The organism is Aquariibacter albus (genome assembly GCF_014145335.1).
GTDB lineage: Bacteria > Pseudomonadota > Gammaproteobacteria > Burkholderiales > Burkholderiaceae_C > Aquariibacter > Aquariibacter albus.
Genome location: NZ_JACIVI010000001.1, coordinates 332,641 through 387,759, shown reverse-complemented (window position 1 = coordinate 387,759; position 55,119 = coordinate 332,641). Strand labels below are relative to the sequence as shown.

Below are 55,119 nucleotides of genomic sequence, written 5' to 3'. Positions count from 1 at the left end.
TCGCCCTGGACCCCGGACACGGCGGCGAGGACCCCGGCGCCATCGGCCCCAGCGGCCTGCGCGAGAAGGACGTGGTGCTCGCCATCGCCCGCCAGCTGCGCGAGCGCCTGGATGCGATGCCCCCGCTGCGCGCCTACCTGACCCGCGACAGCGACCACTTCGTGCCCCTGCACGAGCGGGTGCGCAAGGCGCGTCGGGTACAGGCCGACCTGTTTGTCTCGATCCACGCCGACGCCTTCTTCACGCCGCAGGCGCGCGGCGCCTCGGTCTTCGCACTGTCGGAATCCGGCGCCAGCAGCAGCGCCGCGCGCTGGATGGCGCGGCGGGAGAACGAGGCCGACCGCATCGGCGGCGTGAACCTGGAGACCAAGGATCCGCAGCTCACCCGCGCCCTGCTGGACATGAGCACGACCGCGCAGATCCGCGACAGCCTCAAGCTCGGCAGCGAGGTGCTGCGCGGCATCGGCAAGGTGGGCCGCCTGCACAAGCCGCAGGTCGAGCAGGCCGGCTTCGCGGTGCTGAAGGCCCCGGACATTCCCAGCATCCTGGTCGAGACGGCCTTCATTTCCAACCCGCAGGAAGAGGCCCTGCTCGCCGACCCCGAGCACCAGCGCAAGCTGGTCGAGGCCCTGGCCACCGGCATCCAGCGCTACTTCGCCAAGCATCCGGTGCGGCCGCGCAGCCGCACGCTCTGATCAGTTCCAGTTCCAGGCCCAGATCAGGTCCAGCGCGCTGTCGGTGCCGCCCTGCGCGCGCAGGGTGAAGCGCTGGGCCACGCGGTAGATCAGCTGCAGCCTGCCGGCGGCCGCCGCGAGGCCGCGCTCGTAGCCGAGGTAGAGCCGCTCGCTGAGCTGCTTGCCGACGGTCACCACGGTGTCGCGCACGGTGCCGGTCTCGTCCTGGCGCACCGCGAACTCGTCGAGCCGCAGGCTGCGCGCCAGATTGAATTCGCTGCCGCCCTCGCCCGAGAGCAAGGCCACGGCCGCGCGCTGCAGCAGCAGGGTCTCGCTGCCGGCCAGGCTGTCGTAGCGGCGGCCGGTCACCAGCAGGGCCAGCTTGTCGGTGTCGGGCAGCTCCGGATCGGAGAAGAGCTTGACCCGCGGCGCCTGCGCGCTACCGCCCACCCGCACGCCGACGGTGGAGTCGCTGATCGCCCGCACGGCCTCGATGTCCAGCCGCGGGTTGGCCAGGTCGCCCGCGAAGCTCACGACGCCGCGCGAGATGCTGAGCTTCTGGCCATAGGCCTCGTAGCTGCCGCGCTCGGTGCGGATCTCGCCCTGGGCGGCCAGCAGGCCGCGCGGCGCACTCAGGCGCAGTTCGCCGACCAGGCGGGTGTCGATGCCGCGACCGCGCAGCAGCACGCGCGGCCCCAGGCTGAGGCGCAGGTCCAGCTCCATCGCGCGGCCCGGGCCGCGGGCCGCAGCCACCGGCGGCGCGCCGCGGCGGATCACCCGCACGTCGTCGCCGAGCTTGGGCGCGCCGGCCTGGCGGATGTCGAAGAGCCCATCCTCGGCGGCCAGCTGGCCGCGCAGGCGCAGGCGCTGCGGGTCGAGGCGCAGCTCGGCTTCGCCGCCGACGACGAGACGGCGGTCCACCCGGCCCAGCAGCTGCGCGCGGCGTGCCTGCAGGCGCACGGTGGCCTCGGGCGCGGCGCCGAAGATCGCGTCGCCGGTCGCGACGATCTCGCCTTCGCCGGCCGCGAAACGCAGGCGGGACAGCGTGCCGCTGCGGCCGTCGAAGCTCAGATCGACCGAGCCTTCGCGCAGGGCCACGCCCTCCAGGGCCTGGCGCAGCGAGAGTTCGCGGCCGCTCAGCTGGCCGTTCAGCTCGGGGCCGCCCAGCGCGCCGCTGATCGCCAGGCCCGCTTCCAGGCGCCCGCCCAGGCGCCAGCCCGGCGGCACCCAGGCGGCCCAGCCGGCGAGGCTGTCCACGGCCAGGCGCAGGGCGCCGTAAACCTTGTCCTGCGGGCCGGGCCAGGCGGCCGGGTCGCGCAGATGCAGCCGCTGCTCGCCGTCGATGCGGCCCAGGCCGGCGCCGGCGATCTCCTGGGTGAAGCGCCATTCGCCCCCCTCGGCCTCGGCCGCCAGGCGCAGGGCCTGGAGCTGCAGGCGCTCGGTCAGGCCGAACTCGCTGATCTGCAGGTCGCCACCCTGGCGCTCGACGGCCGCCTTCAGGCGGATGCCGCCGCGCGTCTGCAGCGAGACGCGGGCGCCGATGCGCAGGTCGCCGCCCCAGCCCACCTCGGGCTGCAGGCGGGCCAGCAGGGCCGGCACGTCCAGGGCATCGAGCGCGGCCTCCAGCGCGATCTGCGGCGGACCGCCGCCGGCCGCCTGCGCCGCCTCGGCCTGCTGCCAGCGCAGCGCCTGGCCGGCCAGGCTCAGCCGGCCCGGGGCCAGCCGGGCCTGCCAGCCGTCGGGGCCGTGGTCGAGCTGCAGCTGCAGGCCCTCGGCCGCGAGCCAGGGGCCGGCAATGCGCGGCGGCGGCGCCTCGGGCACGGCCACCGGCTGCAGCTTGAGTTGCGCGAGCTGGCCCAGCCAGCGGCCGCCGGCCTCGGCCGCGGCCGTCCAGCGGCCCGCCAGCACGGCATCGAGCTGCACGGGGCCGACCGGCTCCGCCGGGGCCGCGCCCTCAGCCGCCGGGGAGGCCGCCGGCCGCAGCCGGGCGGCGAGCTCGGCGCGGTGCTCGGCCAGGCGGCCCTGCAGCGCGAACCGCGCGCTGTCGACCCGCAAGGCCGGCAGGCTCAGGCCGCTCAGGCTCAGCAGGCTGTCGAGCCGGGCCTCGGCCACGGCCTGCGGCGAGCCCGGCAGGCCCTGCAGATCCCAGCGGGCCTGCAACTGCGCCAGCGCCAGGCCGACCAGCCTCAAGCCCTCGGCCTGCAAGCTGCCCTGGCTGCGGCCGGGCCAGGGCCGAGGGCCGGGCTGGGGGCGGTCGAAGCTCATCTGGCCGCTGAGCCGGCCGGCCGGGGCCTGGGCGGCCGGGCCGGGCCCCAGGGGTGCGAGGGCCGTCAGGGCCGGCGCGTCCAGCCTCAGCGTGAGGCCGGCGGCTTCCGTGTCGACGGTCGCCCCAGGCAGCGGCCAGCGGCCGTCCAGGGCCAGCTGGTTGCCGGCCAGGGCCAGGCGGGCGGCCAGCTCGGCCAGGGGCTCGACCTTCAGGTCCAGGGCCAGGCTCAGGGGCAGGCTGGCGAGCTGGCTGTCGCCGAGCCGGGCCTGCAGGCGGCCACGCCAGGCGGCGGGATCGGCCGGCGCGGCACCGGCCGCGGCGTCCAGGGCCCAGTCGGCCGCGCCGTTCAGGGCATGGCGTCCGCGTCGCCAGGCGGCTTCGGGCGGGCCGGGCAGCCAGAGCCGCGGGTCGAAGGCTGCCAGCGTCAGGCGGCCGCTGCTGCGCGAGGCCTGCGCAGCCGCACCGCCAGCCAGCGCGCCGTGCAGCCGGGCCTCGGCCTCCAGCCGGCTGCCGCCGGCTTCGGCGCGCAGGGTGTGCAGCGTGATCTCGCCTGGCCGTGCGCCCAGGCGGAGCTGCATGCGGACGGGCGCCTCGCGCAGCGCGGCGGGCAGGCGCTCGCGGCCGGCGCCGCTCACCTGGCCCTGCAGGCGGGCCTCGATCAGGAGCGGGCCCCAGGCCACTGCGGCCGGCGACACCCGGGGGGGCGTGGCCGACGCGCCCGGCGTGACCGGGGCAGGCTGCGGGGCGGACGCAGCGGGGCGGCCCGCCATGCCGGCCGCCTCGGACGGGTCGGTCAGCGCATGCTGCAGGCTCAGCGGGCCGGCCAGGCGCAGCGGCGGGGCGCGGCGGTCCAGGGCGGCGAGCTGCAGGCTGTCCAGCGTGAGCCGCAGGTCAAGCTGCGGCAGGCCGGTCTCGGGCCACGCGAAGCGGCCCTCCAGGCGCAGGCGGCCGGCCTCGGCGGCCGGCGCGCGGGCGGCCGCCTCGGCCGGACGACCGGCGAAGCGCAGCTCGGCGGACTCCACCGTCCAGGCCCGGCCGGCGCCGTGCAGCCGGGCATCGAGCTGCGCCAACGGCAGGCGGCCGAGGTCCCAGCGATCGGCCGCCGGGTTGCGCAAGGCAAGCTGCAGGCGCTGGGTGGCCTGTTCGCGCAGGTCCAGCTGCACCGTGCCGCTGAGGGCGGTCTGCGGTGCCTGCGCACCGAACAGGGCGGCCAGGGGGGCCAGGTCCAGGCGCTCGAGCGTGGCGTCCAGACCGTCGAGCGGGCGGGCCGCGAAGGGCGCGAGCCGGGCCTGGGCCTGCACGGCCTGATCGGCCAGGCGCAGCCCGAGCCGGGCCTGCGGCGCGGCCAGCGGGCCGTCGACTTGCAGGGCAGCCTGCAGGCCCTGCAGGGCGGGCGGCAGCAGGGTCGGAGACGCCGGGGCCGATGCGGCAGCCGCAGGCGCCGGCGCGGCGGCAAGCCGCAGCTCGGCCTGGAGCGGCAGGGGGGCGGCCGCGCCCAGCCTCAGATGGCCGTCGACTTGCAGACCGCGCCAGCGGGCCCGCAAGTGCTCGATGCGGTGCTCGGGCCCCAGCTTCAGGCCCTCAAGGCGCAGGGCCTCCAGGGGCGCGGGCAGGCCGGGCAGTTCGATGCGGTCCAGTTGCAGCCGCGCCAGCGCCAGGCTCAGCGGCAGTTCCAGGCTTTGCAGCGGCGGGCGGGGGGGTTCGTCGGGCGCGGCCGGCGCCAGGGCCTGAAGCGCGAAGCGGCCAGCCTGCAGATGCTCGAGCTGCACGGCCAGCCAGGCCGGGCCGGGTCCGCCGGGGGCCAGGCGCAGGCCGGCGAGTTCCAGCCGCTCGATCTGCACGCGCCAGCGACCGGCCTCGAGCTGCAGGCGCGCGAGCCGGAAGGGACCGGGGCCCAGCAGCGGGCCCCGGGGCTGTGCGATCTCCAGGCCCGGCAGCCCGGCCTGGGCCCAGCCCAGGATCTGGCGGGTGCCGGCCTCGCTGTGCAGCGCCCGCCATAGGCCCAGGGCGGCGGCCAGCGCGGCCGCCAGCACCAGGGCGAGGACCAGCGGCAGGCCCAGGCCCCAGGGGCCGAGGCCGCGGCGTGCAGGGGTCGGGCGCGGCGCAGCCGGTGGCGGGGCCGAGGGCGGACCGGACGGCGGCAGGCCGTCCGGTCCGGGGGGCGGAAGAGGCGCCATCAGTAGCGCACCCCCACGTTGACATGCAGGCGCAGCGAGCCGGTGGCCTCGCCGTAGGCCAGGTCGATGCGCAGCGGACCGATGGGGCTGCGCCAGCGCAGGCCCAGGCCGTAGCCGTAGGCGGGCTGCAGGTCGCGCCAGCCCGAGCCGGCATTGCCGGCGTCGAGAAAGGCCGCGGCGTACCAGTCGCGCCAGCGGCCGTCCAGGCGGCGCAGCAGCTCGGCGCTGGCGGTGGCCATCAGCGGGCCGCCGACGGTGGCGCCGTCGCGATCCACACCGAGGGTCTGGTAGCCGTAGCCGCGCACGGAATCGTCGCCGCCGACGCGGAACAGCAGGGCATCGGGCACGGCCAGGCCCTCGCGCTTGATGACCTGGCCGGCCTCGGCGCGGAACTGGGTGAACCAGTTGCCGCCGCGCCCGGCCAGCGGCTGGTACCAGAGGCCGCGGCCGTAGACGCGGGTGAAGGGGCCGCGGTCGCCGTCGGCATCCACGGCATAGCCGCCCCCGCCTTCCAGCGCGACCGCCCAGCCCTGGGTGGGGAAGATCAGGTTGTTGACCTCGCGGCGCGACCACGCGTAGTTGCCGCTGAGCGCCCGGGCATCGCTGCGCTGGCTGTCGGTGCGGACCACACTGCGGTTGAGCTCCAGGTAGTAGAGGCGCTCGATGGGGTCGCTGTCCTGGCTGCGGCCGACGCGCAGGCGCTGCGATTCGGTGATCGCGCCCGCCGCGTCGAGGTAGGTAGCCTGCAGGCTGAGCAGGTTGCGGTAGTTCTTCGGCTGCGGATCGCCGAGCAGTTCCAGCGAGGCCAGGCGTTCGAGCAGGCCGAACTTCAGCCGCGTGGTGGCGACCAGGTTCTGGCCGAAGGGCCGGCGGTGGGTGAAGTCGCCGCCGAAGCGCGGGCCCGTGTTGGTGCTGTAGCCCAGGCTCAGCGTGGCCGACTTCAGGGGCTGTTCGCGCAGGCGCAGCACCAGGGTGGCGGGGTCGGCCTGCTCGGGGTCGGCGTCCAGCTCGACGGCCACGCCCTGGTAGAGGCCGACGCGCTGCAGGGCCTCCTGGTAGTCGAGCAGCAGACGCTCAGCATGCACGCTGCCGAGCGGGAAGGGCCGCACATTCAGCGCGGCGGCCTCGGGCGTGCGGACCAGGCCCTCGACCCGGATGCGGCCGATGCGGAAGAGCGGTCCGCTGTCCACCTGGAAGCTCAGCTCGACGGTGCTGCGCTCGGCATCGACCCGGGCCTCGCTGGCCGCGATGCGGGCGCTGGGGTAGCCGTTGGCGCGCAGGCTGCTCAGCAGCTCGGCCTTGGCCGCGGCCCAGGCCGCCTGGGTGAAGCCGGCGCCCTGCGGCAGCGACCAGCGGGCCTGCAGCCGCCGCCAGCGCGACTGGGCCTGCGCGCCGGCCGGGCTGTCCTGCTCGCCCGCCTCGGCCAGCGCCCCCTCCAGGCGCAGGCTCAGCCGCTCGATGCGGGCCTGGGGGCCGGGCGCCACCAGCAGGCGCAGGGTGGGCAGGCCGCCGGCGGGGTCGTCCTCCCGCTCGCCAAGGATGCGCGCCTGGAAGTAGCCCTCGGTCTCCAGCAGGGCGGCGGCCTGGGCCGGCGCGGCCGCGAGCAGGCGGCCGATCTCGGCGGCGCTGATGGCCGGCCCCTCGTCGGCCGCATCGCCGGTCGCGGCAGCCTCCGAGGGGCTGAGCGCCGCACCCAGGCGGCTGACGAAGCCGGCGGCGCCCAGGCCCTCGGGATGCTGGTAGCGGGCGAGGTCGAGGTGGCGGATCAGCAGGGCCTGCAGCGCGTCCGGGGCATGCAGCTCGAGGCGGTAGCGGGCCCCGGGCAGGGCCTCCAGCACGGCCGGATCGGCGATGCGCTGCGGCTCGCCGGCCGCGGTCGAAGTCGAAGCCAGGGCGCGGGACACGGCGACAGGCGGGCCTTCGGCCTCCTCGGAGGGGTCCTCGCGCGGGGCGGCCGCGGCCTGCACGAGCAGGCCCGACAGGGCAAGTGCCAGCAGCAGGCGCGGCGGCCTGCGGCGCGCGGCCCTCATCGGGACAGGCTGGCCATCGCGCCTTCGAGGCCGGCGAGGCTGAGGGAGAACATGCGCTGCGGCCGCATGAGGCGCTCGATCAGGCCGATGCTCGGCCGCCAGGCCCATTCGGCCGGCGCGACCGGGTTCAGCCAGACATGCTGCGGGAAGTGCTGGAAGAGCCGCTGCAGCCAGGCCGCACCGGTCTCGGGGTTCATGTGCTCGACGCTGCCGCCGGGATGCGTGATCTCGAAGGGACTCATGGTCGCATCGCCGACGAGGATCAGGCGGTGGTCGCGCGGGGTGGCGCGGATGAGCTCGGCGGTGTCGAGGCGGTCGGCCCGGCGCCGGGCCGGGTCGCGCCAGACGCCTTCGTAGACGCAGTTGTGGAAGTAGACGCGCTGCAGGTGCTTGAACTCGCTGCGGGCGGCGCGGAAGAGCTCGTCGACGCGGCGGATGTGCAGGTCCATGGAGCCGCCCACATCCATCATCAGCAGCACCTTGACATGGTTGTGGCGCTCGGGCCGCAGCTTCAGGTCGAGCCAGCCGGCATTGGCGGCGGTGGCGGCAATGGTGCCGGGCAGGTCCAGCTCCTCGGCCGCGCCCTCGCGGGCGAAGCGGCGCAGGCGGCGCAGCGCCAGCTGCAGGGCGCGGCCCTGCAGCGGGGCGTCGACATCCTGGGCGCGGAAGTCGCGCGCCTGCCAGACCTTGATCGCCCGGCCCTCGCCGGGCTCGGCGCCCGTTCCGCCCAGGCGCAGGCCGCGCGGGTTGCTGCCGCCGTGGCCGTAGGGCGAGGTGCCTCCGGTGCCGATCCAGCGGCTGCCGCCCTCATGGCGACCGCGCTGGGTGGCCAGGCGTTCCTCCAGGCCGCGCAACAGGGCCTCCCGGTCCAGCGGCTGCAGGGCGGCCTGCTCGGCCGCGCTGAGCTGGCGCCGCATGCGCTGGATCAGCCAGTCCTCGGGCACCCTGGGGCCGTCGGCCTCGGCCGGCGGCAGGCCGTCGACGAAGCGCCCGAAGGCGCGGTCGTAGCGGTCGAACAGGGTTTCATCCTTGACCAGGGCCAGGCGGCCCAGGGCATGCAGCCGGGCCAGGCTGCCGGGCGCTTCGGCCTCGCCCCCCGCGGCGGGTGCATCGAGCAGGCCGGCATCGAGCAGGCCCAGCAGGGCCAGCCATTCGCCGGGGCCGACGCGCAGGCCTTCGGCGCGCAGGGCCAGGAGGAAATCGATCAGCACGGCGGGTGCGGGCCGCAGCTCAGCGATGCCGGCGCTGCATCTCGACGAGTTTCTCGAACAGGGCCAGGTCCTGCTCGGTCTTGAGCAGCGCGCCGACCTGCGGCGGCAGGGCCGTGAGTTCCTCGTCCTCGCCCAGGGCCTCGGGGGGCAGGCCGTCGGCCAGCAGCAGGGCGATCCAGTCGATCAGCTCGCTGGTGCTGGGCTTCTTCTTCAGCCCCGGCAGGGCGCGGATCTGGCTGAAGCGGCGCAGCGCGGACTCCAGCAGGCGCGGCTGCAGGCCGGGGAAATGCATCTCGGCGATCGCCCGCAGCGTGGCCGCGTCGGGGAAGCGGATGTAGTGGAAGAAGCAGCGGCGCAGGAAGGCGTCCGGCAGCTCCTTCTCGTTGTTCGAGGTGATGACGACCAGCGGCCGGTGGCGGGCCGTCACGGTCTCGTGCAGCTCGGGCACCTGGAAGGCCATGCGGTCCAGCTCGTGCAGCAGGTCGTTCGGGAATTCCAGGTCGGCCTTGTCGATCTCGTCGATCAGCAGCACCACCTGCTGCTCGGCCGTGAAGGCCTGCCACAGCACGCCCGGCAGGATGTAGTGGCGGATGTCGCGCACGCGGGCCTGGGCCTCGGGATCGGGCAGCTGGGCGTCGCGCAGGCGGGCCACCGCGTCGTACTCGTAGAGGCCCTGCTGGGCCTTGGTCGTGCTCTTGATGTGCCAGGTCAGCAGGGGCATGCCGAGCGCGGCCGCGACTTCCTCGGCCAGCAGGGTCTTGCCGGTGCCGGGCTCGCCCTTGATCAGCAGGGGCCGGCGCAGCGTGGCGGCGGCATGGACGGCGAGCTGCAGCTCATCGGTGGCGACATAGCGGGCGGAGCCCTGGAACTTCATGGTCATCGGGGTTGACGCGATGCGCCAAAAAGACGGTTCGAACCGGGGTGGCGCGGGCCTTCGACACCCTGCGAATCCAGTATAGGCCGGCCCCTATAATCCGCGCCGCTTCGCGTTCCCCAGGGCGCACGCCCATTCCAGAGCCATCAACAACGAGCCCGTGCCGACCATGAAAGCTGTCGTCTCCGCCACCCTTGCCGTGCTTGCCCTGAGCGCCACCTCCGTGTTCGCGGCCGACATCGTCGGCGACGCTGCCGCCGGCAAGTCCAAGAACGCGATGTGCATCGGCTGCCACAGCATCCCGGGCTACCAGGCCAGCTTTCCCGAAGTGCACAAGGTGCCGATGATCGCCGGCCAGAACGCGGCCTACATCGGCGCGGCCCTGCATGCCTACAAGAAGGGCGACCGCAAGCACCCGACGATGCGCGGCATCGCCGACACGCTGAACGACCAGGACATCGCCGACCTGGCCGCCTACTACGCCGCGGAAGCGGGCCAGCCCGCGGGCGTGCCCGAGACCCCGGCCGCGCCCGACGCCAAGACCGCCGAGCTGCTGACCAAGGGCGGCTGCGTGGCCTGCCATGGCGTGAACTTCAACAAGCCGGTCGACGGCAGCTACCCGAAGATCGCCGGCCAGCATGCCGACTTCCTCTACGTGGCCCTGAAGGCCTACAAGACCGAGAAGAACCCGCAGGTCGGCCGCAACAACGCGATCATGGCCGCGACCGCCAAGAACTTCAGCAACGACGAGCTCAAGACGCTGGCCAAGTACATCGGCTCGCTGCCCGGCGATCTGAAGACCGTGCCGCAGTCGCGCTTCCGCTGATCCTCTGGCTCCGGCCCGCGCGATGATCCGCCGCACCGCAACCGCCCTCCGGGGCGGTTTTTTCGTTGGGGGCCGCCGTCTCCAGGCGGTGGCGGTCGGCCTGGTGGCTGCCGGGCTGCTCGGGCTGGCGGGGGCGGTCGCCGCGCAGGCGCCGTCCGGCGGCGTGACGCTGCGCTGGGCCGCCCAGGGCGATGTGCAGAGCCTGGACCCGCATGCGCAGAACGAGTCGCTGTCGAACCAGATCAACGCGCAGGTCTACGAAAGCCTGATCCAGCGCGGCAAGCAGCTGGAGCTGGTGCCGGCCCTGGCCACGGCCTGGACGGCCGAGGGCCCGCGACGCTGGCGCGTGACGCTGCGGCCGGGGGTGCGCTTCCACGACGGCCGGCCCTTCACCGCCGAGGACGTGAAGTTCTCGGTCGAGCGTGCGGCCGCGGGCAGCTCGGACCTGCGCGTCTACGCCCTGGCCCTGGGCGCGGTGAAGGTGATCGATCCGCTGACCGTGGTCTTCGAACTGCCTCGGGTCAACCCGGTCTTCCTGGAGCACCTGAGCGTGCTGCCCATCATGAGCCGCGGCTGGGCCGAGGCCCACCGCGCGACCCGTCCGCCGGACCTGAAGGCCCGCGAGGAAGGCCATGCCACCCGTCATGCCAACGGCACCGGGCCCTACATGCTGGTGCGGCGCGAGGCCGATGCCCAGACGGTCTTCCGCCGCAATCCGGCCTGGTGGGGCAGCTTCGAAGGCAATGTCGATCGGGTGATCTTCCGGCCGATCGCCAATGACGCGACGCGCACCGCGGCGCTGGCCTCCGGCGAGGTCGATTTCCTGCTCGACCTGGCGCCGCAGGACGCCGAGCGCCTGCGCCGCGATCCGGCGATCCGGCTGATGGAGGGCCCGGAGAACCGCATCCTCTTCATCGGCCTGGACCAGGCCCGCGGCCAGCTGCTGCACGGCAGCCTGAAGGACCGCAACCCCTTCCAGGACCGGCGCGTGCGCCAGGCGCTCTACCAGGCCATCGACATCGAGCTGATCCGCACGAAGCTGATGCGCAAGCTCGCCTGGCCGACCGGCGCGCTGATGCCCTCGCCCGTCGGCCACGGCCAGGACGCGACCCTGGAGCAGCGCCTGCCCTACGACCTGGCCGCAGCGCAGCGCCTGATGGCCGAGGCCGGTTATGCCGAAGGCTTCGGCTTCACGCTGGACTGCCCGAACAACCGCTACCTGAACGACGAACAGATCTGCCTGGCCCTGGCCTCGATGTGGGCGCGGCTGAAGGTCAAGGTGCAGGTCCAGGCCATGCCGCGCACGCTCTTCTTCCCGAAGCTGCAGCGGGGTGACACCAGCGCCTACCTGCTGGGCTGGGGGGGCGCGATCACCGATGCGCAGATCACCCTGACCCCGCTGTACCACAGCCCCGGCGCCGACAGCGCGGGGGCATGGAACTTCGGCGGCGTGCGCAATGCCGCGCTGGACCGGCACGTCGAGGCGGCCGCGCAGGAAGCCGATCCGGTCCGCCGCATGGCCAGCATCCGCGCCGCCGTGCGCGAGTTCCAGGCCCAGGTGCATGCCCTGCCCCTGCACCGCCAGGCCATCGTCTGGGCCATGCGCCGCAACGTTCAGGTGGTGCAGCGGCCGGACAACTGGCTGGAGTGGCAGTGGGTGCGGGTCGAGGGGCGCTGAGCGCGCCGGACCGTTCTCAGTCCCGGGTCGCCCGCGCGCGCACGGCAGCCAGGTAGCGCTCGCCGTCGGGCGGCAGGCCGCTGCGCTGCGAGGCCCAGATCATCTCGCCCAGGCATTCCATGGCCTCGTGGTGGGCGGCGTGCATCGAGCCGCGGCGGCGGGCCAGCAACTCGAGGGCCTGGCGGATGCCGCGCGGCTGGTCGATCTGGGCCTGTTCGACCAGGCTCAGGTGCATGGACAGGTGCAGGAAGGGATTGCTGCGACCTTCGTCCACGGTGAAGCGCGCGGCCAGCGCGGCGTCGAGGTCGGCCAGGTCGGCGTGGTATTCGGGGTGCTCGGCGATCCAGTCGGCGGCGATGGCATCCATCGGCGTCAGCGGTTCACCGGCGCGGGCCTTGCGATGGGCCTCGCAGAAGAAGCGGCGGACGTCGTCCTGGCTGGGCTGGTACATGGGCGGATTGTCGACGCAGGCTGGCCGCGAGGCGGCGCCACCCGTCCCGCGCTCAGTCGGCCGGCCAGGCCGGCACGCGCCAGCGGCCCCACAGGGCGGCGCTGCGCAGCAGCACGGTCAGGGTGGCGCCGGCCGCCAGGGCCTGGGCCTCGTCGGCCCCCAGGCTGCGGGCGGCCACCAGGGCCCAGCCGCCGGCGAAGGCGCAGAGGGCGTAGGGGCGGTGGTCGCGGAAGGCGCTGGGGATCTCGTTGCAGACGATGTCGCGCAGCACGCCGCCCATCACGGCCGTGATCACGCCCATCAGCACGGCGATCAGCGGCGGCATGCCGTGCTGCAGGCCGAGCTGGGTGCCGGTGGCGGTGAACAGGCCCAGGCCCAGGGTGTCGGGCCAGACGATGGCGCGGCGGGTGGGGCGCACATGGCGGCGGCGCATCCACAGCATGGTGATCAGGCCCAGACCCAGCAGGAACCAGACGTAGCCGCTGTGCTCGACCCAGAAGAAGGGCCGGCGGTCGAGCAGCACATCGCGCAGCGTGCCGCCGCCGAAGGCCGCGAGGCCGGCCACGGCCAGGGCGCCGACCACGTCGAGCCGCTTGTGCGCGGCCTCCATCAGGCCGCTGAGCGCGAAGGCAGCGATGGCCGCGATCTCCACCAGCAACAGGGCGGTTTGCAGGCTCAGCGGATCGGGCGGCAGCATGGCAGGCGGGGCAGGACGGCAAGGGGCGGGCCGGCGCGGCGCCGCCGGCCACGGCAGTGTGCCGGGGCGGGCCGGCGGCCGACGCTGTGGGAACTGCGCAGGCCGCCCCTACCATCGCGGCCCATGGCCCCCAACGACCTGCTGCCGGCCTCCGGCAACCTCTACGACGCGATCCGTGCGGGCTTCCCGACCGAGCTGGACCGCCCGGCCCTCGAGCTGGCCGACGGCCGCGCCTGGCGCTGGCGCGACCTGGACGCCGCGAGCGCCAAGATCGCCAACTTGCTGCTGAGCCTGGACCTGCCGGCCGAGCCCGACGGCAGCCCGCCGCGGCTGATGGTGCAGACCGAGAAGTCGCCCGAGGCCCTGCTGATCTTCCTGGCCGCGCTGCGCGCCGGCTTCGTCCACGTGCCGCTCAACCCGGCCTACCGGGGCGAGGAGATGCAGCACTTCATCGAGGACGCCCGGCCGGCCGTGCTGGTCTGCCGCCCGGCGGACTTCCCGGCCCTGTCCACCCTGGGCTTTCCGCGCGGCGTGCGCCATGTCTATACCCTGGGCAGCGAGGGCGAAGGCACGCTGATCGACCGGGCCAGCTTCCACCCCGAAGCCTGCGCCACCCGGCCCTGCGCGCCGGGCCAGACCGCGGCGCTGATCTACACCAGCGGCACCACCGGCCGCAGCAAGGGCGCGCAGCTCGGCCATGCGGCCCTGCTCGCCAATGCGTGCATCGTCGGCCGGGCCTGGGGCTGGACCGGCGCGGACGTGCTGGTGCATGCCCTGCCGATCTTCCACATCCACGGCCTCTTCGTGGCCGCGATGGGCGCGCTGCTGCACGGCAGCACCCTGCGCTGGCTGGACCGCTTCGAGTCCCAGGCCGTGCGGGCGCAGCTGCCCGGCGCCACCCTCTTCATGGGCGTGCCGACGATGTACACCCGCCTGCTGCGCGAGCCCAGCCTGGACCACGCCGCCTGCGCCAGCCTGCGGCTGTGCGTGAGCGGCTCGGCACCGCTGTCGGCCGAGACCTTCGCCGCCTGGGAAGCCCGCACCGGCCACCGCATCCTGGAGCGCTACGGCATGAGCGAGGCCGGCATGATTGCCTCCAACCCCCTGCACGGCCTGCGGCGCCCGGCCACCGTCGGCCCGGCCCTGCCGGGCGTGGGCCTGCGGGTGGTCGATGCCGAGGACCGGCCGCTGCCCGCGGGCGAGACCGGCGCCGTGCAGGTCGCCGGCCCCAGCCTCTTCGACGGCTACTGGCGCCAGCCGGCCAAGACGGCCGAGGCCTTCGTGGCCGACGCGGCCGGCCGGCGCTGGTTCCGCACCGGCGACCTCGGCCGCCTGGACGCCGAAGGCGTGCTGACCCTGGACGGGCGCAGCAGCGACCTGATCCTCAGCGGCGGCCTCAACGTCTACCCGGCCGAGATCGAGCAGGCGCTCGACAGCCTGCCCGGCGTGGCCGAATCGGCGGTGATCGGCGTGCCGCATCCGGACTTCGGCGAGGGCGTGCTGGCGGTGCTGGTGGCTTCCACGAGCCCGCCGCCCGATGCTGCCGCCCTGCTGGCCGCGCTGCGACAGAAGCTGGCCGCGTTCAAGTGCCCGAAGGCCATCGTCTGGACCGAGGCCCTGCCGCGCAATGCCATGGGCAAGGTGCAGAAGAAGCCCTTGCGCGAGCAGCATGCCGGCGCCTTCGCGCCGGGCCCTGCCGCGGGCTGAGGCCTCGCCCCGGCCGGCTCAGGGCGAGGCCTGGCCCTGGGGCGCCGGCTCGATCTGGTATTCGAAGAAGCGCTGGGCCGAGAAGGCGATGGTCGCCATCAGCACGGTCGCGCCCAGCATCAGCGCGCCGATCACGGCGAAGACCGCCGGCCAGCCGCTGTGGCCGGGCGGACCGGCCGGGCGGTGGCGTTCATCCCAGCGCGCATCGGGCATCAGGCCGGCATGCAGCGCAGCCGCCGCGCCGGCCACCAGGGCCAGGCCGAAGAGGGGAATCAGCAGCCAGGCCAGGCGATCGTCCTGGCCATAGTGGTCCATGCGCCACAGGCCCCAGGCGCCGAGCAGGGCCGGCGGCCAGTGCAGCCAGCCGAGCAGGTCATGCAGCCCATGCAGGTAGAAGCGATGCAGGCCGAGGCCCCCGCCGAGGAAGGCGATCCAGGCGGTCAGGGTCTTGGACTTGGCGCGGGCGGAACCGGACATGGCAGGGCGTTGGGGGTCGGGGAAAACAGTCCGGCCCCGGGGCCGGCAGGCGGCATTGTGACCAGCCCGCCCGGCCCCGGCCGCTTCGAGGCCAGACACCCCGCGGAAGCGCTGGCCTGCGGCCCTATAATCGCGGGTTTCGGTGACGGTCGCCCCGTCCCCGGCCATGCGGCGCGGCAAGCGCCCGGACGGCCGGAGAAGGTGCGGCGTATCTACGGCACCGGAGCCCGGGCCGGTGCCCACGCACCGGCCACCAGCCTGCCTGCCCCCGTGTGTCTCCGGGCGAGCGGCGGGCGCACTGAGTGCACTACGTCAAGGAAATCCCATGGTCGTGATCCGACTGTCCCGTGGCGGTTCGAAGAGCCGTCCGTTCTACAACATCGTCGTTGCCGACAAGCGCGAGCGCCGTGATGGCCGCTTCCTCGAGCGCGTGGGCTTCTACAACCCGGTCGCCTCGGGTGCCGAAGAGCCGCTGCGCGTGGCCTTCGAGCGCGTCGACCACTGGGTGAAGAACGGCGCCCAGCTCTCGCCGACCGTCCTGCGTCTGGTCAAGGACGCCAAGGCCAAGGCCGCTCCGGCTGCCTGAGCCCGCTCCGGCCTGCGCCGTGGATCGTCCCCAGGACGTGAGCACACCCGACGGTGAGGCCTGGCCCGCCGATGCGATCGAGATCGGCCGCATCGGCGAGGCCTGGGGCATCAAGGGCGGTTTCCGCGTGCTGCCGCATGCGAGCGAGCCCGAAGCCCTCTTCTCCTCCAAGCGCTGGTTCCTGAAGGAGCCGGAACTTCGCCCGCGTCCGCCGGGCAGCCCGCCCTTGCCGACCCTGCTGCGCATCGTGCAGGCGCGCGAGCATGGCGAGGGCATCGTCGCGAGCGCGCACGATGTCGAGGACCGCAACGCCGCCGAGGCCCTGCGCGGCGCACGCATCTTCGTCTCGCGCAGCAGCTTCCCCAGCGCGGCCGAGGACGAGTTCTACTGGGTCGACCTGATCGGCCTGCAGGTCGTGAACCGCGAGGACGTCGTGCTCGGCCAGGTCGTCGACCTGCTCGACACCGGCGCGCACAGCGTGCTGCGCGTGCAGCCTGCCGCCGTCGAGGGCGAGCCCCCGCCGGCCGAACGCCTGATCCCCTTCGTCGCGGCCTACATCGATGCGGTCGAGCGCGATCTGGGCCGCATCCGGGTCGACTGGGGCCTGGATTACTGAGCGGCCGCGGCCCTGCCCGGGCCGGCCGCCGCGGACGCGATGCGCTTCGACGTCCTCACCCTCTTCCCCGAGCTTTTCGCGCCCTACACGCAGCAGGGCGTGATCCGTCGTGCCTTCGAGGCGCGTGGCGGCCAGCCGCCGGCCCTCGACCTCAAGCTCTGGGCCCTGCGCGATTTCGCCGAAGACGCCTACCGCCGGGTCGACGACCGACCCTATGGCGGCGGGCCCGGCATGGTCATGCTCGTCGAGCCGCTGGTCCGTGCCCTGCGCAGCGTGCGGGCCGAGCAGGCCGAAGCCGGCCTGCCGCGCACACCGCTGATCCTGTTCAGCCCGGCCGGCCGGCCGCTGAACCAGGACCGCGTGCGCGCCCTGGCCGCCAGCCCCGGCGCCGTGCTGCTCTGCGGCCGCTACGAGGGCGTCGACCAGCGCTTCATCGACGCGCATGTGGACGAGGAACTGAGCCTCGGCGATTTCGTGCTGTCCGGCGGCGAGTTGCCGGCCCTCACGCTGATCGATGCCGTCGCCCGCCTGCAGCCCGGCGTGCTGCACGACGCGGCCTCGCACGAGCAGGACAGCTTCGCGGCCGACCACGGCCTGCTCGACTGCCCCCACTACAGCCGGCCCGAGCGCCTGCCCGAGGACGGCGCGGCCGTGCCGCCGGTGCTGCTGTCGGGCCACCATGCGGCGATCGCGCGCTGGCGGCGCGAGCGCCAGCTGGCGCTGACCGCCGCGCGCCGCCCCGAGCTGATCGAGGCCGCCCGCGCCGCCGGCCGCCTCGATGCGCGCGACGAGGCCTTTCTGCGCCGCCTGGCCGAGTCGCCCGCCGATCGCGCCTGAACGCCTGGCGAGGGCCGAGCTTCACGCTATACTCGCAGGCTTTTCCCGATCCTCTGCCAGGTCGGAGCGCGGATTTCCTTGCAGCCCCTCGGGGCCGCCCCGCCTCCCGCAGCACCTTCGCGTGCAGCGCAAATCCAGGACGCCGGCACGATCGCATGAGGACCCCATGGACCTGATCCGTCAACTCGAGCAAGAAGAAATTGCCCGCCTGGGCAAGACCATCCCGGCCTTCGCCCCCGGCGACACCGTGATCGTCAGCGTGAACGTCGTCGAAGGCACCCGCAAGCGCGTGCAGGCCTACGAAGGTGTCGTGATCGCCAAGCGCAACCGCGGCCTGAACAGCAGCTTCATCGTCCGCAAGATCTCCAGCGGCGAAGGCGTCGAGCGGACCTTCCAGCTCTACAGCCCGCTGATCGCCTCGATCGAAGTCAAGCGCCGCGGCGACGTGCGCCGGGCCAAGCTGTACTACCTGCGCCAGCGCAGCGGCAAGTCGGCCCGCATCAAGGAAAAGCTGGCCTGATCGTCCCCACCCGGACGGCCACCCGCCCCGAGAACCGCCACCGCCTCCGCGCGCTGGCGGTTTTTTCTTGCCCGGGGCGAAAGGCCGGCTCCTGTCCCGTGCGATGAGCCTTCCCGCCCCCCTGACGCCCCTGGACCCCGAATCGCTGCCGGTGCTGAGCACTGGTCACGGCGAGCCACAGGTGCCGGCCGAGCGCCTGCAGGCCCGGGCGCTGCGCCGCCACTTCGCCGCGCCGCCTGCCTGGACGCCCGAACTGCTCGGCGACCGCAGCGAGCTGCCGGGAAGCGAGGACCCGCTCACGGAAGCGGCGGTGCTGATCCCGCTCGTCCAGCGCCGGCAGGCCACGGGCGGCGACACGCTTCAGGTGCTGCTGACCCGGCGCACCGCGCAGCTGCGCAAGCATGCCGGCCAGATCAGCTTCCCCGGCGGCCGGGCCGAGGCCGGCGATGCCGGCCCGGTCGGCACCGCCCTGCGCGAGGCGCAGGAAGAGATCGGTCTGGCCACGCCGGCCGTGGAGCTGCTCGGCTGCCTGCCGGTCTACACCACCGTGACCCGCTACCGCGTCACGCCGGTCGTCGGCCTGGTCGACGGCACGGCCCTGCGCCTCCAGGCCGATCCGGCCGAGGTCGGCGAGATCTTCGAGGTGCCGCTGGCCTTCCTGATGGACCCGCGGCACCACGAGCGCCGCGCGATCCCCCAGGCCGAGGGGCTGCGGACGGTCTACAGCATGCCCTGGTCGATGCTGGGGACCGACGGCAGCCCGCGGCGGCAGCTGATCTGGGGCGCGACCGCGGCCATGCTGCGCAACCTCTACCAGCTGCTCAGGGCCTGAGCCCCGGCCGGCTGCCAGCGAGCCCTCGCTATCATCGAGCGCATGAGCTTTTTCTCGGTGTTGCTAGCGCTGCTGATCGAGCAGATGCGTCCGCTGCCGCAACGCGCGCTGCCGCACGAAGCCATGTTGAGCTGGACGCGCTGGATCGGACGCAACTTCGACGCGGGCCGCGGCCACCACGCCTGGATCGTCTGGGGCCTGGGCGTCGTCGGCCCGGCACTGCTGAGCGCGCTGATCGCCCTGCTCCTCGGCCATTTCAGCCTGCTGCTGGCCCTGGCATGGAACATCCTGGTGCTCTACCTGACGCTCGGCTTCCGCCAGTTCAGCCACCACTTCACCCGCATCCGCGATGCGATCGACCGGGGCGACGAAGATGCCGCCCGTGCCGCGCTGACCGACTGGCGCGGCACCGAGCGCCAGGAGCTGCCGCGCAGCGAGCTGCTGCGCCAGGTGATCGAACATGCGCTGATGGCCGCGCACCGCCACGTGTTCGGCGTCTTCTTCTGCTTCATCGTCTTCGCGATGTTCGGCCTGGGACCGGCCGGTGCGGTGCTCTACCGCCTGGCGGAGTTCCAGACCCGCTACTGGTCGCACAAGCAGAGCCAGAGCGGCGTGCCGGCCAATGCGCGCCTGCTCGCCGTGGCCCGGCAGATGTTCGACCGGATCGATCATCTGCCGGCCCGGCTGACGGCCTTCGGCTTTGCCGTGGTCGGCAACTTCGAGGAGGCGGTGGCCTGCTGGCGGCGTGACGCCCTGCTGTGGGCCGACCGCAACAAGGGCACGGTCCTCGCCGCCGCGGCCGGCGCCGTGGGCCTGCGCCTGGGCGCGGCCCCGGGCGGCTGGGCGCCGGATCAGGCCCTGGGCCCGGCCACCGGCCCCGGCACGCCGGGCCAGCGGCCCGAGCCCGGACACCTGGGCAGCGTCGTCGGCCTGGTCTGGCGCTCGGTGCTGCTGTGGATGCTGCTGCTGGCCCTGCTGACCCTGGCCAATCTCATCGGCTGAGCCCGGGGGCCGCGGGTCAGCCGGCCCGGCTGCGTCCGGGCCGCAGGCGGGCTTCGTGCAGCGCGTGCAGGGTGATCTTGCGGACCTCGGTCTTGCTCTGCTCGATGTGGCTGCGCAGCAGCGACTGGGCCTGATCCGTCTTGCGCTGGATGACCGCGCGCAGGATCTTCGCGTGCTCCTGATAGGTCGCCTCGATGCGGTCGGCACGGGTGAAATCGAGGCGTCGCACGATCCGGATGCGCTCGGTCACCTCCTGATGCACGCGGGCGATCTCGGCATTGCCGGCGGCCTGCACCAGGGCCGCGTGGAAGGCCTCGTCGAGCGCGCCGACCTGTCGGCCGTCGTCCAGGCGCTCGGCGGCCGGCACCAGCCAGACGGCGCGCAGCGCGGCCAGCTCGGGCGGATCCTCGCTGCGATGCGCGAGCCGGGCCAGGCAGGCGGTCTCCAGCAGGATGCGCAGGTCGTAGAGCTGCTCCAGGCGATCGAAATCGATCGGCCGCACGAACCAGCCGGTCTTGGACTCGACCTCGATGAAGCCTTCGTTGCGCAGCCGGAACAGGGCCTCGCGCACCGGGGTGCGGCTCACCCCGAGGCGCTGGCCGATCTCGACTTCGGTGAAGCGGTCGCCCGCGATCCACAGGAAGTCGTGCAGCTCGGCCTTCAGCCGGGTGTAGACCTGTTCGGCCAGCTTGCCGCGGGGTGGCAGATCGCTTGGGAAAACGTCGACGGACATCCCGCGATCATCCGACAAAGTGCCCGCGTCCCCGCCCGCGGGGCCGGCATGCGACGGCCGGTGCGCAGGGGGGCGCCGGCCGTCCGGTCGGGCCGGGCATCAGGCCGAAGCCGGCAGCAGCGCGGCCTCCAGCGCCGCCAGCGGCGCGGCCCAGCCGACGATGCCGCCCTGGGCCACCAGCATCTCGACCACGGCGGCATGGAAGGCCGGGAAGTAGCTGGCTGCGCAGTCCTCGACGAGCAGGCATTCGTAGCCGCGGTCGTTGGCCTCGCGCATCGTCGTCTGCACGCAGACCTCGGTGGTCACGCCGGCGATCAGCAGATGGGTGATGCCGCGCGCGTGCAGGATCGCGTCCAGGCCGGTCGCATGGAAGGCGCCCTTGCCGGGCTTGCGGATCACCAGGTCGCCGGGCTGCGGCTTCAGCGCCGGCACGAAGTCGGCGCCCGGCTCGCCGGCCACCAGCACGCGGCCGAGCGGGCCGGGGTCGCCGATGCCGCAAGCCAGGCCGCCGCGCGCCTTCTTCGAGGGCGGGCAGTCGGCCAGCAGGGGGTCGTGCGCCTCCTGGGTGTGGAGGACCTGCATGCCCTGCGCGCGGGCCAGGGCCAGCAGGCGCTGGCAGGCCGGCACGATGGCCTGCAGCGGGCGCACATCGTTGCCCAGCAGTTCGCCGAAGCCACCGGGCTCCAGGAAGTCGCGCTGCATGTCGATCAGCACGACGGCGGTGTGCGCCGGGTCGAAGGCATAGGCATAGGGTCGGGCGGCGAGGGTAGGCATCAGGCAGCCTCCGGAAGGGCGGGGGGTTCGAGGCGCTCGCCGGCCATGGCACGGCCGATGGTCGCGAGGTCCAGGCCGGCGGCGGCGGCGTCCAGCACGATCTCGCCATGCGACAGCACCAGCAGGCGCGTGGCCAGGGCCAACAGCTCGTCGAGGTCCTCGCTGATCAGCAGCACGCCGCAGCCGGCATCACGCGCGGCACGCAGCCGGGCATGGATCTCGGCGCTGGCCTGGAAGTCCAGGCCGAAGCAGGGGTTGGCGACGATCAGCAGGCGCGGAGCGCCCTCCAGCTCGCGGGCCAGCACGGCACGCTGCACATTGCCGCCGGAGAGGGTGTCGATCGGCGCCTCCGGGCCCGGGGTCTTCACCCCGTAAGCCGCGATCTTCTCGACCGCCTGCGCGCGCAGCGCGCGGCGCGACAGCCAGGGCCCGCGCGCAAGCGGCGGCCGGTCGAAGCGGCGCAGCGCCAGGTTCTCGGCCACCGGCAGTCGGCCCACGCAGGCACGCTGCAGCGGCTCCTCGGGCAGGCTGCGCACGCCGTGGCGGGCCATCTGGGCGCGGGTCGGGCGGTAGGCCTGGCCATCGACCTCGACCGTGCCGGCCGCACGGGGCAGCACACCGGTCAGGGCGTCCATCAGTTCGCGCTGGCCGTTGCCCGAGACGCCGGCGATGCCGACGATCTCGCCGGGCTGCACCGCCAGCGACAAGCCGTCGAGCACCGGCAGGCCAGCCTCGCCGAGCACGCGCAAGCCGTGGACGCGCAGGCGCGGCGTGCCAGCGACGGGCGGGGCGGCAAGGGGCGCCGTCGCGATGGCCGGCGCCGGCCCGGGCGCCTCGCCCAGCGGCAGCGCCGGGGCGGCCTGGCCCATCATCCAGCCGGCCAGCTCGTCCCGGTGGGTGGCTGCCACGCGGGCACCGCCGGCCGGGCGGCCGCGGCGCAGCACCGTTACCTCGTCGCAGTAGCCGAAGACCTCGCGGAACTTGTGGGTGATGATGAGCACGCTCAGCAGGCCCTCGCGGCACATCGCGCGCACGCGGCCCAGCACCTCGTCGGCCTCCTGCGGCGTCAGCACTGAGGTCGGCTCGTCCAGCACCAGGAAGCGCCGCTTGGCGTAGAGCGCCTTCAGGATTTCGAGCTTCTGCTTCTCGCCGGCCGCCAGATGGGCGACCCGCGCGTCGAGCGACAGCGGGAAGGGCGCGGTGGCCATGAAGTCGGCCAGCGCCGCGCGCTCGGCCCGCCAGTCGATCAGCGCGCCCAGGTCGCGCCGCGCCAGCGCCAGGTTCTCGGCCACCGTCATGCCCGGCACCACGGTGAAGTGCTGGAAGATCATGCCCAGGCCCAGCGCCGCCGCCTCGCGCGGGCTGGTGATCAGCTGCTCGCGGCCATCGACCAGCACCGTGCCGCGATCCGGCCGGTAGAAGCCTATGAGCGACTTCACCAGGGTCGACTTGCCGGCCCCGTTCTCGCCGAGCAGGGCATGGAAGGAGCCGGCCTCGACCGTCAGGGACACCGCGTCCAGCGCCTGCAGCGCGCCGAAGCGCTTCGAGAAATCGATCATCTCGACCCGGGCCGCGCCGGTCGGGATGAGCTCGGGAGGAATGCGCATCGTCATGGTCGGCTTCCTTTCAGGCCATCGCGGCCAGCAGCGCGGCCGAGGACGCCACCGCACCGAACACCCCGCCCTGCATCGTCACCATCTTCAGCGCCGCGGCATGGTTGCCCGGATCGGTGGCGGCGGTCGCGTCCGAGACGATCACGCACTCGTAGCCGCGGTCGTTGGCCTCGCGCATCGTGGTGTGCACGCAGACATCGGTGGTCACGCCCGTCAGGATCAGCTTGCGGATGCCGCGCAGCTGCAGCAGCAGCTCCAGGTCGGTGGCGCAGAAGGAGCCCTTACCCGGCTTGTCGATGATCGGCTCGCCATCCTGCGGCGCCAGCTCGGGGATCAGCTGCCAGCCCGGCTCGCCGCGCACGAGGATGCGGCCGCAGGGCCCGGCATCGCCGATGCCGACCCCGTCCCGGCCGATCTGCCGGGAGCGCCAGCGCTTGTTGGCCGGCAGGTCGGACAGGTCGGGACGGTGGCCTTCGCGGGTGTGGATCACCGTCAGGCCCAGCGCGCGGGCGCGGGCCAGCAGGGCCTGGATCGGGCCGATCGGCGCGCGCACCGCCGACAGCTCGTAGCCCATGCGCTCCACGTAGCCGCCGTGGCCGACGAAGTCGACCTGCATGTCGATCACGAGCAGCGCGGTGTCGGCGGCCGACCAACCCCCGTCGAAGGGCCAGGCATAGGGCTGGGCGTCGACCGGCGCCAGCATGCGGGGCAAGGGATTCATCGCGGCATCTCCCCAGGCTCAGCGGTTGAGCGAGAGCTCGCCCGGCGCGCCGTCGCCGGGGCCGGGTCGGCCCAGGCCGATCAGCAGCGCCAGGGTCAGCACGTAGGGCAGCGCGGCCAGCAGGTAGTAGCCCTGGCTGTAGCCCAGGGCCTGCAGGGCCGGGCTGATCGCGCTGGCACCGCCGAACAGCAGGCCGGCCAGGATGCAGCGGCGCGGATCCCAGCGCGCGAAGATCACCAGGGCCACCGCCATCACGCCCTGGCCGCTCGAAAGGGCTTCGCTCCAGGCGCCCGGATAGACCAGCGACAGCGAGGCGCCGCCCACCCCCGCACAGGCGCCTCCGAAGGCGGTGGCAGCGATGCGGTAGCCGGCCGGCGAGAGACCGAAGGCGCGCGCCGCGTTCTCGCTGTCGCCCACCACCCGCAGCCGCAGGCCGAAGCGGGTGCGACCCAGCGCCCAGGCGGTCGCGAAGGCCAGCCCCACACCCAGCACGAAGAGCGGGTTGATCGCCAGCGCCGCGCGCACCGCCTGGTGCTCGGACCAGTCGCCCAGCGGCAGGGCTGGCAGGTCGGGCGCGCCGGGCTGGATCAACGGCTTGCCCAGCCAGAAGGCCAGGCCCGAGCCGGCCAGCATCAGGGCGATGCCCAGGGCCGTGTCATTGACCCGCGGCAGGCTGCACAGCGCACCGTGCAGCAGGCCCAGGGCCACGCCGACCCAGGCCGCGGCGAACACGCCCAGCCAGGGCTGGCCCGTGGCCAGGGTCACGGCATAGGCCGTCATCGCGCCCATCAGCAGCGTGCCCTCCAGGCCGAGGTTGATGCGGCCGGCCTTCTCGGTCACCGTCTCGCCCAGGCTGACCCAGAGCAGCGGGGTGCCGACGCGGATCGCGCCGCCCAGGATGGCCAGCGGGACGCCCCACCAGCCCAGGATGTCGGTCTCAGCCATGGCGGGCCCGTCCTTTCCACGAGAAGCTCCGGCCGCGCAGGCTTTCGCAGGCGATCAGCGCGACGAAGGCAAAACCCAGCAGCACCGTGACCGCCGCATCCGGCAGCCCCAGGCGTCGCTGCAGCAGGCTGCCGCTGGCGGCGATGCCGCCCACCAGCAGGGCAACCGGCACCACGCCGGCCGGCGAGAAGCGCGCGGCAAAGGCGATCAGGATGCCGGTGTAGCCATAGCCGGCGATCAGCGAGGCATTGGCTGCGCCGTGGATGGCGGCCACCTCCACCGCACCGGCCAGGCCGGCACAGGCCCCGCCGACCGCGCAGGCGCCGATCGTCAGCCCCGCCACCGGCAGGCCGACGCCCAGCGCAGCACGCGGGTTGCCGCCCGCCACGCGCAGGGCCAGGCCCAGCGGCGTGAAGCGGATCACCAGCCAGGCCAGCAGGGCCAGGCCCAGCCCCAGGCCCAGGCCCCAGTGCACTTCCAGGCCCGGCAGCGGCGGCAGCAGCAGCTCGTCGGGCAGCGGATGGGTGGACGGCTTGTTGAGGCTGGCGGGATCGCGCAGCACGGTCTCGACCATCTGGTTGAACAGCGCGAGCGCGATGAAGGCCATCAGCAGGCTGGCGATGGTCTCGTTGACTTCCCGCGCCTCGCGCAGCCAGCCGACCAGACCGATCCAGACCGCCCCGGCCAGCGCGCCGGCCACCGCCATCGCCGGCCAGACCAGGGCCGCGCCCTGCCCCGCCGACGCCAGCCCATGGCCGACCGCCGCGGCCGCCAGGCCACCCAGCACCAGCGCCCCCTCGGCGCCGATCACGACGCGGCCGGCCTGCGCGGGCAGCGCCACGGCCAGGCCGGTCAGGATCAGGGGCGCCGCGCGCTGCAGCGTGTTCTGCCAGGCAAAGCTGTCGCCGAAGCCGCCTTCGAAGATCAGCAGCCAGACCTCGATCGGACGGAAGCCCGCCAGCGCGACGGCCAGCGAGAACAGCAGCAGGGTCAGCAGCAGCGCGGCTGCGACCGGCATCAGGCCGGCCGCCAGCGAGCGGCCGGGCGGGAGGGCGGCGGAGGAGGCCATGGCCGGGCGTCCTGGCTCAGCCCGGGAGGCTGCCGACCACGCCCTCGACCAGATAGTTCATCTGTTCGAGCAGCGGATCGAACTGACCCAGGCCGGCGCCTGCCGGGATGACGACCTTGCCCTGGTTGTCCTTCAGGCCGCCCTTGAAGATGACGTAGCCGCTCTTGAGCATGGCGGCCTTGACGGCATCGGCCTGCTTGCGCGCGGCTGCGCCGACCGCCGCGCCATAGGGCGACATCTTCACGTAGCCGTCCTTCAGGCCGCCGCGCAGCAGGTTGGGCATGGGCGCGCCGCTCTTGAGCGCGGCAATCTGCGCGGCATAGGGCGTGGACCAGTCCCACTCGGCGCCGGTCAGGTAGCCCTTGGGCGCGAGCGCGGCCTGGCTGGCGTGGTAGCCGCTGCAGAACACGCCGCGCTTCTCGGCGGTCTCGACGATGACCTTGGGGCTGTCGACATGGCAGGTCAGCACGTCCACGCCCTGGTCGATCAGGCTGCCGGCGGCCTCGGCCTCCTTCACCGGCATCGACCATTCCCCGGTGAAGATGATGCGGGTGGTGATGCTCGGGTCCACCGAGCGCGCGCCCATCGTGAAGGCATTGCAGTTGCGCAGGATCTGCGGGATGGGCTTGGCCGCGACGAAACCCAGCTTCTTGCTCTTGCTGCTGTGCGCGGCCACGATGCCGGCCAGGTACTGGCACTCGTCGATGTAGCCGAAGTAGCTGCCGGTGTTGGCCGGATGCTTGCCGGCCGTCCACAGGCCGCCGCAGTGCGCGAAGCGGACCTTCGGGTACTTGGCCGCCATCTTCAGCATGTGCGGGTCGAAGTAGCCGAAGGAGGTCGGGAAGAGCAGGGTCGCGCCGTCCTGCCGGATCATGGCCTCCATGGTCTTCTGGACCGCGGCGGTCTCGGGCACGTTCTCTTCCTCGACCACCTTGAAGCCCTGGGTCTTGAGCGCGGCCGCGGCGGCGGCCTGGGCCTGGTTGTAGCCAAAGTCGCCGCGCGGGCCGACGTAGATCACGCCGATCACCGGCGCCGCCTGGGCCCGGGCGGCGCCAAGCGCACCGGGCAGCAGCAGGCTGGCGCCGAGTGCGCCGCCGCCGGCCAGCCAGTGGCGGCGGCCGGGCGAGGCCGGGCCGCGGGCGGCCTCGGTCGGGCAAGCATCGGTGGGAATGTGGTCGGCGCGGGACATGGGCGAAACCTCCGGTGGGGATGGGCGGGGCGCAGGGCGCAGGGCGCGGGGTCGTCAGGGCGCGGCGGGCGGCTCGGCGCCCGGCGGCTCGGGGGGATCGAGGTCGATCAGGCTGACGTGGGCCGCCACCACGCGCCAGCCGCCCTGGCCGGGCTGCGCGGTGCGGATCCAGGTCTGGCTCTGGCGGCCGATGCGCTGCAGCCGGCCGGCCTGCAGGAAGGCGGGGCGGATGAACTCGGTCATCGCGGTGCCGCAGTCGGGGCCGTGGGCGGTGATGAGGGTGCGGCGCAGCGTGCGCGCCAGGCCGGTGGCCGGCCGGCCGGCGCGGAAGGCGCGGATGGCCTCGATGCCGTAGAGGTTCTCGCCGATGCCGTAGCGCACGGTCTGCGGCGAGGCGAGGAAGAGCGCATCGAGGGTGTCGAGGTCGTTGGCGACCAGGGCCGCTTCGTAGACCGCGAAGACGGCCTCCAGCTCGGCTTGGGCGGCCGGCCAGGGGGAGGGGGTAGTCGACATCGCGCAGGCCTTCTCAGTTGAGCGCGGCCACGGGCGCGCTGCAGACGCCAGCGGCCTCCAGCGCGGCGGCGGCACGCAGGGCCTGGCCCTCGCACCAGGGCGCGGCAATCAGCTGCACGCCGATCGGCAGGTGCGGCTGCGCGGCATCGCAGCCCCAAACCGGCACGGTGACGACCGGCAGCCCGATGCAGGAGATGGGCTGGCTCATCACGCCGAAGTTCGGCCGGGCCGGCAGGCGCTGGCCGTCCAGCTCGATCCACTCGGTGCCGAGCGGCTGGGCCACGCAGGGGGTGGCCGGGGCGATCAGCAGCTCGCACTGGGCGAACAGGCGGGCGGCGTGCTCGGCGAAGCGGCGCCGCATGCGGTGGGCCTGCTGCAGCCAGGCGGCCGGCAGAAGCGCGCCGGCCAGCAGGCGGTCGCGGATCAGCGGTTCGAAGTCGTCCGGGCGGCGGCGCAGATTGGGCAGGTGCAGGTTGCCGGCCTGGGCGTTGGTGATCAGGAAGGCGGCAGCGCGGCCGGCCTCGACCTCCGGCAGCTCGGCCCGGCGGCGGGTGCCGAGTGCCGCGGCCACGCGGGCGACGGCCGTGCGGGCGGCCGGCTGGGCCATGCGCTCGAACCAGCCGCCGAGCACGGCACTGCGGAGGCCGTCGAGGCCGCGGCCCAGTTCGCGCAGCACCGGCTCGGCCGGACGCGGATCGCAGCCCGGGTCGGCGGCGTCGGGGCCCTGCATGGCGTCGTAGCTCAGGGCCAGGTCGCGGGCGCTGGAGGCAAAGGGTCCGAGGTGGTCCAGGTCCGGCACGAAAGGGAAGCTGCCGTGGCGCGGCAGGCGGCCGAAGGTCGGCTTGAGGCCGAAGATGCCGCACTTCGAGGAGGGCACGCGGATCGAGCCATTGGTGTCGGAGCCGATCGTCAGCGGCACCTGGCCGGCCGCCACCGCCGCGCCGCAGCCGCCCGAGGAGCCGCCGGCGCTGCGGCCGAGGTCGTGCGGATTGCGGGTCGGGCCGACATGCGAGTTCTCGGTGGTGAAGCCGTAGGCGTACTCGTCCATGTTCAGCGCCCCGACCAGGATGGCGCCGGCCGCCTCCAGCCGGCGGATCAGCAGCGCGTCGCGCGCGGCCGGCGGGCTGTCGGCCTCGATGCGCGAGCCGGCCAGGGTCGGCAGGCCGGCAATGTCGAACAGGTTCTTGGCGGCGAAGGGCACGCCGGCCAGCGACAGGCCGCTGCGGTGGGCATGGCGGTCGATGCGCTCGGCGCGACGCAGCGCACGCTCGGCCAGCACGGCGGTGAAGGCATTCACGCGACCGTCGGTGGCGGCGATGCGGGCCAGGCTGTGCTCGACGGCAGCCCGCGCGCTGAGCTCGCCCTGGCGCACCTGGCGGGCGAGGCAGGCGGCGTCGCGCGGCACGGCGGGGCTCATGCCCCGCCCTCCGGCTCGACCGGACGGAACACGCTGCCCGACTCGGCCTGCGGCGCCAGCGGCACCGCGAACACGCTGGCCGCCATCTGCGCCGACAGGCCCAGGTAATGCAGCACGCCCGGGCGATGGGCCGCGGCGATCGGCAGGCCGAGCACGGCCGCCTGCGCTTCGAGCAGCGCGGCCAGGGCCTCGGGGCCGGGCATGGGGAAGGGGGCGGACGGGTCGGGCATGGCGGGAAGGCTTCGGCAGCGGACGGCTCAGCGGGGGGTGGCAGCCACGGTGGCCGCCAGGTAGGCACGCCAGCCGCCGTGGGCGCTGATGTCCTCGGCGCCCTGCGCGGCCTCGGCCTCGCAGAGGAAGCCATGGACGATGCGGCCGTCGTCGAGACTCAGGCTGCCCAGGCCCAGCGGCGGCGGGATAAGCGCGAGGAAGCTGCCGACATGGCGCTGCGGCAGGGCCCACAGCTCCAGCGCGATCGAGGCGCCGCCGGGCCCCACGCGCAGCAGGCCGGGCTTGGGCGGCACGGTGCCGGGCAGCGCGACCAAGCGGTAGGCCGGCGCGGTGCGGGCCTCGCCGACGAAGACGGCCTCGCGCTCGCGCAGCTGGCCATGCAGCGGCAGGCCGCGCAGGTGGGCGCCGACGACGGCCAGGGTGAGCATGGGCTCGCTGGCCGGCCAGCGCGGCGGCGGCGGGCTGGCCGGCGGCTCAGCCAGACGGCCGGGTGGCAGCGCGGTGGCGGCCTGCCAGGCCTGGCCCCAGCGGGCCAGGGCGGCATCGGCCCCGCCGGCGGCGAGAAAGGTCACGCCGAAGGGCAGGCCGACCGGGGTGCGCGCAGCCGGCAGGGCCAGCGCACACCAGCCGAGCAGGTTCACGTAGTTGGTGTAGGTGCCCAGGCGGCTGTTGACGCCGATCGGATCGGCCGCGACGGCGTCGAAGCGCGGATGGGTCGGCGCCGTGGGCACCATCAGCGCATCGACCTCGGTCCACAGCCCGGCGAGGCGGGCACGCCGGCCGCGCAGCGCGTACAGGCCCTTGAAGGCGTCGGCGGCCGTCTGGCCGCGGGCGCGTCCGATCACGGCGGCCACGGTGGGGTCGAAGACCTCGGGCGCCGCGTCGAGCAGGGCGCCGACGGCGGCCTGCCGCTCGGCCACCCAGGGGCCGTCGTAGAGCAGGCGGGCGGTGGCGTGCAGCGGCTCGAAGTCCAGCGGCACCAGGGTGGCGCCCAGGGCCTCGGCACGGGCGCAGGCAGCGGCCCAGGCGGTGTCGTAGCCGAGCTCGCCGTCGAGGTCGGGCAGGCGCGGCACGCCCAGGCGCAGCGGACCCGGCCAGGACGGCAGGCCGGGACGGAAATCGCTGTAGGCGTCGCCGGGGTCGGGGCCTTCGATGCAGGCCAGCAGCTCGGCGGCGTCCTCCACGGTCAGCGCGAAGATCGACACGCAGTCCAGCGTGCGGCAGGCCGGCAGCATGCCGGCATTGCTGACCCGGCCCGGGGTGGGCTTGAGGCCGACGATCTGGTTGAAGCCGGCCGGCACGCGGCCCGAGCCCGCCGTGTCGGTGCCGAGCGCGAAAGGCAGCAGGCCCGCGCCCACCAGCACCGCCGAGCCCGAGCTGGAGCCGCCGCTGATGCGATCCGCGGCCAGCACACTGGCCGGCGCCCCCCAGGGCGAACGGGTGCCGACCAGGCCGGTGGCGAACTGGTCGAGATTGGTCTTGCCGAGCAGCACCGCGCCGGCGTCCAGCAGGGCCTGCACGGCCCGCGCGGTGGCAAGGGCCGGCTCGCGCAGCGCGGTGCAGGCGGCGGTGGTCGGCCAGCCGGCCACGTCGAGGTTGTCCTTGACGGCGAAAGGCAGGCCGAACAAGGGCCAGCGGGCCAGGCGCTCGGCCACCGTCAGGCCGGCGGCGGCCTGCTCCAGCGCATCCAGGCGCTCGGCCACGGCGGCAGCCGGCAGGCGCAGGATCCAGGCGGCCGCCGGGCTCTCGCGGTCCAGCCGGGCGAGACGGGCCTCGATCAGGGCCCGCGGCGCCGCCCCGTCGCGCTGGGCCTGGCGCCAGTCCTCGATCGTGTGCAGCTGGGACGGGTCGGGATGCATGAGTGCTCTCGCTGGTATACAAGCGAGGACGCTTGCACGGCATGTGCCAGCCCGACGACCGCCCCTTCAGACCGGGGGGCTGGCCCGCAGACGCCCTCCGGCGCACGGTGCCAGCGCGGCTGCACGGCCGGACCCCCATCCACTGCCCCCAACGGAAGCCCCAAGCCGGGGCGGGAGGATGGCCCGGGCTGGTGTCGGACGCCCCGCGCGGGGGTGGCCACGGCCCCTATGCACCCACCGAGAATGGGGTTTTGGCTTCCTCCATCGATCGATGCCTCTGCTCCTTCGCCGCGGCCTCGGGCCCCTCGTCGTCCTGGGTGCCCTGCTCCTGACCGGCTGCGCAACGGTGACCACCGCACCCGACCCCCTCGAACGCCGTCCCGAGCCGGACCAGAGCGTGGTGGTGCTCAGCCTGACGGGCAACACCAGCCAGGTGGGAGCCGCCAGCAGCATCTCGGTGCGGCGCTTCGACCTGGCCCATCCCGACCGGGACGAAACCCACGTCCTGCGGCAGGTGGCACCCGGCATGGCGCGCGACACGGCGCTCTACATCGGCACGCTGCCGCGCGGCGAGTACGAGATCCGCAGCTTCGACTACGCCGCCTCGCAGCGCTTCCTCGCGCTCAACGAGCTCACGCGGCGGCGCATCGGCCGCTTCTCGGTGGATGCCGGCAGGCCGGTCGATCTGGGCCGGCTGATCACGACGCCGATGAACACCGAGGTGCTCGTCGGCCGCAGCCTGCGGCAGTCGGACAACCTGCAGCTGATCCACCGCTTCGCCGAGGCCTACCGGTCCTTCTTCGACCGGCCCGACGTGGCGCTGGGCTGGAACACCGGGCGCGACCCGGCCGATCGCGTCGAGGAGTACGCGCTGGCCGTGCCCGTGGGCGCCGACCATCCGGTCGAGCTGGCCGATGGCCGCGTGGTGATGGCCGCGCGCATGGGCACCGCCTGGGTGCGCCAGACCGATGGCCAGTGGGAGGCGGTGCGGGGCGAGGGCCTGGAATCCCTGCTGTGCGTGCGCGCCGGCGACGCGCCGGAACGCGCGCTGGTCGGCGTGGGCGAATTCGGCACGCTGGTGCGCCAGGCCGAGGGCAGCAAGCGCTTCGAGCGCGTTGCCCCCGGCACGCTGCCGCCAGGCAATCTGCTGTTCGTCGCGGGCGACAGCCGCCACGGCTGGTTCCTGGTCCACCAGGCCGGCAGCCGGCTGCAGATCCTGCGCTCCAGCCGGTTCGAGAACGGCGACTGGAGCCCGGTGCGCGAGATCACGCTGAGTCGCAGCCTGTGGAGCGGAGCGGAGCAGTTCTGGGTCTGGACCACGCCGGAAGGCTTTGCCTACGCGACCGGTGACGGCGGCCTGCAGCGCTACGAGCTGGCCAGCGGCCGCTGGACGACCGGCGCGCCGGTGCCACGGCAGCATCGCATCCTCGCGATCGCCGAGGACGGCGGCGGCCACATCGGCCTGCTGACCTCGCCGGGCGCCGGCTTCGCGGGCGCCTTCGCCGGGCAGTTCCTCAGCAGCGACGCCGGCCAGAGCTGGCGCGAGCTGGAAACCGCTTTCAAGATCAAGGTCACGCCGCCACGGCGCGCAAGCAATGGCGATCTGCTCACCCTGGGCGGTGTGTTCAGCAACCCCGAGATGCAGGCCAGCGCCGACCACGGCGTGACCTGGACCAAGCGCGGTGACTTCCTGCTGGACCAGCAGCTGCACATCCTGCCGAGCGGCCTGATGCTGGCCACCTCGCAGGGCGGCCACGGCCTGTTCGTGGTCCGGGCCTCGAAGGACCAGGGCCGCAGCTGGCGCATCGAGTTCAGCAACTTCGATCGCCGGGCCTACGAGGCCCAGCAGAACCGCCGGCGCTGAGCGGGACCGGCCGGCCCCGCGGCGCGGCCGGGGCTCAGCCCGCCAGCCGCGTCCGGTGCCGCGCGACCTGCGCGCGCACCTGCAACGGGGCCGTGCCGCCGAGGACCTTGCGCGCCTCCAGCGAGCCGCGCAGGGTCATCACCTCGAACACATCGGCTTCGATGCGCGCATCGAAGGCCTGCAGCTCGGCCAGCGTCAGCTCGCTGAGGTCGATGCCGCGGCCGATCGCGGTCTTGACCGCATGCGCCACCACCTCGTGCGCATCGCGGAAGGGCAGACCCTTCTTGACCAGGTAGTCGGCCAGGTCGGTCGCGGTGGCATAGCCCTTCTTCGCCGCGCGCTCCATGGCCTCGGGCTTGACGGTGATCCCGCCCACCATCTCGGCAAAGATCCGCAGCGTGTCGCGCAGGGTGTCGACCGTGTCGAACAGCGGTTCCTTGTCTTCCTGGTTGTCCTTGTTGTAGGCCAGGGGCTGGCCCTTCATCAGGGTCACCAGGCCCATCAGGTGGCCGACGACGCGGCCGGTCTTGCCGCGCGCCAGCTCGGGCACGTCGGGGTTCTTCTTCTGCGGCATGATCGACGAGCCGGTGCAGAAGCGGTCGGCCAGGTCGATGAAGCCGAAGCTCTGGCTCATCCACAGGATCAGCTCTTCGCTCAGGCGGCTGATGTGGACCATGCACAGCGTGGCGGCGGCGGTGAACTCGATCGCGAAGTCGCGGTCGCTCACGGCGTCCAGGCTGTTCTGGCAGACACCGTCGAAGCCCAGGCTGCGGGCCACGCGCTCGCGGTCCAGCGGGTAGCTGGTGCCGGCCAGGGCGGCGGCGCCCAGCGGCAGGCGGTTGACGCGCCGGCGCACGTCGACCAGGCGCTCGGCATCGCGCGCGAACATCTCCACATAGGCCAGCAGGTGGTGGCCGAAGCTCACCGGCTGAGCCACCTGCAGGTGGGTGAAGCCGGGCAGGATGACCTCGGCGTTCCTCTCGGCCACGTCGACCAGCGCCGCCTGCAGCGCGGCCAGCAGGGCCAGCAGCTCGTCGATCTCGCCGCGCAGCCACAGGCGCACGTCGGTGGCGACCTGGTCGTTGCGGCTGCGGCCGGTGTGCAGGCGCTTGCCGGCATCGCCCACCAGCTGGGTCAGGCGGGCCTCGATGTTCAGGTGCACGTCCTCCAGGACCAGCTTCCACTCGAACTGGCCGGCCTCGATTTCGGCGCGGATCTGCGCCATGCCGCGCTGGATGGCCGCGCCATCCTCGGCACTGAGCAGGCCCACCGCCTGCAGCATCTCGGCATGGGCCAGGCTGCCGCGGATGTCGGCATCCCACAGGCGGCGGTCGAAGTCGACGCTGGCGGTATAGCGCTGCACCAGCTCGCTCATCGGCTCGGAGAACAGCGCGGACCAGGCCTCGGCCTTCTTGTCGAGCTGGTGGGGGGCGGACGGGGTGCTCATGGGGTTCGGAACCGCTGAAAAGAGGGGCGCCCGGGCGCGGGACGAAGCCGATGATTGTAGAAGTCGGCCCCTGCCGGGCCGGCCGCGGATAATCGGGCGATGTCCCCCTCTGCCCTGCTGGCGTCGGTGACGGAGCTGCTACGCGCCGTCCTGAAGCTCGACGCCCCGGCCGATGGCATCGTCTCGCGGCATTTCCGCGATCAACGCAGCCTCGGCAGCCGCGAGCGTCATCTGCTCGCCGAAACCACCTACACCGTCCTGCGGCTCAAGGCCCGGCTCGCGCATCTGGCGCAGTCCGGCCGCGGTCCGCTCGAGCGGCGCCTGGCCCTGCTCGCCTGGGTCGGCCCCGAATCGATGCTGGAGGCGACCTGCACGCCCGAGGAATACGCCTGGGCCCGCCACGCCCGCGCGATCGACCCGGCCACCCTGCCCGACCCGCAGCGCCACAACCTGCCCGACTGGCTGGCCGCCCCGCTGCGCGAACGGCTCGGCGAGCCGGGCTTCTGGGCCCTCGTCGAGGCCTGCAACCGCAGCGCGCCGCTGGACCTGCGGGTCAATGCCCTCAAGGCCCGGCGCGAGGAGGTGCAGGAGCAGCTGGCCGAAGCCGGCATCGAGGCCCAGCCGACGCCCTGGTCGCCCTGGGGCCTGCGGGTCGAGGGCAAGCCGGCGCTGCAGCGCCTGCCGGTCTTCACCGAGGGCCTGGTCGAGGTGCAGGACGAAGGCAGCCAGCTGCTGGCCCTGCTGACCGAGGCCCGCCGCAGCGAGATGGTCGCCGACTTCTGCGCCGGCGCCGGCGGCAAGACCCTGGCCCTGGGCGCGATGATGCGCAGCACCGGCCGGCTCTATGCCTTCGACACCGCCGGCCACCGCCTGGAGGCGCTCAAGCCGCGCATGGCGCGCAGCGGCCTGTCCAATGTCTACCCGGCGCAGATCGCCCATGCGCGCGACGAGCGGATCAAGCGCCTGTCGGGCAAGCTCGACCGGGTGCTGGTGGATGCGCCCTGCTCCGGCCTCGGCACGCTGCGGCGCAACCCCGATCTGAAATGGCGCCAGACGCCGCAAGCCCTGGCCGAGCTGCAGGACAAGCAGCGCACCATCCTGGCCAGCGCCGCCCGCCTGCTCAAGCCCGGTGGTCGCCTGGTCTATGCGACCTGCAGCCTGCTCGACGAGGAGAACGAGGCCATCGCCGAAGCCTTCGGCGCCGCCCATCCGGCCTTCGTGCCGGTCGCAGCCGACGAGGTGCTGGCCCGCGCGCGCATCGAGAACCCCGCCCCCCTGGTGCGCGGCCCCTACCTGCGGCTGTGGCCGCATGAGCACGGCACCGACGGCTTCTTCGCCGCCGTCTGGGACCGCAAGGCCTGAGCCCCTCCCGGCGCGGCCCGACCCCGGCTCTCGGGCCTTCCGGGCCCCGCAAGCTTGCATTTGTTGCGCCACCGCAAGAACTTGGCCCCCCCTCGGCCTAAAATTGCGGGGCAATTCAAAGGAACGTCATGGATTTACTCGCTGCTGTCTGGTACGGCCTGATCGACGGTCTGGCGCACGGGGCGACCCACGCCAGCATCTGGCAAGTGGTGGTCTACACCCTCGTGGTGACCCACATCACCATCGCCGGGGTCACGCTCTACCTGCACCGCTCCCAGGCGCACCGCGCGCTGGACCTGCACCCCGTCGTCAGTCATTTCTTCCGCTTCTGGCTGTGGCTGAGCACCGGCATGGTGACCAAGGAATGGGTCGCCATCCACCGCAAGCACCACGCGAAGTGCGAGACCGAGGAGGATCCGCACAGCCCCCAGACCCGCGGCATCAAGAAGGTGTTGCTGGAAGGTGCGGAGCTCTATCGCGCCGAGGCCAAGAACCAGGAAACGCTGAGCAAGTACAGCCACGGCGTGCCCAATGACTGGATCGAGCGCAACCTCTACACCCGCTACAGCTGGCAGGGCGTGGGCCTGATGCTGCTGATCAACGTGGGCCTCTTCGGCGCCATCGGCCTGACCGTGTGGGCGGTGCAGATGCTGTGGATCCCGATCCACGCCGCCGGCATCATCAACGGCCTGGGCCATTTCTGGGGCTACCGCAACTACGAGGCGCCGGATGCCTCGACCAATGTCTCGCCCTGGGGCCTGATCATCGGTGGCGAGGAGCTTCACAACAACCACCACACCTACCCGACCTCGGCCAAGTTCTCGGTGAAGCCCTACGAGTTCGATGTGGGCTGGATGTACATCACCGTGCTGTCCTGGTTCGGTCTGGCCAAGGCGCGCAAGACCATCCCGGCGCTCAAGCTCGGCACCGTCAAGGCCCAGGCCGACGCGAAGACGCTGGAAGCGCTGATCGCCAACCGCTACGAGCTGATGGCCCGCTACGGCCGCGAGCTGCAGAAGGCCTGCCTGAGCGAGCTGGCCCGGCTGAAGGCCGAAGGCCACCAGCACAGCGCGCAATGGTCGCGTCTCAACCTGGCCCGCCGCTGGCTGCACCGCGACGACGAGCGCATCCCGCAGGACGTGCGTCCCGAGGTGGCCCAGGCTGTCGCCGATCATCCGGCCCTGAACCAGCTGCACGCCATGCGCGAGGAGCTGCGCCAGCTCTGGACCCGCACGAACGTGTCGGCCGAGCAGCTCGTGCATGACCTGCAAGCCTGGTGCCGCAAGGCCGAGACCAGCGGCAACGCCGCGCTGGCCGGCTTCGCGCAACGCCTGCGCGCCGCCCACGCCTGAGCGCTGCGGCGGCCCGGCCGCCTGCCCCGATCCAGCGCGTGGCCTGCCCCGCGCCCGGCCCCAGGTGCTGCTGAAGCCCTGGGGCCTTTTTCCGTCCGTCCCCGTCCCGAGTCGCCGCCATGGCCCAGCATTTCGAACTGCACCCCCAGGACCCGCAGCCCCGGCTGCTGCGTCAGGCCGCGCAGATCCTGCACCGTGGCGGCCTGGCTGCGATCCCGACCGATTCCAGCTACGCCTTCGTCTGCCATCTCGACGACAAGGAGGCGGCCGCCGCGCTGCGCCGACTGCGCGGCATCGACGAGAAGCACCACCTGACCCTGCTGTGCCGCGACCTGGCCGAGCTGGCCACCTACGCCCGGGTCGACAACCGCCAGTACCGCCTGCTGAAGTCGGCCACGCCGGGGGCCTACACCTTCATCCTGGAAGCGACCAAGGAGGTGCCGCGGCGCCTCTCGCATCCGCAGCGCCGCACCATCGGCCTGCGCGTGCCGGCGCACAAGGTCACGCAGGCGCTGCTGGGCGAGCTGGGCCAGCCCCTGCTGGCCACCACCCTGATCCCGGCCGGCGAGACCGAGCCGCTCAACGATGCCGACGCCATTCGCAGCCGCTACGAGAAGCTGATCGACGCCGTGCTGGATGCCGGCGCCTGCCCGATGCAGCCGACCACGGTGGTCGACCTGAGCGGGGGCGAGATCGCCCTGGTGCGGGCCGGCGCGGGGCCGCTGGCGCCGCTGGGCCTGGACTGAGGGCCGGGCCGCAGGGCCCGACCGGGGCCGGCGTGCCCCCCCGTACTCAGCGCGCGGCGGGGCCCGCGTCCTTCAAGGCCTCGGCCAGACGCTCGGGCCGGAAGCCCAGCACCGTCTGGCCCTTGACGAGGAAAAGCGGCGTCCCGCCGCCGCCCAGGGCCTGCCAGCGCTCGCGGCACGGGGGCTCGACATCGATCTCGCAAGCCAGATAGGGCACGCCAGCCTGCTGCAACCACCGGTGGGCCTGCTTGCAGACGCCGCACCAGGTGGCGGAGAACATCAGGATCTCGCCCGGCCGCACGCCGGCGGCCAGCTCGGCGCGGGCCTGCTCGGCCTGACGCGCCCCCAAGAACTGCGAGGCGCCCCAGCCGACGCCCGCCGCCAGGGCCAGGGCCAGCCCCTCGCGCCAGCGCCGGCCCGGGCGGGCGGCGGCCTTGGCGCTCGTCATGGCGGGATCCGCTCCGGCGCTCAGACCGCGGCGGTAACGATCATCTCGACCTTCCAGCCCGGGCGGGCCAGCTGGGCCGAGACGGTGGCGCGGGCCGGCGCGCAGCCGGCCGGCAGCCAGGCTTCCCAGACAGCGTTCATCGCCGGGAAGTCGGCCAGGTTCGGCAGCACGATCTCGACGCGCAGGATGCGCGACTTGTCGCTGCCGGCACGGGCCAGCAGCGCATCGATCTGGGCCAGCACCTGCTGGGTCTGGCCGGTGATGTCGGCGCTGTCATCGCCCGCCACCTGGCCGGCGAGGAAGGCGAACCCGTGGGCCACCGTCATTTCGGAGAGGCGGGCGTTGGTGTCGAAGCGCTGGATGCTGGAAGCGGTCATGGGAAGGATTGAAGGGGTGGGAAGGAAATCGAAGAGAAGGTGCGCTGCGCGCCTGGGGCCCGCCCGCGCCGCGGACGGCGCGGACGCCCGGCCTGCCGCGCGGCTCAGCGCGACGCGACGGACTTCTGGCCCAGCCGGCCCTCGGTGCCGGCACGCAGCTTGGCGATGTTGCTGCGATGGCGCCAGATCAGCAGGAAGGCCATCGCAAGCAGGGCCAGGAAAAGCGGGCCGGGGCCCCAGATCAGCAGCTGGTAGAAGGGCGCAAACAATGCCGCCACCATCGAGCCCAGGGACACGAAGCGGGTGAAGCCGACGACCATCGCGAAGCTCGCCAGCGTCGCCAGGCCCAGCACCGGGTTCAGGGCAAAGATCGCACCGGCCGCGGTGGCCACGCCCTTGCCGCCCTGGAAACCGAAGAAGACCGGGTAGAGGTGACCCAGGAAGGCCGCGAGGGCCACGGCCGCCGCGACGGGCTCGCCCAGCTCCGGCGCCAGCCCGCGCAGCACCAGCACCGGCAGCACGCCCTTGAGGGCGTCGAGCAGCAGGGTGAGCAGGGCCGCGGCCTTGCGGCCGGAGCGCAGCACATTCGTCGCGCCGGGGTTGCCGGAACCATAGCTGCGCGGATCGGCCAGGCCGAAGGCACGGCTGACGATCACCGCGAAGGAAATCGAACCCAGCAGGTAGGCCGCGGCGATCGCGGCAAGGGGAGCCATCCAGTCCATGCCCCGGATTGTGCCGGCGCGCGCGCGTCCGCCGGCTCAGCCCGGTTGGGCGCAATGCACCGGCCGCGCGCCCAGCGCCTCGACCAGCACCTGCGGCGCCAGGCCCAGCAGGTAGCCGCGCCGGCCGCCGTTGATCAGGATGCGCGGCAGCCCGAGCACGCTGGCCTCCACATGCACCGGCAGGGGCTTGCGGGTGCCGAAGGGCGAGGTGCCGCCGACCTGGTAGCCGCTGTGGCGCTGCGCCACCTCGGGGCTGCAGGGCTCGATGCGCTTGCAGCCGATCTCGCGCGCCAGGGCCTTGGTGCTGACCTGGCAGTCGCCGTGCATCAGCACGATCAGCGGGCGCTGGTTCTCGTCCTGCATGACCAGGGTCTTCACCACTTCATGTTCCGGCACGCCGAGCTGGCGCGAGGACTCGGCCGTGCCACCACGGTCCACGTAGTCGTAGAGATGCTCGGTGTAGGCGATGCCGGCCCGCTTGAGCCAGGCGGTGGCGGGGGTTTCGGTGGCGTGGGAGGCGCGGGCCATGATCCGGGGCCACAGGGGCCTTGCAGGGCGGGTGTCGAGAGGCCGCCAGTGTGCCGCGCCGCCACCCCGGCGCGGCCCGCGCGGGCGGCAGACCGGATCCGCGCGCGGCGCGGGGCCCCGTGCTAGCCTCGCCGCCCCGCGCCCGCGCCGGCCTGTGGACCCTGCCCCGATGATCGTCGACCTCCAATCCCCCATCGCCCCGGCCGTCGCCGTCGACCGCCTGATCCAGCAGGGCTTTGCCACGCTCACGCCGGAGGCCCTGGGCCAGCTCGCCGGGCTCAGCCCGGCCCAGCTCGATGCGCTGCACCCGCACTGGGCGGCGCTGCCTCCCGACCGTCACCTCAAGGACGGCGGCCGCTACCGCCACCGCCGCCACGGCTGCTATGTGCAGACCCTGCCGCAGAACCTGGCCCGCTGCGACCTGAGCGCGCTCTCCGCCGGCCTGCAGGCCACGCCGCACCGCGCGCACTGGCAGCCGACCACCTACAACGCGCTGCACGGCGGCATGGAACGCTGGTTCGATCCGCTGGAGCCGGAACTGGCCGCCAACCCGAGCTGGACGACCCTGATCGCCGCGATCGGCGGCCTGTTCGCCCAGCGCCGTGCGCCCGAGGACGGCCGCTGGTGGATCGAGACCCATCCCTTCCGCATCGACACCCGCGACGGCGTCGGCCGGCCGACGCCCGAGGGCGCCCACCGCGACGGCGTCGACTTCGTCGCCGTGCTGCTGGTCGAGCGTCATGCGGTGATCGGCGGCGAGACCCGCGTCTTCGAGGCCGGCGGCCCCGGCGGGGTGCGCTTCACGCTGCAGCGGCCCTGGAGCGCGCTGCTGCTGGACGACGCGCGGGTCGTGCACGAGAGCACGCCCATCCAGCCGGCCGATGCCAACGGCCAGCCGCTGCCGCCCGAGGCCGTGGCCCGCGAAGGCCACCGCGACACCCTGGTGCTCACCTACCGCAGCGGCGGCTTCCAGTCGCCCGGCGGACGCTGAGGCCGGGCGCGGCAGCACGGGCCCGCGCTGCCGCGCCGGGCTCAGCGCGCGACCGCCTGCGACTTCTTGCGGTAGGCCTCGGCCGCCGCTGCATCACCACGCGCTTCGTACACCGAGACCAGCTCGTTGAACACATAGCGGTCGGCGATACCGGCCGCGGCGTCGTCCTTCTCCAGCGCCTCGAAACCCTGGCGCGCAGCCTCCAGATCGCCGCTCAGGCGCTGGGTGTGGGCCACCAGCCAGCGGCCGCCGCGGATGGCCGGCGCCAGGCCCTGCTGCTGGTAGATCGCCAGCGCCTTCTGCAGCACCGGCAGGGCCAGGTCGTGGCGGCCCATCTCGTTGAGGGTGATGCCCATGTTGTTCAGCGCGGCAGGCTCCCACTTGCGGGCGCGCGGGTCCTTGGCCTCGCGGGCGAAGTCGATGGTGCGTTCATGCCAGGCCAGGCGACCTTCGCGGGTCGGCTCGACCAGGGCGACGGAGTGCATGGCATCGGCCGTCAGCGCCTCCAGGCCGGCCGGCCGCGCGAGGTCGAGCGCGCGGATGAAGAAGGGCCGCGCCTGGCCGCCCTGCCCCTGACCGCGCAGGATGCGGCCGCGCTCCAGCGCATCGCGCACCCGCACCTCCACGCCTGCACCGGCCAGCCTGGGCTCGATGGCCTCCAGCTCGCGCTCGGCATTCGCGAACTCGCCCCGGATGGTGAAGGTGCGCGCGATCTGCGTGACGAGGATCAGCGCCTCGTCCCCCTGCGCGCGGGCCAGGGCCTCGCGGAAGACCTGCTCGGTGCGCACCGGCTGGGCGTAATCCCAGAGGGCATCGACGTCGAGGGCCGCCCGGGCCGGGCCGGCCAGCAGGGCGGCGCCCAGGCTCAGGGCGATCAGCGAACGGCGCAGGACCGGGCCCGCGGATCGGGCTTGGGGGGGGCAATGCATGGTGTCTTGTCTCCGTGGACGCGGGCCGGGTGCAGTCCCGGCCTCGGATGGCGCCGGCAGTCCCAGGCCTCGGCCTGCGCTGCGGGTCGCGGGCGATTATGGGCAGCCGGCCCGGCCGGGCCGGGCGCGGGGGCATGGGGCCGGCCGGCGCCGGGGGTCGCAGCCCCGCGACAGCCTCGGGCCGGACCCGGGCCAAACCCGCCGACAATCGCGCCGCGCCGCCCGGCCCTCTGCCCGGGGGGGCCCCTGCCCGACCGAATGTCCTCACCCACCTCCCCTCCCCGCCCGGTCCTGGGCGCCGCCACGCGCCGCGCGATGTTGCTGCGCCTGCTGGCCCTGACCCGGCCGCACTGGTCCATCTTCGGCCTGGGCCTGGTCGCAATGGCGATCTATGCCGCCACCGAAGCCGCGATCCCCGCGCTGCTCAAGGAGCTGCTCGACGGCAGCTTCGCCGCCAAGGACCCGGCCGCCGTGCTGCGCACGCCGCTGCTGCTGATCGCGCTGTTCCTGATCCGTGGCGTGTCGGACTTCGCCCACACCGCGGCGCTGAACGACGTGGCCACCCGCCTGGTGCTCGGGCTGCGCCGCCAGGTCTTTGCCAAGCTGCTGCGCCTGCCGGCCAGCCACTTCGACGCCCAGCCCAGTGCCAGGCTGATCTCGCTGCTGACCTACAACAGTGATCAGGTCAGCCCCATCATCACCACCGTCCTGCTGACCGTGGTGAAGGACAGCCTGACCGTGCTGGGCCTGCTCGTCTACATGCTCTACCTGGACTGGCGGCTGGCCCTGGTTTTCTTCGCGGTGCTGCCGGTGATCGCCTGGGTGATCCACACCGTCAGCCGGCGCCTGCGCGGCCTCAGCCACAAGCAGCAGGGCTCGATGGGCGAGCTCAACCACGTGCTGCGCGAAGTCAGCGAAGGCCAGCAGGAAATCAAGGTCTTCGGCGCCGCCGCCTACGAGGAGGCCCGCTTCGACCGCATCGCCCAGAGCCTGCGCCGCACTGCGATGAAGGTGATCACCACCTCGGCGGCCAATGGCCCCATCGTGCAGCTGATCGCCGTGCTGGCGCTGGCGGCCATCATCCTCTACGCCACGCTGCAGTCGCAGCAGCAGGGTCTGACGGTGGGCGGCTTCGTCAGCTTCTTCGGCGCGATGGCGCTGCTGCTGGCGCCGCTCAAGCGCCTGTCGAACGTGAACGAGCCGCTGCAGCGCGGCCTGGCCGCGGCCGCCAGCATCTTCGAAGTCCTGGACGCGCCGGCCGAACCCGACACCGGCACCCGCCAGCTCGAAGGCCGTGCCCGCGGCGCGCTGCGCTTCGAGGGCCTGCGCTTCCGCTACGCCGGCGCCGAGCGCGAGGCCCTGGCCGGCATCGACCTGAGCATCGAACCCGGCGAAACCGTGGCCCTGGTCGGCGCCTCGGGCGGCGGCAAGTCCACCCTGATGGCCATGATCCCGCGCTTCTACGAGCCCGGGGCCGGCCGCATCACCCTCGACGGCATCGACCTGCGCGAACTGCCGCTGGCCGATCTGCGCCGTCAGATGGCGCTGGTCACCCAGCAGGTCGTGCTCTTCGACGACACGGTGGCCGCCAACATCGCCTACGGCCGCCAGGGCGAGAGCCCGCGCGCCGCCATCGAGGCCGCCGCCGAGGCCGCGCATGCGATGGACTTCATCCGCGCCCTGCCCGAGGGCCTGGACACCGTGATCGGCGAGAACGGCGCCCGGCTCTCCGGCGGCCAGCGCCAGCGCCTGTCGATCGCCCGCGCGCTGCTCAAGGATGCGCCCATCCTGCTGCTCGACGAAGCCACCTCCGCGCTCGACACCGAGAGCGAGCGCGTCGTGCAGGCCGCGCTCGACAACCTGCGCCGCGGCCGCACCACCCTCGTCATCGCCCACCGCCTGTCGACCATTGCCAATGCCGACCGCATCGTCGTGCTCGACGAAGGCCGCATCGCCGAAGTCGGCAGCCACGAGCAGCTGCTGGCCGCCGGCGGGCTGTATGCGCGGCTGCACCGGCTGCAGTTCGGCGAGGGCGCCGCGGAGCCCACGGACACGACGCCGATACGCTGACCTGGGCCCCAACACCGACCATGCCCTGCACCGCCGCCGTACCCGCCCGGATCCTGGTGATCCGCCTGTCCGCCTTGGGCGACGTCATCATGGCTTCGGGCTTGCTGCCCGCTCTACGGGCGATCCACCCCCGGGCTGAGATCAGTTGGCTGGTGGAGCCGGCCGCCCTGCCCCTGCTGAGCGGGCATCCGCGGCTGGACCATGTGATCGTATGGCCGCGCGGCGAATGGCGCCGCCTGTGGCAGGAGCGACGCTACGGCGCATGGCTGAAGGGCTTTCTTCAGCTTCGGCGTCAACTGAAGGACGGCCGCTTCGACCTTGTGCTCGACACCCAGGGCCTGCTAAAGAGCGCCGTGTGGGGATGGCTGAGCGGGGCGCCACGCCGGATAAGCCTGATCGGCTGGGAGGGCAGCCACCACCTGGCCACCGAACGGCTGGTGCCGCCCGAAGCGGACGCCAGGCGACGCTTCGGGGCGGAGTACCGGGCGCTGGCCGAATACCTCGGGGCCCCGGCAGACACGTTCCGCCCGGATCTCGTGCCCAGCGAAGCCGCAACCTTGGCTGCGGATCGCGCGCTGGCCTCCGCCGCCCGCCTTGCGGGAGCCGACCCTGCCCTGCCACGGGTGGTGTTTTGCCCCTGGACCACCCGTCCGCAGAAGCACTGGTTCGAGGACCGGTGGGTCGAACTCGCACGGCTCGTACGGGCCCGTGGCATGCTGCCAGTCGTGCTGGGCGGGCCGGCGGATCGTGCAGCATCGGAACAGCTGGTGGCCCAGGCCACTGGTACCCTCCAGTTAGCCGGCCACCTGCCTTTGGATGCCAGCCTCGCCGTGATCAGTCAGGCTAAGCTGCTCATCGGGGTGGACACCGGCCTGACGCATGCGGGAACGGCGCTGCACATCCCCACCGTCGCGCTGTTTGGCTCAACCCGCCCGTACCTGGATGCCGGCAGCCCGACGACCGTCGTGCTGCACAGCGGACGGGCATGCTCGCCATGTCGGCGCCGCCCCAGTTGCGGGGGTCGTTTCGACTGCATGCGTGACCTAGACCTGGCGCAGGTCTGGCGCGCGGCCGAAACGGTCCTGGCCGCCGCCCAACCCGGAACCGAGTTGTCCCTATGACCCGTGACCTAGCCGCGCCCAGCGCCCGATCTGCGCTCTCCATCCTGATGTACCACCGCGTCGGCGTTTTCCCCCGACCGGCCGCTCATCGAGCGCTGTTCTGTGATGTCGGGCGCTTCGCCCGACAAATGCATTTCCTGCGTTGGGCAGGGATCGACGTGGTCAGCCTCGACCAGGCGCTGGTCCACGTCGCTGCAGGCCAGTTCGACCGGCCGCGCGTCGTCCTGACCTTTGACGACGGGTACCAGGATTTCGCGGACCATGCCTGGCCGATTCTGAAATCGATGGGCTATCCGGCCTCGGTCTTCCTCGTGAGCCGACAGGTCGGCGGCCCGGCGCGCTGGCTAGGCTCTGACCTTCCCGCCGCCAACTTGATGGACCGTGCGACCCTGCGCAGGCTCGACGCGGAAGGCGTGGACTTCGGATCCCACACCCAGAATCACCGCCGCCTTTCAACTTTGTCTGACACCCAGATGCGCGGCGAGATCCTCAACAGTAAGCACGAACTGGAAGACATGCTGGGCCATGACATCCGCCATTTCTGCTATCCCTACGGGGACTACACGGAATCGGCACGCGCATGCGTACAGACCGCCGGGTACCACAGCGGCCTGACCTGCATCCGGGGTGCCGCCAATCTCGCAACGAATGTGCACGAGCTGCCCCGAAAGGCCATTTCCCACGGTGACAACCTGTTCGGCTTTGCCTGGAAGATCTTGTTCAAGCACGCGCGTAAAGGACGTGGCGCCATCGTAAAGGCCGAGGCGGCGGCTGAATAAGCCCTCATGCGTATCCTTCAACTGCTACACAGTCCAAGCTATGGTGGGGCCGAAAGCCACATGCTGGCGCTGGGAATTGCACTAAAGCAGCGCGGTCACGCGGTTTGCTGTGCCGTGCCGGGCGGCAGCTGGCTGGCTGGTCAATGCGAAGCGGCAGGGTTGCAGGTCGAAATTCTGAGGATGGCCGGGCTGTATGACCTGGCCGCGCTATTCAAGCTGCGCCGTCTGATTCGCCAGTGGCAAGCTGACATCGTGCACGCCCATCTGGTGCGCGCGTCCCAATATGCAGGCTGGGCCGTCCGGGGTTTGCCGGCTGTCGCCGTCAGCACCGTTCATGCAACGAATGTCCACAAGCACATGCGCCGGGCCAAGCGCCTGATTGCGGTTTCGGACGCGGTACGCCAAAACCTCCTCAGGCAAGGGCACGACCCTTCCCGGGTCATCACCGTGCACAACGGCCAGAGTTTCACGCCGCCCGGTCCCCGGGACGCGCTGCGGACCGAACTCGGTCTTCCTTCAGACGCCTTTGTCCTACTCAGCGCAGGCCGTTTCGTGCATGCCAAGGGCCAGGATTTGATGATCGAAGCCCTGAAGCGATGCCCACACCCGGTCCATTTGGTCCTGGTGGGGGACCATCGGTCGGGTTACGGGCAAGAACAACTGGCCCAGGCCGGTGAGCGAGTACATTTCCTCGGGTACCGTCCAGACGTGGGGCGGCTGCTCGGCGTGGCCGACGCCTACCTCTGCGCATCCCGACGCGAAGCCATCTCACTGTCGGTGATCGAGGCCGCGGCGGCCGGCCTCCCGGTGATCGCGACCGCCGTGGGCGGCATCCCCGAAGTCATCGAGGACGGTGTGCAGGGACGCTTGGTCCCGCCGGAGAACGCAGATGCTCTCGCCTCTGCCATCTGCGAGTTGGTCGCAAACCGAGCCGTTGGCGAACGATGGGGTCGGGCAGGACGTCAGCGCTACGAGGAACGTTTCACGCTCGATCACATGATCGACGGCACGGAAGCGGTCTACGCGCAAGCGCTGGCGGCACGCGCATGAAAGTGCTCCACATCGAAGCCGGCCGCCACCTCTATGGCGGCGCGCTGCAGGTCGTCTTCCTGCTGCGCGGCCTGCGCGCGGCGGGGGTCGACAGCGTGCTGGCCTGCCCGCCCGGCAGCGCCATCGCCCCTGCCGCCGCGGCGCATGCCACGGTGCACGAACTGGCCATGGGCGGCGACCTGGACCTGGGCCTGGTCGGCCGCCTGCGCCGGCTGATCCGTGCCGAGCGGCCGGATCTCGTCCACCTGCACAGCCGGCGCGGCAGCGATGTGCTGGGCGCCCTCGCCGCGCGGCTGGAAGGCGTGCCGGTGGTGCTGAGCCGGCGCGTCGACAACCCCGAGCCGCGCGCCTGGGTCGCGCTCAAGTACCGCCTGCACGACCGCATCGTCACCATCTCCGAAGGCATCCGCCGCGTGCTGCGCGCCGAGGGCGTGCCCGAGGCCAAGCTGGTCTGCGTGCCCAGCGCGGTGGACACCACCGCCTATGCGCCGATCGCCGCCGACCACCCGGACCGTGCCGCGGTCCGCGCCGAACTGGGCCTGGCGCCCGACACCCTGCTGCTGGTGATGGCCGCGCAGTTCATCGCTCGCAAGGGCCACCGCACCCTGCTGGCCGCCCTGCCCGGCGTGCTGGCCCGCCACCCGCGCGCCCGGGTGCTGCTGCTGGGCCGCGGGCCGCTGCACGAAGCCATCGTCGCCGAGGCCCGCGCGGCCGGCCTGCACGGCGCCCTGCCCGACGGCGGGCCGGTGCTCTTCCCCGGTTTCCGCGACGACCTGCCGCGCCTGCTGCCGGCCTGCGACCTGATGGTCCACCCGGCCGAGATGGAGGGTCTGGGCGTGGCCCTGCTGCAGGCCGCCGCCTGCGGCCTGCCCATCGTCGCCGGCCGTGCCGGGGGCATCCCCGAGATCGTGCGGCCGGGACTGAACGGCGAGTTGATCGAACCCGGCGATGCCGCAGCGCTGGCGCAGCACCTGACGAACCTGCTCGGCGACCCCGCGCTGCGCGCGCGCTACGGCGCGGCCGGGCGGCAGCTGGTGCTCGACGAGTTTTCGGTGGATGCGATGGTGGACGGCAACCTGGCCGTGTACCGCGCCTGTGTCGGGGCTGCGCCCGGGTGATCGACAATCCTGCCATCCAGGCGCCACGCCATCCGCCACTCGGAGTTTCCCGATGAACCAGCACCGGATTCCCGTCTACCGCCCAGATCTCAGCGGGAACGTCAAAGCCTATGTCAACGAGTGCATCGACTCGTCGTGGATCTCCTCGCGCGGCCGCTTCGTCGGAGAGTTCGAGTCCGCGTTCGCGGCGTACATCGGGGTCGAGCACGCCGCCTCCGTCTGCAACGGCACGGTCGCCCTGCATCTGGCGCTGCTGGCGCTGGGCATCGGACCGGGCGACGAGGTCATCGTTCCCACGCTCACCTACATCGCGCCCGTCAATGCCATCTCGTACACCGGCGCCACGCCCGTCTTCGTGGATTCGCTGCGCAGCAGCTGGCAGATGGACCCGGAGGACGTGCGGCGCCACATCACGCCGCGCACACGCGCGATCCTCGCGGTCCATCTCTACGGTCAGACCTGCGACATGGCCGCGCTGGCCGCGATCGCGCGCGAACACCGCCTGTTCCTCGTGGAAGACTGCGCGGAGGCCTTCGGATCGACGTACGCGGGCCGGCATGCCGGGACCTTCGGCGACATCGCCACGTTCAGCTTCTTCGGAAACAAGACCATCACGACCGGCGAAGGCGGCATGGTCGTCACCAATGACAAGACCCTGAACGAACGCGCGCGCCACTTCAAGGGCCAGGGTCTGGCCGCGCACCGCGAGTACTGGCACGACGTGGTCGGCTACAACTACCGCATGACGAACATCGCTGCGGCCATCGGCCTCGCGCAACTCGAGCGGGCCGACGAGATCATCGCGCGCAAGCGAGATCTGGCCCAGCAGTACGCGCGTCGCCTCGCCGGCCTGCCGATCGAGCTCCACGCCGAGGCGCCCGACACGCAGCACAGCTACTGGATGGTGTCGATCCTGGCCGAGCGCGCCGAAGCGCGTGAACCGCTGCGTGCGGCCCTGGCCGAAGCGGGCATCGAGACCCGCCCCCTGTTCTATCCAGTGCACACGATGCCGATGTATGCCCGCAGCTACCGCAAGCACCCGGTGGCGGAGGACCTGGCATGGCGCGGCGTCAACCTGCCGAGCTGGCCCGGCCTGAGCGGCGAACAGATCGACCACATCGCCCACTCGATCGCAAGCTTCTGCTCCAGGTCGGCATGAGCTCGCGTCTGTACATCGTCGGCACGGGGGGCTACGCAAAAGAGGTCGCCCAGCTCGCGCACGCCGTGATGCAGTCCACCGGTTCGTGGACGGAGATCGCCTTCCTTGGAGAAGACGAGGCCGATGCGAGCATGGCCATGCGGTTCGGCAAGGTCGTCGGGACCGACGCGCTCCTGCTCGATGCCCGGCACGACCTGGACGTCGTGATCGGCATCGGCTCGCCGCGAATCCGCCAAGCGCTGGCGACGCGGCTGTCGAAACTGAGCCACCTTCGCTTCCCGAACCTGTTCCATCCCCGCAGCACGGTCAGCCTCGATTACATCAAGTGCGGTGTGGGGAACCTGTTCCATGCCGGCAGCGTAGTGACGTGCGATGTCGTTGTCGGTGATTTCAATGTCTTCAACCTCAACACCACGGTCGGTCACGACTCGGTCATCGGCTCCTGCAACGTGTTCAACCCCGGATGCAACATTTCCGGGAACGTGAGAATGGGTGATGGCTGCCTGGTTGGCACGGGATGCCAGGTGCTCGAGAAACTGAGCATGCCATCCAGGACGACCCTGGGTGCAGGCTCTGTCCTGGTCAAGTCGATCGACGTGGAGGACGGCGTCTATGTCGGCATTCCCGCCCGGCGACTGCGATGAGTCCGTTCGCCGCTGAAGCGGCCGCCGCGCGACGGCTGCGTGACCCATGCTGAAGCTGGGTCTGCTCGGTCATGGCTTCGTTCGGTGGACGGGCGGCCAGGACTTACTCAGGCTGATCACGGCCAGTCTGGCGGCCACCGGGGAGCCGATGGAGTTGCACGCGCTGCTGCCCGAGCCACGGCGCCGCTTCCACGAACGCGGCTGGGCCGGTGCCCTGTGGCGAAGCAGCCGCCAATGGCTGGGTCACCCGCTGCCCGCACCGGCATCGCCCGCCGGTGAGCCCATGGAACGGATCTTCTCCGGCCACGGCATCGATGTGCATGTGCACCGCATCGAGGCCGGGCACGCCGCCATCGCACGAGCCTCGGAACGGCTCGGCCTGCAGGCCCTGCTGCCGGCCGATTCGGCGCTCAAGCCGGTGGTGCGAGTCCCCTGGGTCGGCTACATCTACGACTTCCAGCACCGCCATCTTCCGCAGTACTTCACGCCGGACGAATCGGCCTCGCGCGACCGACGCTTCCGGTCCACGCTGTCACGCGCATCGAGCGTCATCGTCAACGCGAGAGACGTCGCCGCGGACATCGAGCGCTTCTGTCCTGGACATGCCGCGCGGGTGTTCCCCCTGCCGTTCGGGGCCGCGCCCGCAGCCCACTGGTTCGCGCTCGATTCGGGCGCGATGCGATCCCGGTATGGCATCGCCGGCGCCTACTTCATCATCAGCAGCCAATTCTGGAAGCACAAGGATCACCTGACCGCGTTCCGTGCCTACGCCGAGGTGGCGAAGGACCACCCTGGACTGACGCTCGTCTGCACCGGTTCGACGGAAGATCACCGGGATCCCGCGTACTTCCCGGGCCTGCTGCAGTCACTCGCATCGCTGGGCATCAGCGAGCGGGTGCAGATACTCGGGCTGATCCCCAAGGACGACCAGATCGCGCTGCTCAAGGACGCGGTGGCGGTGATCCAGCCAACGCGCTTCGAAGGCGGACCCGGCGGCGGTGCGGTGTACGACGCCGTGGCCCTCGGCGTGCGTTCGATCCTCTCCGACATCCCGGTCAACCTCGAGATTGCCGAGGAACGGGTCAGCTACTTCCCGGCCGGCGACGCGGCGACGCTGGCCGATCGCATGCGCGCCGCCCTCGCGACGCCGCACGTCTGCCCCTCGGCGCAGCACCTTGTCGAGAGCGGACAGAAGCGCCGACGCCTGTGCGGGTCGACTCTTCTGGAATCCATCGAATTCGCGCGGCGGCAGCAGAGCCGCCGGGCCTAGGCTGAGAGACCATGACTTCCCGTCCGGAGCTGCCCGCTCGACTGACCCCCGCGCGGCTGCCGCCCCACTGGCCCGGCGTCGCGATCCCGTCGGCCGCCGCTCGCCCCGCGGACCCGCCGCGCATCACCGTCGTCACACCCTCCTACAACCAGGCCGCCTTCCTCGAATCCACCATCCGCTCGGTACTGGAGCAGGGTTATCCGGCGCTCGACTACCACGTGATCGACGGCGGCAGCACCGACGGTTCGGTCGACATCCTGCGGCACTACGCGCCGTGGCTGACCAGCTGGGTGTCGGAGCGCGACCGTGGCCAGGTCGATGCCCTCCTCAAGGGCCTGGCCCGCGCCGACGGCGAGTGGTTCAACTGGATCAACTCCGACGACCTGCTGGCCCCCGGCGCGCTGTGGGAGGTGGCCCGCGTGCGCGATGCCGACCTGCTGGGCGGCTGCACGCAGAACTTCAGCGAGCACCGTCTCGACCGCCTGCGCACCAGCCGCGCGCTGACGGCACGCGACCTGGTGCGCCTGCCGATCGAGTCGCGCACGCGTTGGCACCAGCCAGGCATCTGGTACCGCACCGCGGCGCTGCGCGAGACCGGCATCGATGCGACGCTGCACTACCGCTTCGACCTCGACCTGCTGATCCGCTACACGCAGCGTTTCCCGCGCGTGCAGTACAGCGATCGCAGGCTGGCGTGGTTCCGGCTGCATGGCGCCTCCAAGTCGCTCGCCGACGCCGAGCGCTTCAGTGACGAGCACCAGGCGCTGCTGACGCGCCTGCTCGACGACCCGGCCCTGCAGACCCTGCACGCGGACGCCCGCGCCGCCCTCGCGGCGCTGCAGTGGCGCAAGACGCTGCGTGCGCTGCAGGACGACCACTCGCGCCCCCGGGCGTCCCGCCTGCTGGCGCTGTGGCGGACGGCGCGGCAGGTGCCTGGGGCCTGGCGCATCAACGCCACCTATGACACGCTGGGCCGCCTGCTGCGGCCACGCCGCCGCTAGAGCCGGGCCGCGGCCTGCTGCAGCCGTTGCCGGATCAGCGGCACCAGCGGTTCGACGGGCCAGCGGCGGCTGGCCTGCAGCAGCACGAAGCGCGCGGCCGGATCGGCAAACGCGGCTTCGACCAGCGCGGCGGCCTGGTCACGCTGCTGCTGCGTGATCACGAAGCGGGTCGCGGTGTTCGCCAAACTCTCGAAATGGTGGCGGCCCCGCTCGATGAACTGCGCGTAGGCACCGTAGAGCGTGAACTCCGACAGCTCGCCGGGCCGCTGGCCCAGCAGGCTGCGCCACCAAGGGCGCCCGCCATGCACCTGGGCCAGGTGGGCGTGCAGACCGCGCGCGGTGTCGCGATGGAACACGAACGGCCAGGCCACGAAGTTCAACGGGCGCACCGTCTCGGCCGGCAGCGCCAACATGCGCGCGGCGGCATCGGCCCAGTGCGCGAAGGTGGGCTGGTGCTCGATCATCAACGCGGCCCGGTCGTCGTGCAGGTAGTGCTCGGCGCGCAGCGGCACGGTGGGCAGCACGTCGGAGTCGAGCGCCACGTAGGCCGTGTACGGCCCGATCGCCGGCACGGCGAGCTTGACGATCTGCTGCACGTGCCATCCATCGCTCGCCGCGTCCGGAAACCAGCCGAAGCGCTTGGCCAGGCTGCGGCGCAGCTTACGGTATCCGTCGGGCCAGCCCGACAGGCGCCGTCGCGTGGCCTCGACCTCGGCGGGCAGCACCTCGGCCGAGGCGATCCACTCGACCCGGGTGGCGCCCAGCGCGTTGCGGAACAGCGGCAGGTCCTCGGTTTGCACTACCGCTAGGTGCGGCAAATCGCAGCCGAAGGCCTCGAGCGCCTCGCGCAGCAGGCCGAAGCGCTGCAGGTCGGCGCGGTAGGTCGGCGTCAGCAGTGCTACTCGCATCGGGCTACTCTCCATGGCGAAGATCATGGCTTACGTGAGGACATCGTATTCTCCGCCTCCAACGCCCAGAGCGCCGCATACTTATGAAACGCGTACTGCCCTAAGATTACAGCCATCAGAAATCCACGGCTTCCGTCAAGAAAACCGCCCCGCACCAAGTACTGCTGCAGGAAGTCGATTCCAAAGCGTAACGCGGCGTACGCCAAAGAGCCACGACGACCGTTAGCGAACTTCTGAGCAGCGAGCAAGCAGCCGTACTTGAGGTGCTTTTCCTGCACGTGCTGGTAGTTGCGCCATGAGTAGTGCTCCAGCGGCGCATTGAGAACACGCTCCTTGCGACGCGGCATCATTAGAGATTCATGCACCTGGTGGTCACGGTAGCGCGCGCCCTCGCGACGGAAGAGCTTGGCCTGTGGCGAGGTGTAGCGCCCATGTTTCAGAGGGCGCCCGAAAAGAAAGGTCTTCCACGGCATTTTAAGCACAGTGAAATCGCATCCCGACTCGTCGAGCACACGATCGATCTCGTCGCGCAATTCCGGTGTAACCACCTCATCAGCGTCGATCGAAAGAACCCAATCGCCACTGCAGTGGTTGAGCGCGCGGTTACGCTGAGGACCGTAGCCTGGCCAGTCGGTAACCCATAGCTTATCAGTGTAACGGCTGACGATGTCGATCGTGCCGTCGGTGCTGCCACTGTCCAGCACGATGATTTCACTTGCCCAGCCAACTACCGACTGCAAGCTAGCCTCGATTCGGTCACCCTCATCGCGAACAATCATCATCACAGAAAGCGTTGTGCGGCGGCTAGAGCGGGCGGACATGGCGTGTTATGTTATGAGTAAGATGCCAATATATCATCTGAGGCGTCGTAAACTGCGGGTCGCTTACCCTAGACAGGTCCGGTTCTTCCCCGTCCGCTTGGCCTCGTAGAGCGCCACATCGGCCCGGGCCAGGGCGGCGTCCAGCGGGTCGCCGGGGCGGTGGGCGGTCACGCCGGCGGAGAAGGTGACGAAGATGCGCTCGGGGCCGTCCCGGGTGAACAGCTCGGCGCTCAGCAGGCGCTGCAGGCGGCTGAGCACGCGCTGGGCCTCGTCGACCGGGGTGGCGGGCAGGAGCACGACGAACTCCTCGCCGCCGTAGCGGGCCAGGGTGTCCTGCGGGCGCAGCGCGCGGGTGACGTGGCGGGCGAGGAACTGCAGGGCGGCATCGCCGCTGGCATGGCCGAGGCGGTCGTTCAGGCGCTTGAAGTTGTCGATGTCGAGCAGGGCCACGGCCAGCGGCGGTGGGCCGGCCGGGAGCTCGGTCAGGGCGCCGTCTGCGATCTCGGTCGGGGCACCGGCCGGAGGGCCGGCCGCGGCCTCGTCGGCGGCACGAGCCAGGCGCACGCACTCGCTGTCGAAGGCGCGCATCAGGCCGCGGCGGTTGGCAATCTGGGTCAGCGGGTCGGTGGAGACCTCGTCGTCGAGGCGGCGGATCTCGTCCTCCAGCGTGCGCACGCGGTCCTGCATGGCCTCGGCGCGGGCCTGCTCGGCCTGCAGGCGGTCGCGGGTCTGCGCGACGAGGGACTGCACGGCGCGGCTTTCGGCCACCATCTCGCGCACCCGGCCGGCCAGGCCGTCCAGGGTGTCGGCGGCGGCGATGGCCTCGGCATGGCGGTCCAGGCTGTCGGCATAGCGGCCGGAGGTCTGGCCCAGGCTGGCCAGGTCGCTGAGCATCTGCCGGATCGAGGCCTTCAGCGCCTCGCGCGCGGCGCGGCGCTCGCCTTGCAGGCGCTGCTGGCAGGCGCGGGTGGTGGCCAGCATCTCGTCGAGCTGGCGCAGGCCGCGCGCGGCCAGGCCGGTCTCGAACTGCTGGCGCATGGCCTGGGCCTGGCCACGGGCCCAGCTCTCGTCCTCGGCCAGCTCGATCAGGCTCTCACTCAGGCCGCGGCAGAGGCGGGTGAGCACCTCGTGGCCGTGCAGGCGGTGGGCGATCAGGCGACGCGCTTCCTCGCAGAGCAGGGCCACCTCGCCAGCCGAGGCGGCATCGGGCGGGCGAGCGGCCTGCAGGCGCCGCTGCAGGCGCTCGGCCAGGGCACGGGCGCTGGCATCGTCAGCCGGCAAGGCGGCGTCGAGCGAGGCGGCCAGGCTGTCGACCAGGGCCGGCCAGGCGGCGGGTGGATCGGCGGCCTGGGGCCGCGCGGGCGGGTCCGCGGCGGCTTGCGGTCCGGCGGTGGGGGCGAGGGCGTGCTGCGGCGCCGCCGGGGGGGTTCCGGCCGGCTGGCCCTGGGCGATGGGGGCCTCAAGCGGCCTCGCCGGCTCGGCGCCCGGCCGGGCGGCGGGCTCGGCCTCGCGCGGGCCGGGGGGCTCGTCGGCCTCGGCCGGCGCCTCGTCCCAGCGGGCCAGCAACTGGGTCAGGCGCTGGTGCAGGCGAGCGGCGTCCTTGCGGCTGCCGCCGAGCACGCGCTGCAGGCTGTCCTTGCGGCGGGCGACGGTCCAGCCGCGGTCGGAGCGCTCCAGCGCGCGCAGGGTGCGTTCGATCAGGCCGGCCCAGGCCTCGCCGTCCGGGCCTTCGGCGCGGGCCGGCTCCGGGGGCTGCTGGCCGGATTCGGCGGCATAGGCGCGGGCGTAGTTCTCGGGGGTGGGTTCCAGGCGTTCCAGGGCCAGACGGCGCAAGGTGGCCTTGGCCCGCACCGCAACCGAGGCCGCGGCCTCCGGGCGGGGCTCGGG

The 55,119-nt window shown here is 72.7% G+C and carries 51 protein-coding genes (2 of these 51 cut by a window edge); 24 read left to right on the top strand and 27 right to left on the bottom strand.

Annotated features, from left to right (window positions below; translation table 11 throughout):
• A protein-coding gene (locus H4F90_RS01790; protein ID WP_182660911.1) for an N-acetylmuramoyl-L-alanine amidase crosses the window boundary here: on the top strand, positions 1–695 show its final stretch. It extends 700 nt beyond the left edge of the window; only the last 695 of its 1,395 coding nucleotides appear in the window; its start codon lies off the left edge, out of view; its stop codon occupies positions 693–695.
• On the opposite strand, the gene H4F90_RS01785 is transcribed toward H4F90_RS01790, so the two are convergent.
• Genes H4F90_RS01785 through H4F90_RS01770 form a run of 4 tightly spaced genes read right to left on the bottom strand, consistent with a single transcriptional unit; the run spans position 696 to position 9,232 of the window.
• Positions 696–5,117 carry a translocation/assembly module TamB domain-containing protein gene (locus H4F90_RS01785; protein WP_182660909.1) on the bottom strand — a complete coding sequence of 1,474 codons (4,422 nt, stop codon included), beginning with the start codon at positions 5,115–5,117 and terminating at the stop codon, positions 696–698.
• Positions 5,117–7,147, bottom strand: coding sequence for an autotransporter assembly complex protein TamA (locus H4F90_RS01780; RefSeq protein ID WP_182660907.1), 2,031 nt, complete (start codon positions 7,145–7,147; stop codon positions 5,117–5,119). The genes H4F90_RS01785 and H4F90_RS01780 overlap by 1 nt, the downstream gene beginning before the upstream one ends.
• A complete protein-coding gene (locus H4F90_RS01775) occupies positions 7,144–8,358 on the bottom strand; it encodes a vWA domain-containing protein (protein ID WP_182660905.1) in 1,215 nt (404 codons plus the stop codon). Before H4F90_RS01775 ends, H4F90_RS01780 begins: the two co-directional genes overlap by 4 nt.
• Positions 8,359–8,377: 19 nt before the next feature.
• Positions 8,378–9,232, bottom strand: a complete 855-nt coding sequence (locus tag H4F90_RS01770; RefSeq protein WP_182662954.1) for an AAA family ATPase — start codon at positions 9,230–9,232, stop codon at positions 8,378–8,380.
• 169 nt (positions 9,233–9,401) lie between these two features.
• Between H4F90_RS01770 and H4F90_RS01765 the strand changes: the two genes are divergently transcribed.
• Together H4F90_RS01765 and H4F90_RS01760 are read left to right on the top strand one after the other, a co-directional pair.
• Entirely contained in the window at positions 9,402–10,058 is a 657-nt protein-coding gene (locus H4F90_RS01765) for a c-type cytochrome (protein ID WP_182660903.1), read from the top strand.
• Positions 10,059–10,080: 22 nt separating this feature from the next.
• Positions 10,081–11,736: an ABC transporter substrate-binding protein gene (locus tag H4F90_RS01760; protein WP_182660901.1), complete on the top strand. Its 1,656-nt coding sequence runs from the start codon at positions 10,081–10,083 to the stop codon at positions 11,734–11,736.
• A 16-nt stretch (positions 11,737–11,752) separates the two neighbouring features.
• Here H4F90_RS01760 and H4F90_RS01755 read toward each other — a convergent pair whose 3' ends face one another.
• The gene (locus H4F90_RS01755) at positions 11,753–12,187 is read right to left on the bottom strand and encodes a DUF1841 family protein (protein ID WP_182660899.1); all 435 of its coding nucleotides are present in this window, start codon (positions 12,185–12,187) and stop codon (positions 11,753–11,755) included.
• 52 nt (positions 12,188–12,239) lie between these two features.
• A complete protein-coding gene (locus tag H4F90_RS01750) occupies positions 12,240–12,884 on the bottom strand; it encodes a trimeric intracellular cation channel family protein (RefSeq protein ID WP_182660897.1) in 645 nt (214 codons plus the stop codon).
• 123 nt (positions 12,885–13,007) lie between these two features.
• Here H4F90_RS01750 and H4F90_RS01745 point away from each other — a divergent pair, with 123 nt between their 5' ends.
• Positions 13,008–14,591: an AMP-binding protein gene (locus tag H4F90_RS01745; RefSeq protein ID WP_182660895.1), complete on the top strand. Its 1,584-nt coding sequence runs from the start codon at positions 13,008–13,010 to the stop codon at positions 14,589–14,591.
• Positions 14,592–14,609: 18 nt separating this feature from the next.
• On the opposite strand, the gene H4F90_RS01740 is transcribed toward H4F90_RS01745, so the two are convergent.
• Positions 14,610–15,068, bottom strand: coding sequence for a TM2 domain-containing protein (locus H4F90_RS01740; RefSeq protein WP_182660893.1), 459 nt, complete (start codon positions 15,066–15,068; stop codon positions 14,610–14,612).
• 325 nt (positions 15,069–15,393) lie between these two features.
• Between H4F90_RS01740 and rpsP the strand changes: the two genes are divergently transcribed.
• From rpsP to H4F90_RS01710, 6 genes are all read left to right on the top strand, one after another.
• The gene (rpsP, locus tag H4F90_RS01735) at positions 15,394–15,654 is read left to right on the top strand and encodes a 30S ribosomal protein S16 (protein ID WP_182660891.1); all 261 of its coding nucleotides are present in this window, start codon (positions 15,394–15,396) and stop codon (positions 15,652–15,654) included.
• A gap of 19 nt (positions 15,655–15,673) precedes the next feature.
• A complete protein-coding gene (gene rimM, locus H4F90_RS01730) occupies positions 15,674–16,270 on the top strand; it encodes a ribosome maturation factor RimM (RefSeq protein WP_328700793.1) in 597 nt (198 codons plus the stop codon).
• Between the two features lie 39 nt (positions 16,271–16,309).
• Positions 16,310–17,107, top strand: coding sequence for a tRNA (guanosine(37)-N1)-methyltransferase TrmD (gene trmD / locus H4F90_RS01725; protein WP_182660889.1), 798 nt, complete (start codon positions 16,310–16,312; stop codon positions 17,105–17,107).
• A 166-nt stretch (positions 17,108–17,273) separates the two neighbouring features.
• Positions 17,274–17,627 carry a 50S ribosomal protein L19 gene (rplS, locus tag H4F90_RS01720; RefSeq protein WP_182660887.1) on the top strand — a complete coding sequence of 118 codons (354 nt, stop codon included), beginning with the start codon at positions 17,274–17,276 and terminating at the stop codon, positions 17,625–17,627.
• Positions 17,628–17,730: 103 nt separating this feature from the next.
• A complete protein-coding gene (locus tag H4F90_RS01715; protein ID WP_182660885.1) occupies positions 17,731–18,459 on the top strand; it encodes a CoA pyrophosphatase in 729 nt (242 codons plus the stop codon).
• Between the two features lie 42 nt (positions 18,460–18,501).
• Entirely contained in the window at positions 18,502–19,461 is a 960-nt protein-coding gene (locus H4F90_RS01710; protein WP_182660883.1) for a CobD/CbiB family protein, read from the top strand.
• 16 nt (positions 19,462–19,477) lie between these two features.
• Here the strand turns inward: H4F90_RS01710 and H4F90_RS01705 are convergent, their stop codons facing one another.
• The 11 genes from H4F90_RS01705 to atzF all read right to left on the bottom strand — a co-directional run bounded on the left by H4F90_RS01705 (position 19,478) and on the right by atzF (position 30,525).
• A complete protein-coding gene (locus H4F90_RS01705) occupies positions 19,478–20,194 on the bottom strand; it encodes a GntR family transcriptional regulator (protein ID WP_182660882.1) in 717 nt (238 codons plus the stop codon).
• A gap of 99 nt (positions 20,195–20,293) precedes the next feature.
• Positions 20,294–20,968: a cysteine hydrolase family protein gene (locus H4F90_RS01700; protein ID WP_182660880.1), complete on the bottom strand. Its 675-nt coding sequence runs from the start codon at positions 20,966–20,968 to the stop codon at positions 20,294–20,296.
• Complete coding sequence (locus H4F90_RS01695; RefSeq protein ID WP_182660878.1) at positions 20,968–22,581, bottom strand: ABC transporter ATP-binding protein; 1,614 nt, start codon at positions 22,579–22,581, stop codon at positions 20,968–20,970. Before H4F90_RS01695 ends, H4F90_RS01700 begins: the two co-directional genes overlap by 1 nt.
• Before the next feature lie 13 nt (positions 22,582–22,594).
• Positions 22,595–23,302: a biuret amidohydrolase gene (gene biuH / locus H4F90_RS01690; RefSeq protein ID WP_235971909.1), complete on the bottom strand. Its 708-nt coding sequence runs from the start codon at positions 23,300–23,302 to the stop codon at positions 22,595–22,597.
• 18 nt (positions 23,303–23,320) lie between these two features.
• Positions 23,321–24,247, bottom strand: coding sequence for an ABC transporter permease (locus H4F90_RS01685; RefSeq protein WP_182660876.1), 927 nt, complete (start codon positions 24,245–24,247; stop codon positions 23,321–23,323).
• A complete protein-coding gene (locus tag H4F90_RS01680) occupies positions 24,240–25,316 on the bottom strand; it encodes an ABC transporter permease (RefSeq protein ID WP_182660874.1) in 1,077 nt (358 codons plus the stop codon). Before H4F90_RS01680 ends, H4F90_RS01685 begins: the two co-directional genes overlap by 8 nt.
• A 16-nt stretch (positions 25,317–25,332) precedes the next feature.
• A complete protein-coding gene (locus H4F90_RS01675; protein WP_182660872.1) occupies positions 25,333–26,505 on the bottom strand; it encodes a BMP family ABC transporter substrate-binding protein in 1,173 nt (390 codons plus the stop codon).
• Positions 26,506–26,559: 54 nt separating this feature from the next.
• Positions 26,560–27,018 (bottom strand): oxalurate catabolism protein HpxZ, encoded by a 459-nt coding sequence (gene hpxZ, locus H4F90_RS01670; RefSeq protein ID WP_182660870.1) that lies wholly within the window; start codon positions 27,016–27,018, stop codon positions 26,560–26,562.
• Positions 27,019–27,031: 13 nt separating this feature from the next.
• Positions 27,032–28,435, bottom strand: a complete 1,404-nt coding sequence (locus tag H4F90_RS01665; protein WP_182660868.1) for an AtzE family amidohydrolase — start codon at positions 28,433–28,435, stop codon at positions 27,032–27,034.
• Complete coding sequence (locus tag H4F90_RS01660; protein WP_182660866.1) at positions 28,432–28,665, bottom strand: DUF4089 domain-containing protein; 234 nt, start codon at positions 28,663–28,665, stop codon at positions 28,432–28,434. The genes H4F90_RS01665 and H4F90_RS01660 overlap by 4 nt, the downstream gene beginning before the upstream one ends.
• A gap of 27 nt (positions 28,666–28,692) precedes the next feature.
• Positions 28,693–30,525, bottom strand: coding sequence for an allophanate hydrolase (gene atzF, locus H4F90_RS01655; RefSeq protein WP_182660864.1), 1,833 nt, complete (start codon positions 30,523–30,525; stop codon positions 28,693–28,695).
• Between the two features lie 271 nt (positions 30,526–30,796).
• Between atzF and H4F90_RS01650 the strand changes: the two genes are divergently transcribed.
• The gene (locus tag H4F90_RS01650) at positions 30,797–32,389 is read left to right on the top strand and encodes an exo-alpha-sialidase (RefSeq protein ID WP_182660862.1); all 1,593 of its coding nucleotides are present in this window, start codon (positions 30,797–30,799) and stop codon (positions 32,387–32,389) included.
• Positions 32,390–32,423: 34 nt separating this feature from the next.
• Here H4F90_RS01650 and argH read toward each other — a convergent pair whose 3' ends face one another.
• The gene (gene argH, locus H4F90_RS01645; protein ID WP_182660860.1) at positions 32,424–33,836 is read right to left on the bottom strand and encodes an argininosuccinate lyase; all 1,413 of its coding nucleotides are present in this window, start codon (positions 33,834–33,836) and stop codon (positions 32,424–32,426) included.
• 99 nt (positions 33,837–33,935) lie between these two features.
• Here argH and H4F90_RS01640 point away from each other — a divergent pair, with 99 nt between their 5' ends.
• The 3 genes from H4F90_RS01640 (at position 33,936) to H4F90_RS01630 (ending at position 37,296) form a co-directional block, all read left to right on the top strand.
• Positions 33,936–35,198 (top strand): RsmB/NOP family class I SAM-dependent RNA methyltransferase, encoded by a 1,263-nt coding sequence (locus H4F90_RS01640; protein WP_182660858.1) that lies wholly within the window; start codon positions 33,936–33,938, stop codon positions 35,196–35,198.
• Positions 35,199–35,326: 128 nt separating this feature from the next.
• Positions 35,327–36,550: a DesA family fatty acid desaturase gene (locus H4F90_RS01635; RefSeq protein ID WP_182660856.1), complete on the top strand. Its 1,224-nt coding sequence runs from the start codon at positions 35,327–35,329 to the stop codon at positions 36,548–36,550.
• A gap of 119 nt (positions 36,551–36,669) precedes the next feature.
• Entirely contained in the window at positions 36,670–37,296 is a 627-nt protein-coding gene (locus H4F90_RS01630) for an L-threonylcarbamoyladenylate synthase (protein ID WP_182660854.1), read from the top strand.
• Positions 37,297–37,342: 46 nt separating this feature from the next.
• On the opposite strand, the gene H4F90_RS01625 is transcribed toward H4F90_RS01630, so the two are convergent.
• From H4F90_RS01625 to H4F90_RS01610, 4 genes are all read right to left on the bottom strand, one after another.
• Entirely contained in the window at positions 37,343–37,744 is a 402-nt protein-coding gene (locus tag H4F90_RS01625) for a glutaredoxin family protein (RefSeq protein ID WP_182660852.1), read from the bottom strand.
• A gap of 20 nt (positions 37,745–37,764) precedes the next feature.
• Entirely contained in the window at positions 37,765–38,121 is a 357-nt protein-coding gene (locus H4F90_RS01620) for a RidA family protein (RefSeq protein ID WP_182660850.1), read from the bottom strand.
• A gap of 104 nt (positions 38,122–38,225) precedes the next feature.
• Positions 38,226–38,843: a glycerol-3-phosphate 1-O-acyltransferase PlsY gene (gene plsY / locus H4F90_RS01615; RefSeq protein WP_182660848.1), complete on the bottom strand. Its 618-nt coding sequence runs from the start codon at positions 38,841–38,843 to the stop codon at positions 38,226–38,228.
• Between the two features lie 36 nt (positions 38,844–38,879).
• Positions 38,880–39,371 carry an aminoacyl-tRNA deacylase gene (locus H4F90_RS01610; protein WP_182660846.1) on the bottom strand — a complete coding sequence of 164 codons (492 nt, stop codon included), beginning with the start codon at positions 39,369–39,371 and terminating at the stop codon, positions 38,880–38,882.
• Positions 39,372–39,540: 169 nt separating this feature from the next.
• Here H4F90_RS01610 and H4F90_RS01605 point away from each other — a divergent pair, with 169 nt between their 5' ends.
• Positions 39,541–40,362 carry a 2OG-Fe dioxygenase family protein gene (locus H4F90_RS01605; protein WP_182660844.1) on the top strand — a complete coding sequence of 274 codons (822 nt, stop codon included), beginning with the start codon at positions 39,541–39,543 and terminating at the stop codon, positions 40,360–40,362.
• Positions 40,363–40,403: 41 nt separating this feature from the next.
• On the opposite strand, the gene H4F90_RS01600 is transcribed toward H4F90_RS01605, so the two are convergent.
• Entirely contained in the window at positions 40,404–41,291 is an 888-nt protein-coding gene (locus H4F90_RS01600; RefSeq protein ID WP_182660842.1) for a tetratricopeptide repeat protein, read from the bottom strand.
• Between the two features lie 315 nt (positions 41,292–41,606).
• Between H4F90_RS01600 and msbA the strand changes: the two genes are divergently transcribed.
• From msbA to H4F90_RS01555, 9 genes are read left to right on the top strand one after another with little or no spacing between them, the layout of a single operon-like run.
• Entirely contained in the window at positions 41,607–43,361 is a 1,755-nt protein-coding gene (gene msbA, locus H4F90_RS01595) for a lipid A export permease/ATP-binding protein MsbA (protein ID WP_220486030.1), read from the top strand.
• Between the two features lie 20 nt (positions 43,362–43,381).
• A complete protein-coding gene (locus H4F90_RS01590; RefSeq protein ID WP_182660838.1) occupies positions 43,382–44,482 on the top strand; it encodes a glycosyltransferase family 9 protein in 1,101 nt (366 codons plus the stop codon).
• Positions 44,483–44,529: 47 nt separating this feature from the next.
• On the top strand, positions 44,530–45,261 hold the full coding sequence (locus tag H4F90_RS01585; RefSeq protein WP_235971908.1) for a polysaccharide deacetylase family protein: 732 nt from the start codon (positions 44,530–44,532) through the stop codon (positions 45,259–45,261).
• Between the two features lie 6 nt (positions 45,262–45,267).
• The gene (locus H4F90_RS01580) at positions 45,268–46,311 is read left to right on the top strand and encodes a glycosyltransferase family 4 protein (RefSeq protein WP_268911837.1); all 1,044 of its coding nucleotides are present in this window, start codon (positions 45,268–45,270) and stop codon (positions 46,309–46,311) included.
• Entirely contained in the window at positions 46,308–47,429 is a 1,122-nt protein-coding gene (locus H4F90_RS01575; protein ID WP_182660832.1) for a glycosyltransferase, read from the top strand. Before H4F90_RS01580 ends, H4F90_RS01575 begins: the two co-directional genes overlap by 4 nt.
• A gap of 52 nt (positions 47,430–47,481) precedes the next feature.
• Positions 47,482–48,588 carry a DegT/DnrJ/EryC1/StrS family aminotransferase gene (locus H4F90_RS01570; RefSeq protein ID WP_182660830.1) on the top strand — a complete coding sequence of 369 codons (1,107 nt, stop codon included), beginning with the start codon at positions 47,482–47,484 and terminating at the stop codon, positions 48,586–48,588.
• Complete coding sequence (locus tag H4F90_RS01565; RefSeq protein ID WP_182660828.1) at positions 48,585–49,232, top strand: PglD-related sugar-binding protein; 648 nt, start codon at positions 48,585–48,587, stop codon at positions 49,230–49,232. The genes H4F90_RS01570 and H4F90_RS01565 overlap by 4 nt, the downstream gene beginning before the upstream one ends.
• A gap of 46 nt (positions 49,233–49,278) precedes the next feature.
• Complete coding sequence (locus H4F90_RS01560) at positions 49,279–50,502, top strand: glycosyltransferase (RefSeq protein WP_182660826.1); 1,224 nt, start codon at positions 49,279–49,281, stop codon at positions 50,500–50,502.
• Between the two features lie 11 nt (positions 50,503–50,513).
• On the top strand, positions 50,514–51,503 hold the full coding sequence (locus H4F90_RS01555; protein ID WP_182660824.1) for a glycosyltransferase family 2 protein: 990 nt from the start codon (positions 50,514–50,516) through the stop codon (positions 51,501–51,503).
• Here the strand turns inward: H4F90_RS01555 and H4F90_RS01550 are convergent.
• The 3 genes from H4F90_RS01550 to H4F90_RS01540 form a co-directional block, all read right to left on the bottom strand.
• Positions 51,500–52,438 (bottom strand): DUF6492 family protein, encoded by a 939-nt coding sequence (locus tag H4F90_RS01550; RefSeq protein ID WP_182660822.1) that lies wholly within the window; start codon positions 52,436–52,438, stop codon positions 51,500–51,502. The genes H4F90_RS01555 and H4F90_RS01550 overlap by 4 nt on opposite strands.
• On the bottom strand, positions 52,435–53,232 hold the full coding sequence (locus H4F90_RS01545; protein ID WP_182660820.1) for a glycosyltransferase family 2 protein: 798 nt from the start codon (positions 53,230–53,232) through the stop codon (positions 52,435–52,437). The genes H4F90_RS01550 and H4F90_RS01545 overlap by 4 nt, the downstream gene beginning before the upstream one ends.
• Positions 53,233–53,295: 63 nt before the next feature.
• Positions 53,296–55,119: the 3' portion of a GGDEF domain-containing protein gene (locus H4F90_RS01540; RefSeq protein ID WP_182660818.1), read on the bottom strand. It continues 9 nt past the right edge of the window; only the last 1,824 of its 1,833 coding nucleotides appear in the window; its start codon lies off the right edge, out of view; its stop codon occupies positions 53,296–53,298.

Bases quoted from the DNA above. Each gene is read 5' to 3' on its own strand.
- H4F90_RS01635 (WP_182660856.1), top strand. From the start codon at position 35,327: ATGGATTTACTCGCTGCTGTCTGGTACGGCCTGATCGACGGTCTGGCG.
- H4F90_RS01705 (WP_182660882.1), bottom strand. From the start codon at position 20,194: ATGTCCGTCGACGTTTTCCCAAGCGATCTGCCACCCCGCGGCAAGCTG.
- H4F90_RS01565 (WP_182660828.1), top strand. From the start codon at position 48,585: ATGAGCTCGCGTCTGTACATCGTCGGCACGGGGGGCTACGCAAAAGAG.
- H4F90_RS01605 (WP_182660844.1), top strand. From the start codon at position 39,541: ATGATCGTCGACCTCCAATCCCCCATCGCCCCGGCCGTCGCCGTCGAC.
- H4F90_RS01625 (WP_182660852.1), bottom strand. From the start codon at position 37,744: ATGACGAGCGCCAAGGCCGCCGCCCGCCCGGGCCGGCGCTGGCGCGAG.
- H4F90_RS01585 (WP_235971908.1), top strand. From the start codon at position 44,530: ATGTACCACCGCGTCGGCGTTTTCCCCCGACCGGCCGCTCATCGAGCG.
- H4F90_RS01675 (WP_182660872.1), bottom strand. From the start codon at position 26,505: ATGTCCCGCGCCGACCACATTCCCACCGATGCTTGCCCGACCGAGGCC.
- H4F90_RS01620 (WP_182660850.1), bottom strand. From the start codon at position 38,121: ATGACCGCTTCCAGCATCCAGCGCTTCGACACCAACGCCCGCCTCTCC.
- H4F90_RS01650 (WP_182660862.1), top strand. From the start codon at position 30,797: ATGCCTCTGCTCCTTCGCCGCGGCCTCGGGCCCCTCGTCGTCCTGGGT.
- H4F90_RS01590 (WP_182660838.1), top strand. From the start codon at position 43,382: ATGCCCTGCACCGCCGCCGTACCCGCCCGGATCCTGGTGATCCGCCTG.
- H4F90_RS01765 (WP_182660903.1), top strand. From the start codon at position 9,402: ATGAAAGCTGTCGTCTCCGCCACCCTTGCCGTGCTTGCCCTGAGCGCC.
- H4F90_RS01685 (WP_182660876.1), bottom strand. From the start codon at position 24,247: ATGGCTGAGACCGACATCCTGGGCTGGTGGGGCGTCCCGCTGGCCATC.
- hpxZ (WP_182660870.1), bottom strand. From the start codon at position 27,018: ATGTCGACTACCCCCTCCCCCTGGCCGGCCGCCCAAGCCGAGCTGGAG.
- H4F90_RS01700 (WP_182660880.1), bottom strand. From the start codon at position 20,968: ATGCCTACCCTCGCCGCCCGACCCTATGCCTATGCCTTCGACCCGGCG.
- H4F90_RS01665 (WP_182660868.1), bottom strand. From the start codon at position 28,435: ATGAGCCCCGCCGTGCCGCGCGACGCCGCCTGCCTCGCCCGCCAGGTG.
- H4F90_RS01715 (WP_182660885.1), top strand. From the start codon at position 17,731: ATGAGCCTTCCCGCCCCCCTGACGCCCCTGGACCCCGAATCGCTGCCG.
- H4F90_RS01770 (WP_182662954.1), bottom strand. From the start codon at position 9,232: ATGAAGTTCCAGGGCTCCGCCCGCTATGTCGCCACCGATGAGCTGCAG.
- H4F90_RS01695 (WP_182660878.1), bottom strand. From the start codon at position 22,581: ATGACGATGCGCATTCCTCCCGAGCTCATCCCGACCGGCGCGGCCCGG.
- H4F90_RS01740 (WP_182660893.1), bottom strand. From the start codon at position 15,068: ATGTCCGGTTCCGCCCGCGCCAAGTCCAAGACCCTGACCGCCTGGATC.
- H4F90_RS01555 (WP_182660824.1), top strand. From the start codon at position 50,514: ATGACTTCCCGTCCGGAGCTGCCCGCTCGACTGACCCCCGCGCGGCTG.
- argH (WP_182660860.1), bottom strand. From the start codon at position 33,836: ATGAGCACCCCGTCCGCCCCCCACCAGCTCGACAAGAAGGCCGAGGCC.
- H4F90_RS01660 (WP_182660866.1), bottom strand. From the start codon at position 28,665: ATGCCCGACCCGTCCGCCCCCTTCCCCATGCCCGGCCCCGAGGCCCTG.
- H4F90_RS01575 (WP_182660832.1), top strand. From the start codon at position 46,308: ATGAAAGTGCTCCACATCGAAGCCGGCCGCCACCTCTATGGCGGCGCG.
- atzF (WP_182660864.1), bottom strand. From the start codon at position 30,525: ATGCATCCCGACCCGTCCCAGCTGCACACGATCGAGGACTGGCGCCAG.
- H4F90_RS01630 (WP_182660854.1), top strand. From the start codon at position 36,670: ATGGCCCAGCATTTCGAACTGCACCCCCAGGACCCGCAGCCCCGGCTG.
- biuH (WP_235971909.1), bottom strand. From the start codon at position 23,302: ATGAATCCCTTGCCCCGCATGCTGGCGCCGGTCGACGCCCAGCCCTAT.
- H4F90_RS01610 (WP_182660846.1), bottom strand. From the start codon at position 39,371: ATGGCCCGCGCCTCCCACGCCACCGAAACCCCCGCCACCGCCTGGCTC.
- msbA (WP_220486030.1), top strand. From the start codon at position 41,607: ATGTTGCTGCGCCTGCTGGCCCTGACCCGGCCGCACTGGTCCATCTTC.
- rplS (WP_182660887.1), top strand. From the start codon at position 17,274: ATGGACCTGATCCGTCAACTCGAGCAAGAAGAAATTGCCCGCCTGGGC.
- H4F90_RS01545 (WP_182660820.1), bottom strand. From the start codon at position 53,232: ATGTCCGCCCGCTCTAGCCGCCGCACAACGCTTTCTGTGATGATGATT.
- H4F90_RS01560 (WP_182660826.1), top strand. From the start codon at position 49,279: ATGCTGAAGCTGGGTCTGCTCGGTCATGGCTTCGTTCGGTGGACGGGC.
- H4F90_RS01640 (WP_182660858.1), top strand. From the start codon at position 33,936: ATGTCCCCCTCTGCCCTGCTGGCGTCGGTGACGGAGCTGCTACGCGCC.
- H4F90_RS01580 (WP_268911837.1), top strand. From the start codon at position 45,268: ATGCGTATCCTTCAACTGCTACACAGTCCAAGCTATGGTGGGGCCGAA.
- plsY (WP_182660848.1), bottom strand. From the start codon at position 38,843: ATGGACTGGATGGCTCCCCTTGCCGCGATCGCCGCGGCCTACCTGCTG.
- trmD (WP_182660889.1), top strand. From the start codon at position 16,310: ATGCGCTTCGACGTCCTCACCCTCTTCCCCGAGCTTTTCGCGCCCTAC.
- H4F90_RS01570 (WP_182660830.1), top strand. From the start codon at position 47,482: ATGAACCAGCACCGGATTCCCGTCTACCGCCCAGATCTCAGCGGGAAC.
- H4F90_RS01680 (WP_182660874.1), bottom strand. From the start codon at position 25,316: ATGGCCTCCTCCGCCGCCCTCCCGCCCGGCCGCTCGCTGGCGGCCGGC.
- H4F90_RS01750 (WP_182660897.1), bottom strand. From the start codon at position 12,884: ATGCTGCCGCCCGATCCGCTGAGCCTGCAAACCGCCCTGTTGCTGGTG.
- H4F90_RS01600 (WP_182660842.1), bottom strand. From the start codon at position 41,291: ATGCATTGCCCCCCCCAAGCCCGATCCGCGGGCCCGGTCCTGCGCCGT.
- H4F90_RS01780 (WP_182660907.1), bottom strand. From the start codon at position 7,147: ATGAGGGCCGCGCGCCGCAGGCCGCCGCGCCTGCTGCTGGCACTTGCC.
- H4F90_RS01550 (WP_182660822.1), bottom strand. From the start codon at position 52,438: ATGATCTTCGCCATGGAGAGTAGCCCGATGCGAGTAGCACTGCTGACG.
- H4F90_RS01755 (WP_182660899.1), bottom strand. From the start codon at position 12,187: ATGTACCAGCCCAGCCAGGACGACGTCCGCCGCTTCTTCTGCGAGGCC.
- H4F90_RS01710 (WP_182660883.1), top strand. From the start codon at position 18,502: ATGAGCTTTTTCTCGGTGTTGCTAGCGCTGCTGATCGAGCAGATGCGT.
- rpsP (WP_182660891.1), top strand. From the start codon at position 15,394: ATGGTCGTGATCCGACTGTCCCGTGGCGGTTCGAAGAGCCGTCCGTTC.
- H4F90_RS01785 (WP_182660909.1), bottom strand. From the start codon at position 5,117: ATGGCGCCTCTTCCGCCCCCCGGACCGGACGGCCTGCCGCCGTCCGGT.
- H4F90_RS01760 (WP_182660901.1), top strand. From the start codon at position 10,081: ATGATCCGCCGCACCGCAACCGCCCTCCGGGGCGGTTTTTTCGTTGGG.
- H4F90_RS01745 (WP_182660895.1), top strand. From the start codon at position 13,008: ATGGCCCCCAACGACCTGCTGCCGGCCTCCGGCAACCTCTACGACGCG.